Annotated in this window: 51 protein-coding genes, 2 tRNA genes and 2 rRNA genes (2 of these 55 cut by a window edge); 17 read left to right on the plus strand and 38 right to left on the minus strand. The window is 58.4% G+C overall.

The window, feature by feature from the left end:
* The 3 genes from HRR99_RS14765 to HRR99_RS14775 form a co-directional block, all read left to right on the plus strand.
* Positions 1–834 (plus strand): 23S ribosomal RNA (locus HRR99_RS14765) (it extends 1,973 nt beyond the left edge of the window).
* Positions 835–1,153: 319 nt separating this feature from the next.
* Positions 1,154–1,268: ribosomal RNA gene (gene rrf / locus HRR99_RS14770) — 5S ribosomal RNA — on the plus strand.
* Between the two features lie 234 nt (positions 1,269–1,502).
* A tRNA-Met gene (locus tag HRR99_RS14775) sits at positions 1,503–1,579 on the plus strand.
* A gap of 76 nt (positions 1,580–1,655) precedes the next feature.
* Here HRR99_RS14775 and zwf read toward each other — a convergent pair.
* From zwf to HRR99_RS14845, 14 genes are all read right to left on the minus strand, one after another.
* Positions 1,656–3,173, minus strand: a complete 1,518-nt coding sequence (gene zwf / locus HRR99_RS14780) for a glucose-6-phosphate dehydrogenase (RefSeq protein ID WP_233122260.1) — start codon at positions 3,171–3,173, stop codon at positions 1,656–1,658.
* A gap of 58 nt (positions 3,174–3,231) precedes the next feature.
* The gene (locus HRR99_RS14785; RefSeq protein WP_233122261.1) at positions 3,232–3,813 is read right to left on the minus strand and encodes a histidine phosphatase family protein; all 582 of its coding nucleotides are present in this window, start codon (positions 3,811–3,813) and stop codon (positions 3,232–3,234) included.
* 64 nt (positions 3,814–3,877) lie between these two features.
* Positions 3,878–4,237, minus strand: a complete 360-nt coding sequence (locus tag HRR99_RS14790) for an MmcQ/YjbR family DNA-binding protein (RefSeq protein WP_233122262.1) — start codon at positions 4,235–4,237, stop codon at positions 3,878–3,880.
* On the minus strand, positions 4,234–5,439 hold the full coding sequence (gene coaBC, locus HRR99_RS14795) for a bifunctional phosphopantothenoylcysteine decarboxylase/phosphopantothenate--cysteine ligase CoaBC (RefSeq protein WP_233122263.1): 1,206 nt from the start codon (positions 5,437–5,439) through the stop codon (positions 4,234–4,236). The genes HRR99_RS14790 and coaBC overlap by 4 nt, the downstream gene beginning before the upstream one ends.
* 708 nt (positions 5,440–6,147) lie before the next feature.
* Complete coding sequence (gene deoA / locus HRR99_RS14800) at positions 6,148–7,461, minus strand: thymidine phosphorylase (RefSeq protein ID WP_233122264.1); 1,314 nt, start codon at positions 7,459–7,461, stop codon at positions 6,148–6,150.
* A gap of 6 nt (positions 7,462–7,467) precedes the next feature.
* On the minus strand, positions 7,468–8,241 hold the full coding sequence (gene deoC / locus HRR99_RS14805; RefSeq protein ID WP_233122265.1) for a deoxyribose-phosphate aldolase: 774 nt from the start codon (positions 8,239–8,241) through the stop codon (positions 7,468–7,470).
* A gap of 2 nt (positions 8,242–8,243) precedes the next feature.
* Complete coding sequence (locus HRR99_RS14810; protein ID WP_233122266.1) at positions 8,244–9,044, minus strand: purine-nucleoside phosphorylase; 801 nt, start codon at positions 9,042–9,044, stop codon at positions 8,244–8,246.
* Positions 9,044–9,433, minus strand: a complete 390-nt coding sequence (locus tag HRR99_RS14815) for a cytidine deaminase (RefSeq protein ID WP_233122267.1) — start codon at positions 9,431–9,433, stop codon at positions 9,044–9,046. Before HRR99_RS14815 ends, HRR99_RS14810 begins: the two co-directional genes overlap by 1 nt.
* 3 nt (positions 9,434–9,436) lie before the next feature.
* Positions 9,437–10,408 carry an ABC transporter permease gene (locus tag HRR99_RS14820; RefSeq protein ID WP_065700043.1) on the minus strand — a complete coding sequence of 324 codons (972 nt, stop codon included), beginning with the start codon at positions 10,406–10,408 and terminating at the stop codon, positions 9,437–9,439.
* 5 nt (positions 10,409–10,413) lie between these two features.
* On the minus strand, positions 10,414–11,517 hold the full coding sequence (locus HRR99_RS14825; protein ID WP_233122268.1) for an ABC transporter permease: 1,104 nt from the start codon (positions 11,515–11,517) through the stop codon (positions 10,414–10,416).
* A 19-nt stretch (positions 11,518–11,536) separates the two neighbouring features.
* On the minus strand, positions 11,537–13,042 hold the full coding sequence (locus HRR99_RS14830; protein WP_233122269.1) for an ABC transporter ATP-binding protein: 1,506 nt from the start codon (positions 13,040–13,042) through the stop codon (positions 11,537–11,539).
* An 82-nt stretch (positions 13,043–13,124) separates the two neighbouring features.
* Positions 13,125–14,117: a BMP family lipoprotein gene (locus HRR99_RS14835; RefSeq protein WP_233122270.1), complete on the minus strand. Its 993-nt coding sequence runs from the start codon at positions 14,115–14,117 to the stop codon at positions 13,125–13,127.
* 296 nt (positions 14,118–14,413) lie between these two features.
* Entirely contained in the window at positions 14,414–15,061 is a 648-nt protein-coding gene (gene msrA / locus HRR99_RS14840; protein WP_233122271.1) for a peptide-methionine (S)-S-oxide reductase MsrA, read from the minus strand.
* Positions 15,062–15,128: 67 nt separating this feature from the next.
* On the minus strand, positions 15,129–15,446 hold the full coding sequence (locus HRR99_RS14845) for a hypothetical protein (RefSeq protein WP_233122272.1): 318 nt from the start codon (positions 15,444–15,446) through the stop codon (positions 15,129–15,131).
* A gap of 236 nt (positions 15,447–15,682) precedes the next feature.
* On the opposite strand from HRR99_RS14845, the gene HRR99_RS14850 reads away from it, so the two are divergent.
* A tRNA-Ser gene (locus HRR99_RS14850) sits at positions 15,683–15,772 on the plus strand.
* Between the two features lie 87 nt (positions 15,773–15,859).
* Here HRR99_RS14850 and HRR99_RS14855 read toward each other — a convergent pair.
* Complete coding sequence (locus HRR99_RS14855) at positions 15,860–17,125, minus strand: ROK family transcriptional regulator (protein ID WP_111840189.1); 1,266 nt, start codon at positions 17,123–17,125, stop codon at positions 15,860–15,862.
* A 267-nt stretch (positions 17,126–17,392) separates the two neighbouring features.
* Here HRR99_RS14855 and HRR99_RS14860 point away from each other — a divergent pair, with 267 nt between their 5' ends.
* From HRR99_RS14860 to HRR99_RS14890, 7 genes are all read left to right on the plus strand, one after another.
* Positions 17,393–18,415: a sugar ABC transporter substrate-binding protein gene (locus tag HRR99_RS14860; RefSeq protein WP_111840188.1), complete on the plus strand. Its 1,023-nt coding sequence runs from the start codon at positions 17,393–17,395 to the stop codon at positions 18,413–18,415.
* 136 nt (positions 18,416–18,551) lie between these two features.
* Positions 18,552–19,616, plus strand: a complete 1,065-nt coding sequence (locus HRR99_RS14865; protein WP_111840187.1) for an ABC transporter permease — start codon at positions 18,552–18,554, stop codon at positions 19,614–19,616.
* The gene (locus HRR99_RS14870) at positions 19,616–20,410 is read left to right on the plus strand and encodes an ATP-binding cassette domain-containing protein (protein WP_233122273.1); all 795 of its coding nucleotides are present in this window, start codon (positions 19,616–19,618) and stop codon (positions 20,408–20,410) included. The genes HRR99_RS14865 and HRR99_RS14870 overlap by 1 nt, the downstream gene beginning before the upstream one ends.
* On the plus strand, positions 20,407–21,036 hold the full coding sequence (locus HRR99_RS14875) for a nucleoside triphosphate hydrolase (RefSeq protein ID WP_233122274.1): 630 nt from the start codon (positions 20,407–20,409) through the stop codon (positions 21,034–21,036). Before HRR99_RS14870 ends, HRR99_RS14875 begins: the two co-directional genes overlap by 4 nt.
* A 192-nt stretch (positions 21,037–21,228) precedes the next feature.
* Positions 21,229–22,353 (plus strand): DNA replication/repair protein RecF, encoded by a 1,125-nt coding sequence (gene recF / locus HRR99_RS14880; protein ID WP_233122275.1) that lies wholly within the window; start codon positions 21,229–21,231, stop codon positions 22,351–22,353.
* A gap of 40 nt (positions 22,354–22,393) precedes the next feature.
* A complete protein-coding gene (locus tag HRR99_RS14885; protein ID WP_233123523.1) occupies positions 22,394–23,155 on the plus strand; it encodes a molybdopterin-synthase adenylyltransferase MoeB in 762 nt (253 codons plus the stop codon).
* Positions 23,152–23,625, plus strand: a complete 474-nt coding sequence (locus HRR99_RS14890) for a GNAT family N-acetyltransferase (RefSeq protein ID WP_233122276.1) — start codon at positions 23,152–23,154, stop codon at positions 23,623–23,625. The genes HRR99_RS14885 and HRR99_RS14890 overlap by 4 nt, the downstream gene beginning before the upstream one ends.
* 4 nt (positions 23,626–23,629) lie before the next feature.
* On the opposite strand, the gene HRR99_RS14895 is transcribed toward HRR99_RS14890, so the two are convergent.
* Complete coding sequence (locus HRR99_RS14895) at positions 23,630–24,634, minus strand: 2-hydroxyacid dehydrogenase (protein ID WP_045230179.1); 1,005 nt, start codon at positions 24,632–24,634, stop codon at positions 23,630–23,632.
* A 185-nt stretch (positions 24,635–24,819) separates the two neighbouring features.
* Here HRR99_RS14895 and HRR99_RS14900 point away from each other — a divergent pair, with 185 nt between their 5' ends.
* Entirely contained in the window at positions 24,820–25,356 is a 537-nt protein-coding gene (locus HRR99_RS14900; RefSeq protein ID WP_045230180.1) for an SH3 domain-containing protein, read from the plus strand.
* Positions 25,357–25,365: 9 nt separating this feature from the next.
* Here the strand turns inward: HRR99_RS14900 and HRR99_RS14905 are convergent, their stop codons facing one another.
* Entirely contained in the window at positions 25,366–26,358 is a 993-nt protein-coding gene (locus HRR99_RS14905; RefSeq protein WP_233122277.1) for an adenosine kinase, read from the minus strand.
* A gap of 316 nt (positions 26,359–26,674) precedes the next feature.
* Here HRR99_RS14905 and HRR99_RS14910 point away from each other — a divergent pair, with 316 nt between their 5' ends.
* Positions 26,675–27,619: an AEC family transporter gene (locus HRR99_RS14910; RefSeq protein ID WP_045230182.1), complete on the plus strand. Its 945-nt coding sequence runs from the start codon at positions 26,675–26,677 to the stop codon at positions 27,617–27,619.
* On the opposite strand, the gene HRR99_RS14915 is transcribed toward HRR99_RS14910, so the two are convergent.
* The 9 genes from HRR99_RS14915 to rimP form a co-directional block, all read right to left on the minus strand.
* Positions 27,620–28,639 (minus strand): class I SAM-dependent methyltransferase, encoded by a 1,020-nt coding sequence (locus tag HRR99_RS14915; RefSeq protein ID WP_233122278.1) that lies wholly within the window; start codon positions 28,637–28,639, stop codon positions 27,620–27,622. It lies immediately after the preceding gene.
* A 78-nt stretch (positions 28,640–28,717) separates the two neighbouring features.
* A complete protein-coding gene (gene pnp, locus HRR99_RS14920) occupies positions 28,718–30,859 on the minus strand; it encodes a polyribonucleotide nucleotidyltransferase (RefSeq protein ID WP_045230184.1) in 2,142 nt (713 codons plus the stop codon).
* A gap of 307 nt (positions 30,860–31,166) precedes the next feature.
* Positions 31,167–31,436 (minus strand): 30S ribosomal protein S15, encoded by a 270-nt coding sequence (gene rpsO, locus HRR99_RS14925; protein WP_111840177.1) that lies wholly within the window; start codon positions 31,434–31,436, stop codon positions 31,167–31,169.
* Between the two features lie 193 nt (positions 31,437–31,629).
* Complete coding sequence (gene truB, locus HRR99_RS14930) at positions 31,630–32,577, minus strand: tRNA pseudouridine(55) synthase TruB (protein WP_233122279.1); 948 nt, start codon at positions 32,575–32,577, stop codon at positions 31,630–31,632.
* A 3-nt stretch (positions 32,578–32,580) separates the two neighbouring features.
* Complete coding sequence (rbfA, locus tag HRR99_RS14935; protein ID WP_111840175.1) at positions 32,581–32,997, minus strand: 30S ribosome-binding factor RbfA; 417 nt, start codon at positions 32,995–32,997, stop codon at positions 32,581–32,583.
* Positions 32,998–33,072: 75 nt separating this feature from the next.
* The gene (gene infB, locus HRR99_RS14940) at positions 33,073–35,805 is read right to left on the minus strand and encodes a translation initiation factor IF-2 (protein WP_233122280.1); all 2,733 of its coding nucleotides are present in this window, start codon (positions 35,803–35,805) and stop codon (positions 33,073–33,075) included.
* Positions 35,806–35,907: 102 nt separating this feature from the next.
* Entirely contained in the window at positions 35,908–36,600 is a 693-nt protein-coding gene (locus HRR99_RS14945) for an RNA-binding protein (protein WP_111840173.1), read from the minus strand.
* Entirely contained in the window at positions 36,597–38,207 is a 1,611-nt protein-coding gene (nusA, locus tag HRR99_RS14950) for a transcription termination factor NusA (protein WP_233122281.1), read from the minus strand. Before nusA ends, HRR99_RS14945 begins: the two co-directional genes overlap by 4 nt.
* A 52-nt stretch (positions 38,208–38,259) precedes the next feature.
* Positions 38,260–38,844, minus strand: coding sequence for a ribosome maturation factor RimP (gene rimP, locus HRR99_RS14955; protein ID WP_233122282.1), 585 nt, complete (start codon positions 38,842–38,844; stop codon positions 38,260–38,262).
* 281 nt (positions 38,845–39,125) lie between these two features.
* Between rimP and HRR99_RS14960 the strand changes: the two genes are divergently transcribed.
* Both HRR99_RS14960 and HRR99_RS14965 read left to right on the plus strand, forming a co-directional pair.
* Positions 39,126–40,754: an MFS transporter gene (locus tag HRR99_RS14960; RefSeq protein ID WP_111840170.1), complete on the plus strand. Its 1,629-nt coding sequence runs from the start codon at positions 39,126–39,128 to the stop codon at positions 40,752–40,754.
* 268 nt (positions 40,755–41,022) lie between these two features.
* Positions 41,023–43,038, plus strand: coding sequence for a PAS domain-containing protein (locus tag HRR99_RS14965; protein WP_162698060.1), 2,016 nt, complete (start codon positions 41,023–41,025; stop codon positions 43,036–43,038).
* Between the two features lie 8 nt (positions 43,039–43,046).
* Here the strand turns inward: HRR99_RS14965 and HRR99_RS14970 are convergent, their stop codons facing one another.
* The 4 genes from HRR99_RS14970 to HRR99_RS14985 all read right to left on the minus strand — a co-directional run bounded on the left by HRR99_RS14970 (position 43,047) and on the right by HRR99_RS14985 (position 47,274).
* Positions 43,047–44,282 (minus strand): FtsX-like permease family protein, encoded by a 1,236-nt coding sequence (locus HRR99_RS14970; protein ID WP_233122283.1) that lies wholly within the window; start codon positions 44,280–44,282, stop codon positions 43,047–43,049.
* A gap of 1 nt (position 44,283) precedes the next feature.
* A complete protein-coding gene (locus tag HRR99_RS14975) occupies positions 44,284–44,964 on the minus strand; it encodes an ABC transporter ATP-binding protein (protein ID WP_233122284.1) in 681 nt (226 codons plus the stop codon).
* Between the two features lie 2 nt (positions 44,965–44,966).
* Positions 44,967–45,431 carry a hypothetical protein gene (locus HRR99_RS14980; protein WP_111840167.1) on the minus strand — a complete coding sequence of 155 codons (465 nt, stop codon included), beginning with the start codon at positions 45,429–45,431 and terminating at the stop codon, positions 44,967–44,969.
* A gap of 85 nt (positions 45,432–45,516) precedes the next feature.
* Positions 45,517–47,274, minus strand: coding sequence for an alkaline phosphatase (locus tag HRR99_RS14985; RefSeq protein ID WP_233122285.1), 1,758 nt, complete (start codon positions 47,272–47,274; stop codon positions 45,517–45,519).
* Between the two features lie 354 nt (positions 47,275–47,628).
* Between HRR99_RS14985 and dnaK the strand changes: the two genes are divergently transcribed.
* Both dnaK and dnaJ read left to right on the plus strand, forming a co-directional pair.
* Positions 47,629–49,533: a molecular chaperone DnaK gene (gene dnaK / locus HRR99_RS14990; protein ID WP_112497910.1), complete on the plus strand. Its 1,905-nt coding sequence runs from the start codon at positions 47,629–47,631 to the stop codon at positions 49,531–49,533.
* Between the two features lie 86 nt (positions 49,534–49,619).
* Complete coding sequence (gene dnaJ, locus HRR99_RS14995) at positions 49,620–50,753, plus strand: molecular chaperone DnaJ (protein ID WP_233122286.1); 1,134 nt, start codon at positions 49,620–49,622, stop codon at positions 50,751–50,753.
* Between the two features lie 56 nt (positions 50,754–50,809).
* On the opposite strand, the gene HRR99_RS15000 is transcribed toward dnaJ, so the two are convergent.
* From HRR99_RS15000 to HRR99_RS15035, 8 genes are all read right to left on the minus strand, one after another.
* Positions 50,810–51,394 (minus strand): LysE family translocator, encoded by a 585-nt coding sequence (locus tag HRR99_RS15000; RefSeq protein ID WP_233122287.1) that lies wholly within the window; start codon positions 51,392–51,394, stop codon positions 50,810–50,812.
* Between the two features lie 80 nt (positions 51,395–51,474).
* A complete protein-coding gene (locus HRR99_RS15005) occupies positions 51,475–52,026 on the minus strand; it encodes a DUF924 family protein (protein WP_233122288.1) in 552 nt (183 codons plus the stop codon).
* Positions 52,027–52,036: 10 nt separating this feature from the next.
* The gene (locus HRR99_RS15010; RefSeq protein ID WP_233122289.1) at positions 52,037–52,249 is read right to left on the minus strand and encodes a SlyX family protein; all 213 of its coding nucleotides are present in this window, start codon (positions 52,247–52,249) and stop codon (positions 52,037–52,039) included.
* Between the two features lie 108 nt (positions 52,250–52,357).
* Positions 52,358–53,863, minus strand: a complete 1,506-nt coding sequence (locus HRR99_RS15015; protein WP_045230251.1) for a tripartite tricarboxylate transporter permease — start codon at positions 53,861–53,863, stop codon at positions 52,358–52,360.
* A gap of 8 nt (positions 53,864–53,871) precedes the next feature.
* Positions 53,872–54,333 (minus strand): tripartite tricarboxylate transporter TctB family protein, encoded by a 462-nt coding sequence (locus HRR99_RS15020; RefSeq protein ID WP_045230198.1) that lies wholly within the window; start codon positions 54,331–54,333, stop codon positions 53,872–53,874.
* Between the two features lie 72 nt (positions 54,334–54,405).
* Positions 54,406–55,389, minus strand: coding sequence for a tripartite tricarboxylate transporter substrate-binding protein (locus HRR99_RS15025; RefSeq protein WP_065700065.1), 984 nt, complete (start codon positions 55,387–55,389; stop codon positions 54,406–54,408).
* A gap of 214 nt (positions 55,390–55,603) precedes the next feature.
* Complete coding sequence (locus HRR99_RS15030; protein WP_233122290.1) at positions 55,604–56,968, minus strand: sigma-54-dependent transcriptional regulator; 1,365 nt, start codon at positions 56,966–56,968, stop codon at positions 55,604–55,606.
* Positions 56,965–57,516, minus strand: the 3' end of a protein-coding gene (locus HRR99_RS15035) for a sensor histidine kinase (protein WP_233122291.1). Its footprint extends 1,272 nt past the window's final position; 552 of the gene's 1,824 nt are visible here — the last part of the coding sequence; the start codon falls outside the window, past its right edge; it ends in the stop codon at positions 56,965–56,967. The genes HRR99_RS15030 and HRR99_RS15035 overlap by 4 nt, the downstream gene beginning before the upstream one ends.

The following is a 57,516-nucleotide window of genomic DNA, read 5'->3' on the forward strand; positions in this document are numbered from 1 at the left end:
CGGAAAGACCCCGTGCACCTTTACTATAGCTTTACACTGGCATTCGCCAAGGCATGTGTAGGATAGGTGGTAGGCTTTGAAGCGGGGACGCCAGTTCTCGTGGAGCCATCCTTGAAATACCACCCTTATCTTCGTGGATGTCTAACCGCGGTCCGTTATCCGGATCCGGGACAGTGTATGGTGGGTAGTTTGACTGGGGCGGTCGCCTCCGAAAGAGTAACGGAGGCGCGCGATGGTTAGCTCAGACCGGTCGGAAATCGGTCGTCGAGTGCAATGGCATAAGCTAGCCTGACTGCGAGACTGACAAGTCGAGCAGAGACGAAAGTCGGTCATAGTGATCCGGTGGTCCCGTGTGGAAGGGCCATCGCTCAACGGATAAAAGGTACGCCGGGGATAACAGGCTGATGACCCCCAAGAGTCCATATCGACGGGGTTGTTTGGCACCTCGATGTCGACTCATCGCATCCTGGGGCTGGAGCAGGTCCCAAGGGTATGGCTGTTCGCCATTTAAAGCGGTACGTGAGTTGGGTTCAGAACGTCGTGAGACAGTTCGGTCCCTATCTGCCGTGGGTGTAGGAATATTGACAGGATCTGTCCCTAGTACGAGAGGACCGGGATGGACGTATCTCTGGTGGATCTGTTGTCCTGCCAAGGGCATAGCAGAGTAGCTATATACGGAATGGATAACCGCTGAAGGCATCTAAGCGGGAAACCAACCTGAAAACGAGTGTTCCCTATCAGAGCCGTGGAAGACGACCACGTTGATAGGACGGGTGTGGAAGTGCAGCAATGCATGAAGCTTACCGTTACTAATAGCTCGAGCGACTTCTTCGTTCCCATTGATTATGTTCATCTTCATCGAAGATGAAGATGATACTTCTGTCCTCACGCGCCAAAGGCGCTGCGGACGGACAAGTCACAGAAAGACGTGTAAATTAAATAGAGCCTTCAGCTCTCCAGCTTCTCGAAACAACAGTTTCCATGTGAAATCATGGATCTGTGATTGTTTTGGCCCAACACATCCTCATCTCGAGGGTGCCGTATGGCCAATTGGTGTCCCCTGTGAGCGTCAAGCGAACAGGACAAGGTACACCAATCAACAAGCAATCATATGATCCATGCAAAGCATGGATCATATGTTGCGTTTTGCCGACCTGGTGGTTATTGCGGGGCGGCTGCACCCGTTCCCATTCCGAACACGGCCGTGAAACGCCCCAGCGCCAATGGTACTCCGTCTTAAGACGCGGGAGAGTAGGTCGCTGCCAGGTCTGCAAAACGCAACACAAAACATCTTCTCAACGCAAAAACAAACGGCCAAAAGGCCAGTCAAAGGCCGCTCACTACGCGGCCTTTTGTGTTATAAAACGCAAAGACAATATCGGCGTACCACACTATGGTGCGCCCCTTACAGGAGACAGATCCTAACGGATTTGCTCCGGCAGTATGCATCACAGCCAAGCTGTGACGCAGTCGCGATAAATCCAATAGGGATTTACGCTTGGCGCGGGGTGGAGCAGCCCGGTAGCTCGTCAGGCTCATAACCTGAAGGCCGCAGGTTCAAATCCTGCCCCCGCAACCAAATCATGACAACCTCCAAATCACCCTATCCGCGAAGCTTGACCAAAATTCTGGTTCATCTTGTCACTATCGCATTCTCACGTGGTTGACTTCGCATGGGGTCTCAGCACTCCAAGCCCGCGCCATTCACGCACGTCCTGCTCTATCAAATCTTGAGCCGACTGCGGCCCTAGGCTGCCAGCTTCGTAGTCCTCTGGCGCGCCTCCTTTCGCCCACAGATCCAGGAAGGGTTGGACCGCCGCCCATCCGGCTTCAATGCCATCGGCACGTTGAAACAGGGTTTGATCGCCCATGAACAGCTCGTACAGCAGCGACTCGTACCCCGTCATCTTGCCGATATCGAATTGTTCGGCATAGCGGAAATCTAGCGAGACGGGGACGGTGTCTACTGACTGACCGGGTGATTTGATGGACATTTCCATGCTGATGCCTTCGTCTGGCTGGACCTGAATGACGAGCCTGTTCGGGGGCAGTTTGGGCGTGACTTCCGTTTGGCGAAACTGGGCAAAGGGTACTTTTTTGAAGGTGACGACCACCTCTGTGTCCCGGGCAGCCATGGCTTTCCCAGTTCTGAGATAAAAGGGAACGCCTGCCCAGCGCCACGTGTCCGCGTACAGTTTGAGAGCCACGAATGTTTCCGTGGTGCTGGCGGGGGCGACGTCCATCGTGTCCCTGTAGGCGGGGACTTCAACGCCGTTGAGCGTTCCGGCCGTGTAGACGCCACGTGCAGAATGGCTGGCGGCTTCTTCCGGTGTGTAAATGCGCAGCGCCTGGAGCACCTTGCTCTTTTCGTTGCGGATTGCCTCCGCGTCGAAGCTGTTCGGCGGCTCCATGGCGACCATTGCAAGCAACTGGAAAAGATGGTTCGGGACCATGTCACGCAGGGCACCAGTGGCATCGTAGAATTTGCCCCGTGACCCGACATCCACAACCTCGGCGGCGGTGATCTGGACATGATCGATGTAGTTATTGTTCCAGAGTGACTCGATCATCATGTTGGCGAAACGCGCCGTCATGATGTTTTGGACGGTCTCCTTGCCGAGGAAGTGATCCAGCCGGTAGACCTGGCTCTCGGAGACGATGTTCAGGATTTTTGCATTCAGGGCGCGCGCCGAAGCGAGATCGGTCCCGAATGGCTTTTCAATCGCCAGCCGTCTGAAAGCAGAATCGTTTTCAGTCACGAGACCATGCTGGCCCAGCTTCTCCACGATCGTTCCGAAAAACTGCGGCGGCACTGCGAGGTAAAAGGCAGCGTTTCCTGATGGCGCTTGGGTCAGTCGAAGAGCGACCTCTGTAAAGACTTCGTCCTTTGTGAAGTCGCCGCTCACGTAGGAAATGCGCTGCTTGAGACGCAGCCATGCCGGATCGGCAGACAGCGGTTCTTTTCCGCCCAGCGTTGAGAGAAAGCCATCTAGCCTTTCCACCAGCATCGCATCGTCACCTGGCTCGATACCGACACCAAGTATCTGGAGATCGTCTCCAACCAGTCCGCTGCGCGTGAGATTGACGAGGGACGGAATCAACAGGCGACGGGTGAGATCGCCAGTGGCGCCGAAGATCACGAGTGTTACCGGAGGGGCAGGTGCAGCGTCCAAGGCGAAATCTCCAACATTTTCAATCTGTGCTTTAACCTAGTTCAGCCTTCGGACAGGATTATGTCTGATTCCAGCTTCTGATGACGGGCTCCTCCAGATTGTGTTCGTAACCGAGGACGCTGATACCAGTGGTATCAACAATGAAAAGCGACCCCGCTTCCGCGGTCAGCCCTAACCATCTGGCAGCGAGCACTCTTAGAAAATGGGAGCTGGAGAAAACCAGGATACTGCCATTCGCAGATTTCAGTTTTGCGATGACATCATCTGCTCTTTTCTCGATATCTCTGGTCGATTCCCCGCCGGGGCAACCGTCGCGAAAGACGTTCCATCTCGGTGCTTCGGCTTGGATGTCCTTGGTCGTTATGCCCTCATAACGCCCGTAGTCCCATTCGGCTAAATTGTTGTCTATCGCCGCACGGGAACCGAAGCCTGCGAGGTCACAGGTTTTGCGCGCCCGCTGGGAGGGGCTGGTATAAACGGCAGCGAAATCGAGCGCTGGCAGGCGCGCCGCCAACGTTTTGGCAGCCAACTCGCCGTTTTCCGTCAGTGGTATGTCGCTGCGCCCCGTGTGGCGACCAGAGAGAGACCATTCGGTCTCTCCGTGTCTGACGAGAACGATCTGCGGAAATTTCGTACTCATCGCTCTGCTTTCCTGCACAAATGATTTTCGTCATTGATCTTACGTTGTCCGAAGACCGGGTCGCTCACGTCAACACGATGCCCAGCTCTGCTCGTAACTTCCTCGTCAACCCCGACGCAACCAACGCATAGGATCGTTGGACATAATGCTCTATCTCTTCGGGTTCGAGCGGCGCTTGGTCGGAAATCGAAATCCATTTGCGTTTAGCGAAATAGGGCGCCTGTCCAATCCCGTCCAGCGACGTCAGAATTTCGAAGCTCTCCTCGGAACACTTGATGACAAGGCGCCAATTTTCCCGCTCTCCGAGAACGGCAAAGACCTTGTCTCCCACTTTCGCGACATGGGAATCCCATTGGTCAACGAAGGTGACACCGGGCCATGTTCCCAAAAGTGCATCGAACCCATCTCGGTCAAAAATCGTCATGCCAATCTATCCGCAATCAGTGCGGCGAGGCGCTTTGCCACGTCGGTCTTGTCGAGATCGGGCCATGCCTCGACGCCATCTGCCGAGATGATTTTCACACTGTTGCGATCACCGCCCATTATGCCCGTCGTCGCTGAAACGTCATTGGCGACGATGAGGTCGGCGCCCTTGCGCGTGAGCTTGGCTCGCCCGTTCGTTTCGACATCCTGAGTTTCTGCAGCAAAGCCGATGACTATTTTCGGCCTCTTCGCATGGTGGCCAATGGTTTTGAGAATATCGGGATTTTCGACCATGTGCAGGGCGGGAGGCTGGCCGTCCGGTTGCTTCTTGATCTTCTGATCGACCGCCGTAGCCACCCGCCAGTCAGCGACGGCTGCAACCATCACCGCAATATCAGCGGGCAGATGGGAAAGAACCGCATCAAGCATCTCCTCGGCACGTTCGACGTGAACGGTGTTGACGCCCGCCGGATCGGCAATCGTGACGGGGCCTGAGACGAGCGTTACCTCTGCGCCGAGTTCCGCCAACGCTGCCGCAATGGCATGGCCCTGCTTGCCGGAGGAGCGGTTGGCGATGTAGCGGACGGGGTCGATCGGCTCATGCGTCGGGCCTGACGTGACGATGGCTTTTTTGCCTGCCAGCGGCTTCGGTCTGTCGTCCAGGAGTGTTTCGACGGCATCGACGATCTGCAAGGGTTCGGCCATGCGGCCAAGGCCGGCCTCGCCTTTTTCCGCCATCTCGCCTGCCATGGGGCCGATGAAACGGATGCCATCGGCTTTCAAGGTTTCGATGTTGCGCCGGGTGGCCTTGGCGGTCCACATTTTGGGGTTCATGGCGGGTGCGATGAGCACCTTGCGATCTGTCGCCAGCAGAACGGTGGAGGCCAGATCATCGGCCAGGCCGCTGGCCATCTTCGCCATAAGGTCTGCGGTGGTAGGTGCGACCAGCACCAGATCACAGTCCCGCGCCAGCCTGATATGGCCGACATCCTGTTCGTCCTGGCGCGAAAACAGTTCGGTAAAGACATGGGTGGCCGAGAGGGCGCCGACGGCAAGCGGTGTGACGAATTCCTGCGCGCCACGCGTCATGACGGGCGTTACCTTCGCGCCGCGCTCCTTCAGACGACGGATGAGATCGAGGCTCTTATAGGCTGCGATGCCGCCGGAGATGATGAGAAGAATATGCTTGCCCGAAAGTGCCATGATGCCGACCGAATTCCTGTTTGATGCGAAACCTAAGCCCTTGGCTTTCAAAGTGCAATCGCGTGGGCGCGGTCCACCCTCATGCTGAGGCGCTTTGGCCAAAGACCAAAGCCTCGAAGCATCCGTTCCGCAGCCCTCGTCCTTCAAAGGTCGCTTCGCGCCCACCTCTCCTTCGACAGGGCTCAGGGTGATGGATGAGGACTGCTAACGTTCAAGATACGCTTCGCCGTTCACGCGGTGCGATGCACCCGTGTTCTGTTTCATTTCAACCCGGAGAACACACGCAAATGCGGGAGATGTCTCTGGTATGGTGGTGTCGTTGGCGTCCGCATTTGCGTGGCCTCTGGTCTTTCGTTCTTGCAGCCATGTCTTGCCCAGACCGGACCGTGAATGATCCGGGCTGAGCGTGACAGGCAGTATCCGCCGAACCGTTTCGCCTCGCCCAGTCCGAAAGCCGTGAATGGTCTTTCGCGTCGAGAAAATCAGGTCCACCGGGCTTACCCTGACATGGTATTCCTGATGTCTGGCCGCACGTCTGCGCCCACCCACCAGCCTTCACCACCTCAATGTCTCGCGAAACAGCTCCGCGGCGAAAGTGGGAGGATTGTAGGCATGGGTCAGATGGCCGTGGAGAAAAGTTTTTTGACTTTTTTTGGTTTTCACGGATTTTCTGAGACGGCTGCTATCCGGGGTCTTTCACTTTCACATTCAGCCTATGCGACCCGCGATCATCGGGCTCGAAGATACGGGCTCGTGTGCGGTCGTGTAGATCGTCGATACCGCCGCCACTGCCTTGTCCGCATCGTCCTGCGTTGCCGCATGAACCATCGCAATCGGCTGACCCTTCTCCACCTTTGTTTCCAAGGGCAGAATATGTGACATACCGACACGATGATCGATGACATCGCTGGGATGGCGGCGACCGCCGCCAAGGCCGACCACGACCATGCCGAGATCGCGCGTCGTCTGGCAGGAGGACAGAAAACCGGTTTCTGTTGCCAGAACCGGCGCGATATAGGGGGCCGGTTTGAGATAGTCGCCCGACTTTTCGATGAAATCCGAGGGGCCGCCAAGGGCTCTGATCATCTGGCCGAAACGCTCCATGGCCGCACCGGAGGCAAGCGCCTTGCGCGCCAAAGCTTCGCCTTCGATGAGGCTGGTGACGAGGCCAGATTGCATGAGCATTTCAGCGGCGAAGGCGAGAACCAGTGTTTCGATGCGGGTTCCGGCCTTTTTGCCGCTGAGAAAATCCAGGCAATGCACGATTTCCAGCGCGTTGCCTGCGGCATCGGCAAGCGGCTCGTTCATGTCTGTGATGAGAGCGGAGGTTTTGACGCCTGCGCCATTGGCGACTTCTACGAGTGAGCGTGCCAGTTGCTCGGCCTCGTCGGCGCATTGCATGAAGGCGCCATTGCCGAATTTGACGTCCAGCACCAGCGTTTCAAGGCCCGCGGCGAGCTTCTTCGACAGGATGGAGGCGGTGATCAGGGGAACGGAATCCACCGTCGCGGTTACGTCTCTGATGGCATAGAGCCGCTTGTCGGCGGGGGCGAGATCGCCCGTCTGGCCGATGATGGCGCAGCCTACGTCTTTGACCGTGCGGCGAAACAGGGCCTCTTCAGGCATGATATCATAGCCTGGTATGGATTCGAGCTTGTCCAGCGTGCCGCCGGTGTGGCCAAGGCCACGGCCTGAAATCATCGGCACGGCCAGACCGCAGGCGGCAACGATGGGGGCGAGCATGAGCGAGACATTGTCGCCCACGCCGCCGGTGGAGTGCTTGTCGGCAATGGGCTTGCCGATATCGGCCCATGAGAGAACATCGCCGCTGTCACGCATGGCCAGCGTCAATGCAACGATTTCATCGCGGCGCATGCCGCGAAAGAACACGGCCATGGCGAAGGCTGCGGCCTGCCCTTCGGAAATCGAACCTTTGGACAGACCGGAGATGAAGGCGGAAATCTCATCCGCCGTCAGCACCTGCCCATCGCGTTTGCGGCGGATGATTTCCTGCGGGATCATGCGAGATCAATATCCGCTGGCGTACTTGGCCGGTTCGCCGCCGCCCAGCACGTTCAAGATATCGTCCAGAATGCCGGATGCGCCGAAGCGGAAGGTAGAGGGCATGGCCCAGTTGGGCTGCATGATGGTTTCCGCCAGACGCAGATAGAGCGTTGCATCTTCCACCGTGCCGATGCCGCCGGCGGGCTTGAAGCCCACCTTCTTCTTGCTGTCGCGGATAGACTGCAACATGATGTCGGCGGCTTCCAGCGTTGCGTTGACCGTGACCTTGCCGGTGGAGGTCTTGATGAAATCGGCACCCTCGGCAATGGCGATTTCAGAGGCGCGGCGGATGAGTGCCTTGTCCTTCAACTCGCCGGTCTCGAGAATGACCTTCAGCAAGACAGGCGCGACACAGGCCTTACGGACGGCAGCGACCATCTCCGAAACCGCATTTTCATCGCCTGCTATGAATTTCCTGTAGGGAATAACCAGATCGATTTCATCGGCGCCATCGGCAATGGCGCGTTCGGTCTCGCCGACCACGGTTGCGACATCAAGATCGCCGGATGGGAAATTGACGACGGTTGCGATGCGGATCGAGTGATCCTTGCCGAAGGCGGCACGAGCCTGCGCCACGAAGCGCGGCCAGATGCAGATGGCAGCTGTCGTGCCGTATTGCGTGTGGGCTTTCTGGCACAGGGCGGCGATCTGCTCCGGCGTGCAGTCTTCCTTGAGATTGGTGAGGTCCAGCAAGGACAAGGCGAGAGCGGCGGCTTCGCGCGGGCGCTGAAGTTCCATGCTCAATTTCCTCCTGAAATCATTTCCGTTAAGATCGCGGCCAGTCTCTTGCCGCCTATGGGCGCCATGTCTTTGGTTTCTTCATGGCTCAGTTCGGCCCCGGTCATTCCGGCACCGTAATTGGTAATAACGGAAGCGGCGGCAACGCGCATCCCGAAAAAGCGGGCAAGGATGACTTCCGGCACGGTGGACATGCCGACGGCATCCGCACCCAGCGTGCGCGCCATGCGGATTTCTGCCGGGGTTTCGAAGCTTGGACCGGAGAACCACATATAGACGCCCGAAAACAGCGGCACGGTGGCGCGGATGGCAGCGTTGCGCATGGCAATCGACAGATCCGCATCATAAGCGCTGGTCATGCCGACGAAGCGGCTGTCGCTCTCCTCGCCAATCAGCGGGTTCATGCCGGAATAATTGATGTGATCGGTGATCTGCATGACCGATCCGGGTGGCATGTCCTGGCGAACAGAGCCCGCGGAATTCGTGAGAATCAGCGATTGGACACCGATGCCCGAGAGAGCCTCGATGGCCGGGCGCATGGCGCTGGCATTGCCCTGTTCGTAATAATGGACGCGACCGGCCAGCATGAGGATGGGCTGCCCACCGAGATATCCCGCCACCATTTCACCCGCATGGCCGGAAACGGCGCTTTCGGGAAAACCGGGAATATCGGCATAGGGAATGCGGATGGGGTCGGTCACCTCGTCCACCAGAGAACCCAGACCGGAGCCGAGAACCACGGCGGTGCGCGGCATCAGCCCGTTCAGCCTGTCCACGAGGACGTCGATGATCGCGTGATCCATCAATCCAACTCTGTCTTGAAGCTGAAGGGCAGGAGCTCGTCCATGGTCATGACCTTTTGTACGCCCGCTTCGTCACAGAGATAAATCTTCGTATCGGCAGAGGCGAATTCCGCAATCTTCTGGCGGCAACCGCCGCAGGGCGGGCAGAGCGCCAGCTTTTCGGCAATGACGGCGATTTCCGTGATCTTCTTTGCCCCGCCCATGATCATGGCACTGATGGCAGACGGCTCCGCGCACCAGCCTTGAGGAAAGGACAGGTTCTCGATATTGGCGCCCTTGTAAATCTGGCCGTCTTCGGCACGGATGGCGGCACCGACGGGGAATTTCGAATAGGGTGCGTGGGCAAAGGCCATGGCCTCGCGGGCGGCTTCAAAAAGCTCATGGGACATGGTTTAACGCTCCTTCGAGTAAGCAACGCCACCGGCCTTTGGTGGCTTGGCAACGCCGATGAAACCGGCCAGCAAAATGCAGGTGAGGATATAGGGCAGCGCCTGGAAGATTTGCACCGGCACTTCACCGATGCCGGGAATGGCCTTGCCCTGCATGAAGTTTGCGACCGCATCCAGAAAACCGAAAAGCAGGCAGGCGAACATGACCGGCACGGGCTTCCATTTGGCGAAGATCAGGGCAGCCAGCGCGATATAGCCTTTGCCCGCAGACATGTTGGCGATGAAGGCAGCGGATTGTGCGACGGCGAGATACGTGCCTGCAAAGCCGCAGAGGAAACCGGCGACGATGACGGCGCGGAAGCGCATCCATGTGACGGAAATGCCAGCCGTATCGACAGCGCCCGGATTTTCACCCACGGCGCGCAGGCGCAGACCAAAGCGGGTGCGGTACAGCACCCACCACGAAATCGGCACGGCGATGAAGGCAAGATAGGTGAGGATATTGTTGCCGGAGATGACATTGGCATAGAGCGGGCCGATGAACGGTATTTCGCGCATGGCATCTACGCCCGGCAGAATGATGGGCGTGAAACGGCCTTCGCCAGTGATCTGCGGCGTGCGACCGCCCTGCCCGAACCATGCCTGACCGAGAACGACGGTGAGACCGGCTGCAACGAAATTCAACGCCACGCCAGAGACGATCTGGTTGCCGCGGTTGGTGATGACGGCAAAACCGTGCACCAGCGAAAAGAAGATCGACACGCCGATACCGGCGGCCAGACCCGCCCAGGGGTCGGACGTGATGTAGGCCACACAGGCGGATGCGAAGGCGGCGGCCAGCATCTTGCCTTCAAGGCCGATGTCGAACACGCCGGCGCGCTCCGAAAACAGGCCCGCAAGGGCCGTAAACAACAGCGGAATGGTCAGGCGGACGGTCGAACCGAGAATGCTGACCAGCATATCGAAGGTTTCCATGGGCCTTACCTCTTCACGAATTGTTGGTAGATGCGCACCAGCGCGGGGCGGTACATATATTCAAGCGCGCCTGCAAACAGGATGACGAGACCCTGAATGACGACGATCATCTCGCGGGTGATGTTGGGCATTTCAAAGGAGAGATCGGCGCCGCCCTGATAGAGAATGCCGAAGAGAAGGGCTGCAAAGACGATGCCGAGGGGATGGCTGCGTCCCATCAACGACACGGCAATACCGACGAAGCCTGCCCCCCCGACGAACTCCACCTGCAAGCGCGCAGACGCGCCCATGACCGGGTTGAGCGCCATCATGCCCGCCAGACCGCCGGAGATCAGCATGGCGATGATGACGGTGCGCGAATAGGGAATGCCAGCGTATACGGCTGCAGACGGGCTGATGCCGAGCGTGCGCATTTCATAACCCAGCTTGGTGCGCCAGATGAGCACCCAGACCAGAAACGCCGCAACCAGCGCGATGATGAAGGACACGTTGAAGGGCGCGGGGCCGAGTTTCAGGCCGAACATCGCCATCAACCAATCCAGCTTCGGCAATTGGCCGCCGGGCAGAAAGGTGCGGGTTTCCGGCGCCATCTTGCCGGGCACGATAAAGACGTTGACCAGCAGATAGACCATCAAAGCGGCTGCGATGAAGTTGAACATGATGGTGGTGATGACGACGTGGCTGCCGCGCTTCGCCTGAAGCCAGCCGGGAATGAAGGCCCAAGCCGCACCAAACACGGCGGCACCCATAACGGCGAAAGGCATGGTGACATACCAGGGCACGTAACGATCCAGCGCCAGTGCGACCATGGCAGCACCCAGACCGCCGATATAGGCCTGACCTTCCGAGCCGATGTTGAAGAGGCCCGCATGGAAGGCGACGGCCACCGAAAGGCCGGTGAAGATAAAGCTGGTGGTGTAAAACAGGGTGAAGCCGATGGCATCACCACGGCCCAGCGCACCTTCGATCAGCAGACGCAGGGCGGCAAACGGGTCTTCGCCAATGCCCCAGACCACGAGGCCGGAGATGAAAAAGGCGGTGACGAGGTTGAGAAACGGCAGAAGGCCGTAGGACATCCAGTTGGGAAGGGGGACGGAAGCTGTACTCATGAGCTTTAAAGCCTTTGCCTTATGCGGCGATGCCGGCCATCATCAGGCCCAGCGTTTGTTCTTCGGCTTCCGCCGTTTTTTCTCCGACGATCCGGCCCGCGAACATGACCAGAATGCGGTCCGACAAAGAGCGGATTTCATCCAGCTCTACCGACACAAGCAGAATGGCCTTGCCCGCATCGCGCATCTCGATGATGCGGCGGTGAATGAATTCGATGGCCCCGATATCCACACCACGCGTCGGCTGGCCGATGATCAGCATCTTCGGATCGCGTTCGATTTCGCGTGCAACGACGATCTTCTGCTGATTGCCGCCGGAGAAATTGGCGGTCTTCAGCCGGGCATTCGGCGGGCGGATGTCATATTTCTCGATCTTTTCGACCGCATCCTTGCGAATGGCTTCCGGGTTGAGGAACATGCCTTTGCCGTAGCGGTCATCGCGGTGATAGCCGAGTATGGAGTTCTCATATTCCTCGAACTTCAGAACCAGACCCATATGGTGACGGTCTTCGGGAATATGCGCCAGACCCAGCTTGCGCAAAACGGCAGGATCGACCTTGTCGACGGTCTTGCCACCCATCAGGATTTCGCCGGAATGCGGCTTGCGGATGCCCGCAATGGCTTCCAGCAATTCCGATTGGCCGTTGCCAGCCACACCGGCAATGCCGACGATTTCGCCTGCGCGCACATCAAACGACACATCGTCCACCATGGTCACGCCACGGCTGTCCTTGACGGTGAGGTTGCGGACGGAGAACAACACGTCGCCGGGATTGGCTTCGCCTTTTTCAACGCGCAGCAGCACGCGGCGACCGACCATGAGTTCGGCCAGTTCCTCGACCGTCGTTTCAGACGTCTTGCGTGTTGCCACCATCTCGCCGCGGCGCATGACCGAGACCTCGTCGGTGATCGCCATGATTTCGCGCAGCTTGTGGGTGATGAGGATGACCGTCTTGCCCTGGTCACGCAGGACGCCCAGGATTTTGAAGAGGTGGTCGGCTTCGGCCGGTGTTAGCACGCCGGTCGGCTCATCGAGAATGAGGATTTCGGCACCGCGATACATGGCCTTCAATATTTCGACGCGCTGTTGCAGGCCCACAGGCAAATCCTCGATGATCGCATCGGGATTGACCTCGAGGCCGTATTCGTCTTCCAGCCGCTTCAATTCCTTGCGGGTTGCCGCCGTGCCCTTGGCGAGCAGCATGCCGCCTTCGGCACCCAGCATGATGTTTTCCAACACCGAGAAATTCTCGACCAGCATGAAGTGCTGATGCACCATGCCGATGCCAGCATCGATGGCGGCCTGGCTGTCCTTGATGTTGACAGGCTTGCCGTCGATGCGGATTTCACCTGCGTCGGCGGAATAGAAGCCGTAAAGGATCGACATCAGCGTCGATTTCCCCGCCCCGTTTTCCCCGATAATGCCGTGGATGGTACCCTTGGCAACGGTGAGATTGATATTCTTGTTGGCGTGTACGGTGCCGAATTTTTTATCGATACCGACAAGCTCGATTGCAGGTTCCATCGTCAACCCAAACGTCTCCGGAGGCTGGATATGAAAAGGGCGCAACGCGGATACCGCGATGCGCCCTGATCCTAAAATCACATCACTTTGGGCAAGAATTGTCCGACATATAGTCGTGAACCTTGACGGTGCCAGCAATGATATCGGCCTTCGCCTTATCGACGGCTGCCGTCATTTCCGGCGTGATCAGCGCCTTGTTGTTGTCATCGACAGCGTAAGCAACGCCGTCTTCCTTGACGCCCAGAGACTGAACGCCACCGGTGAACTTGTCGTCCTTGGTGTCCTTGAACGCATTGTAGACGGCCAGATCGACGCGCTTGACCATGGAAGTAAGAACGGAGCCGGGGTGCAGGTGGTTCTGGTTACTATCCACACCGATGGAGTATTTCTTGTTGTCGGCTGCGGTCTGGAGAACGCCGAGACCCGTGGCACCGGCTGCCGCGTAGATCACGTCTGCGCCCTGATCGAGCTGGTTCTTCGTCAGCTCACCACCGCGAACCGGGTCGTTCCAGGCGGCACCGGTCGTGCCGGTCATGTTCTGGAAGACTTCGATCTTGTCATTGGCAGCCTTGGCACCCTGGGCGTAACCGCAGGCGAACTTGCGGATCAACGGAATGTCCATACCGCCGATGAAGCCGACCTTACCGGTCTTAGATGCCATGCCAGCCAGAAGACCGACGAGGTAGGAACCCTCTTCTTCCTTGTAGACGACGGAGCGCACATTCGGCAGCTCGACGACGGAATCGACAATTACGAACTTGGTGTTGGGAAACTCGGCTGCAACCTTTTCCATGGCCGATGTCCATGCGAACGACACCGCAACAACGGGATTGAATCCACGGCTGGCGAAGTTGCGGATGGCCTGTTCACCCTGCGTGTCGCTGGTCGGCTCGAAATCGCGGTACTCAGTACCGGTTTCAGCCTTGAACTTTTCAGCGCCTGCAGCAGCGGCTTCGTTGAACGACTTGTCGAATTTGCCGCCCGTGCCATAGACCAGCGCAGGCTTGATGTCCGCAGCCAAAGCGGAAGCCGACATCGCGGCCAGCGCGAAAAGCGTCAGAAGGGATTTTTTCATTGTGCAGCCCTGTTGTTACAGTTTGGTTTTTTAAAGGGTCCTCCCGCAAACCCGCTGATACGGGCATGTCTGCGGAACTGCCAGCCTGTTTTCGACTGTGCGTAAGGATTATCCTTGCACGGCTGCAAGAAAAATTCATCCGCTTTTTTTGACCCGGTGGAAAAACCGTTAACTGCTACTTCTTCAGGCATTCAGCACAAAAAATCAGCCCGGCTGTGCGCGATGATCGAGCGTGGCCGAGCCGATAGGGGTGTTTGGAGGTCCGAAAGCAGGTCGAACCACCAAAAGATTCGAAACTAACCGATGTTGCAGCTCACGCCCGTACCGCGCAAACCACAGTAACCGCCGGGATTTTTCGCCAGGTACTGCTGATGGTAGTCTTCCGCATAATAGAAGATATCCAGCGGTTCGATCTCAGTCGTGATCGCCGGATGCCCGGCAGACTTCAGCGCCTGCTGGAACGTGTCGCGTGCGGCTTTGGCCTGGCTTAACTGCTCATCACCGGTCGTATAGATGACGGAGCGATAGGTGGTGCCCACATCGTTCCCCTGCCGCATGCCCTGTGTCGGATCATGTTCCTCGAAAAATATTTTGAGCAGAGCGGCGAGCGACACCTGAGCAGGATCATAGACAACCTTGACCACTTCGGCATGGCCGGTGAGGCCGGTCGTCGTTTCCTGATAGCTGGGATTGCGGGTAATGCCGCCGGAATATCCGACAGCCGTCACCCAGACGCCGGGCGTTTTCCAGAACAGCCGTTCTGCACCCCAGAAACAGCCCATGCCGAGATAGATCGTTTCCAAACCATCGGGGTAGGGGCCTTTGAGAGGATTGCCGTTCACGAAGTGATGCTCCGGCACAATCACTGCCTCGTCGCGACCGGGATATGCCGTTTCCGGCGTCGGCATGGTGGTTTTCTTGGACATGGTATCAAATCCGAACATTGCATTCTCCTTGCGCCCTCAAGGGGCCGCTACATGGTTCGCGCATATGTACGTGGCAATCTCTGCATCAGGCGGAGAAGCGGCCCATCACCCTCGGTTTTCTGTATCCCGCCATCCAGAACAGTAGCGACAACGCCAGAAGAATTGCAAAGGCAGGAACCGCAGACAGGCCGTTTCCAACCCAACGCCACGCTTCCGGGTGAATATAGTGCGCCACAGTGCCTTCTGCCATGGTCAGCGATGCAGGAAAGAATTTCGACCAGATATCCTGTGCACTCATCATATCCACTGATGATGTCGCAACCGAGCGTACCGAGTCGAGCGCACCCACACCCACCGCTGCCGCCAGAAACAAAAAGCTGATAAGCCGCAAAATCGCTTTCATTAAACCTCTCCCGACACCGCTACAGGAAAGCAGTGCTTCGGCCTTTTCGGCGCACGACGCGCTCGTCTGTCTACCTCGGGATAAAGCTGCGGAACATGCATTGCAATCGCGCTGACGACAACGAATTGATGCGCAAATAAAAAAACTGTCAAATTTGGGTTGATCCCTGCGAATTCATCGGTATATATCGCGCCGTTCCAGTGATTTGCAGTTTCACAAAATGCAGATGTTTAGACGGACAGGTGGCCGAGTGGTTTAAGGCGCACGCCTGGAACGCGTGTGTGCGTGAAAGCGTACCGTGGGTTCGAATCCCACCCTGTCCGCCATCCCCAAGCTAAAAACTAACAAAATTACGACGCGGTAAGATCGCTCCTGAACGCGAGCAACCTCGATGTTGGCTGGCAAATGCCCCCTTATTGAACTGCACGCATTCCATTCTGCTGCTCGCCCAGCCCCGTTGTTTCCTTGAACAGCACGTTCTGATCCAGCAGATAGCGTGAGAAAAGCGGAAGGCTTGCGCCGCCGATGGCGCGGGCCTGGCTTCCAACAGCACCCTCCAGAATTTCCGGCACGACGACGCCCTGGAGGTCATGCAGATCCAGCGCCTTGCGCGTCGCTGCGGTTATTCTTGCGCGCACCCAGCTTGGAAAGCCGCCATCGATGATGACGGACGCGAAGTCGATGATCGAGGAGGCGGCGACCACAGCTTGGGCGAGGGCTGCAGCCGTGTTCTCGATCCATCGTTCGAGCGGTTCGCCGAAATCGACCCATTCGTCCGGGGAAAACCACAGCGGTTTCGGGTCGATATTTTTCTCACGCAACATATCCTCAAGCACGAAGATCGAGGCGATCTTCAGCAATTGCACGACGGAACCATCCCGGCCTTGCACTGGCAGAGGACCGATTGCGCCAGCCGCACCGGTGCGCCCGGAAAACAGGGCGGAATTCAAAACGACGCCGCCACCGATGAAAGACCCGATGAAGACGTAGAGGAAGTCGGGGTAGTTCTGGCCGACGCCGAACACGAGCTCTGCACCGCAGGCGCTGGTGGCGTCGTTTTGCAGAAATACGGGGTAGCTGACCTGCCGGGCAATCTCGGCCCTGAGATCCACGCCACGCCAGCGGTCCATTTCCTTTTGCGGGGCGCCCACTTCCTGTGCCCAGCTCCAGAGCTCGAAGGGTGCTGCGATGCCAATACCAGCAATCCGTTGTTGCTCAGCGGGGGTCAGGCGTGCCTCCAACTCGGCAATGCCATCGATCACGAAGGGCAATATCCATTCCGGCATGGGATAGGGGTAGGTGTTGCGGAGTTTCAGCCGGATGCGACCGACGAAATCCATCAAAACGAGATCGACACTGCGCCTGCCGATCTTGACGCCGAAGGAGAAAACGGCATCCGGGTTCAGTCTCATCGGTGTCGAGGGTTGGCCAACCTTGCCCCGGAGCGGCTCGCCGCGAATAAGAAGCCCGTCGCTTTCAAGTGACCGCATGATGACGGAAACAGTTTGTGCAGAAAGACCGCTTCTGCGGGCGATCTCGGCCTTTGAGAGACCATTGTGGCGTCTGACGAGCGACAGCACGAGGCGTTCATTATAGGCGCGGACACGGACCTGATTTGCCCCGCCGCTGTCCATCGCATTGGCCGATACCTGTATCGTCGGTTCCGCTGATCGTCTCATGTGCATGTCCCTCCCGGCCTACGACGGTCTGTAGCCAGCATCAAGAAATTCGCAAGGATCGTGTTTCGAAGAACAGTGTCCTCCCACCGTTCTTTCCGTCGTCGCGAAACGATAAGATGGCACATCGAATTAATAATTCAATTGGATTTATTTATTGACAGTTTTTTAATTTGGTGGTTCCATCTGCCGCAGTGGTACCCGCTCTAGGAGGAGAGGGGCCGCACAGGTCGCTTCGACAAGAAGCACTTCGCTCACTGGGAGGACTACATGAAAAGCACCGTTTCCGCCTTTCTCGGCGCGCTTGCGCTTGGCGTTTCTTTTGCATCCGTGGCATCTGCCGCCGATACGTCGGTTTGCCTCATCACCAAGACTGATACCAATCCCTTCTTCGTCAAGATGAAGGAAGGCGCGACTGCCAAGGCCAAGGAAGTCGGCGTGACGCTGAAGTCCTATGCCGGTAAGATCGACGGCGATTCCGAAAGCCAGGTTGCTGCTATCGAATCCTGCATCGCCGATGGCGCCAAGGGTATCCTCATCACCGCATCCGACACCAAGGGCATCGTTTCTTCTGTCAAGAAGGCACGTGACGCAGGCGTTCTCGTGATCGCTCTCGACACCCCGCTCGATCCGGTCGATTCTGCCGATGCGACCTTTGCCACAGACAACCTGCTGGCCGGCAAGCTGATCGGCGAATGGGCCAAGGGCACGATGGGCGACAAGTCCAAGGATGCCAAGGTCGGCTTCCTCGACCTGACACCTGACCAGCCAAGCGTCGACGTTCTGCGCGACCAGGGCTTCATGATCGGCTTCGGCATCGACCCCAAGGATCCATCCAAGATCGGCGATGAAGTCGATCCGCGCATCGTTGGCCATGACGTGACCAACGGCAATGAAGAAGGTGGCCGCAAGGCCATGGAAAACCTTCTCCAGAAGGACCCAGGCATCAACGTCATCCACACGATCAACGAACCTGCTGCCGTCGGTGCCTATCAGGCGCTGAAGGCTGTCGGCATGGAAAAGAACGTGCTGATCGTTTCCGTCGATGGCGGTTGCCCCGGCGTGAAGTCGGTTGAAGAAGGCGTTATCGGCGCGACATCGCAGCAGTACCCGCTGATGATGGCCGCACTCGGCGTGGAAGCGATCAAGAAGTTCGCTGACACCGGCGAAAAGCCAAAGCCAACCGAAGGCAAGTCCTTCTTCGACACGGGCGTTTCGCTCGTCACGGACAAGCCGGTTTCCGGCGTGCCGTCGATCAGCGTCAAGGAAGGCCTGGCCAAGTGCTGGGGCTAATCCCCACCCTTCGATAAACCCATACCGGTCGGAACATTGTTCCGGCCGGTTTCGCCCAGAAGATTTCGCTGTCAGATTATCCGGCTAAAGATCGAGCGCCTTGGATGGCTTAGGCTGGCGAGCGGGAGGAGAAACCATGAGCGGAATACAGGAATTCGAGCAAGTGCTCGATGGCAGCGACAAGAATGTCGCGTCGTTCGAACACCAGAAAATTTCACCCCTGAAACGCGCGCAGCATTTCCTGCACTCGACCCCGGCAGCGGTGCCGCTGATCGTGTTGATCCTGTCGGTCGCCATTTTCGGACTGAGCATTGGCGGGCGTTTCTTTTCATCCTATACGCTAACGCTGATTCTACAGCAGATCGCCGTCGTCGGTATTCTCGGCTCGGCGCAGACGCTGATTATCCTGACCGCCGGTATCGATCTTTCGATCGGCGTCGTCATGGTGATTTCGTCCGTGGTGATGGGCAATGTGGCCGTGACCTACGGGCTGCCGAGCGGCGTTGCCGTTCTGGCAGGCTTCGTGGTTGGCGGGCTCTGTGGTCTGTTCAACGGCTTCCTGGTTGCGGTTGTCAAATTGCCGCCCTTCATCGTCACGCTCGGATCGTGGAACATCGTCATGGCGACGAATTTCATCTATTCGGCAAACCAGACGATCCGCGATGCTGACGTGTCGCAAAACGCACCGCTTCTCCAGATTTTCGCCACCAACTTCCGCATCGGCACGGCCACCTTCACGCTGGGCGTTATCGCCATGGTGCTGCTGGTCGCCCTGCTCTGGTACATTCTCAACCACACCGCCTGGGGTCGCCACGTCTATGCCGTGGGTGACGATCCGGAAGCGGCAAAGCTTTCCGGCATCCAGACCCGCAAGGTTCTGTTGAGCGTCTATACCGTTGCAGGTGTGATCGCAGCCTTTGCAGCCTGGGTTGCCATCGGTCGTAACGGCTCGATTTCGCCGTCCGCTGCCGTGACCGACTATAACCTTCAAGCCATTACGGCGACGGTGATCGGCGGCATCTCGCTGTTTGGCGGACGCGGCTCCATTCTCGGCACGCTGTTTGGCGCGATGCTGGTGGGTGTCGTCTCCATGGGTCTCAACATGCTCGGTGCTGACCCGCAATGGAAAGTCATGTTGACGGGCTGGCTGATCATCGCCGCCGTTGCAATCGACCAATGGATCCGAAAGGCAGGCGTGTGATGACCATAGACACCACAAAGCAACCCGTTCTCTCCGCCCATGGTCTCGTCAAGCGTTATGGCCGCGTAACCGCCCTCGACAATGCAGATTTCGATCTCTACCCCGGCGAAATCCTGGCCGTTATCGGCGATAATGGTGCGGGCAAATCCTCTCTGATCAAGGCTTTGTCCGGGGCCGTCCGTCCCGATGAAGGCGAGATCAGGCTGGATGGCAAGCCGGTGCAGTTCAAGACACCGCTTGAAGCCCGCGATGCTGGCATCGAGACCGTCTACCAAAACCTGGCGCTCTCACCTGCCCTGTCGATCACCGACAACATGTTCCTTGGTCGTGAGCTAAGAAAACCAGGTTTCCTGGGCACGGTCCTGCGCAAGCTCGACCACGCCGCCATGGACAAGTTTGCACGTAACAAGCTGTCCGAACTCGGCCTCATGACCATTCAAAACATCAACCAGTCGGTGGAAACCCTCTCGGGTGGCCAGCGTCAGGGCGTGGCCGTTGCACGCGCTGCGGCCTTCGGCTCCAAGGTCGTCATTCTGGATGAACCGACCGCAGCCTTGGGCGTGAAGGAAAGCCGACGCGTGCTGGAGCTCATCCTCGATGTGCGCTCGCGCGGCATGCCGATCGTGCTGATTTCACACAACATGCCGCATGTGTTCGAGGTCGCAGACCGCATTCACATTCACCGTCTGGGCAAGCGCCTTTGCGTCATCAACCCGAAGGAATACACCATGTCTGACGCGGTGGCCTTCATGACGGGCGCCAAGGAACCACCGAAAGAGACGCTCGCGGCATGACCATGACACTGGATGCGATCGCTGACGACATCGTCAAGCGCGCGTCAGACAATCCCCGCTTCATCGTTGCGATTGCCGGCCCCCCTGGGGCCGGCAAGTCCACCCTGGCAGACGCCCTTCACGGCGAACTGACCCGACGCGGTGAAAAAGCCGAAGTCCTGCCCATGGACGGCTTTCATATGGACAACGGCATTTTGCAAAATCGCGGTTTGCTGGCACACAAAGGTGCGCCAGAGACTTTTGATGTGCGCGGTTTCTCCGACATTGTCGCCGCCGTTCGCAAGGCGGATCAGGAAGTGCTGGTGCCGGTGTTCGACCGTTCCAGGGAGATTGCGATTGCCTCGGCACGAGCGATTGCGCCGGATACGCGATTCATTCTGGCAGAAGGCAATTATCTCCTGCTCAATGAAGAACCATGGGTGCGGCTGAAAAGCAGTTTCGACTTTTCAATCTTCGTCGGCCCATCGGTTGAGGTTCTGGAGCAACGGCTGCGGGATCGCTGGGTTGGATATGGGCTTGATGAAGCGGGCATCCATGCCAAGCTTTACGAAAACGATCTGCCGAATGGCAAGCGTGTGGTCGAGAACTCTGCGGGTGCGGATATCAGCATCGACATCTGGGAATAGTTCTTTTCACGGTATCCAGCTGGTTCAACACCTTGGGCTGAAAGACTCTCTCGCCGCGCAGACGCGCGGCGACTGGATTCCTGTGACAAGCACAGGAATGAGGGAGATGGAGTATGCGCTTTGTCTGAAAATCCATTCCGATTTTCGAGCGCATGTTGTAGGTCATGATCCCATGACGATTCTGGATGCGGCATGACTGCCAAGGTTTTCCTCTCCCGGCTGAAACTGAACGAGTTTCGCAATTATGCGGAGGTATCGCTGCGCCTTGATGCACGTCACGTGGTGCTGACGGGCGACAACGGATCGGGCAAGACCAATCTGCTGGAAGCCATCTCGTTTCTGTCGCCGGGCCGCGGATTGCGACGCGCCACGCTCTCCGATGTGACGCGCGTTGGTGCAGAGAGTGTGGGCTTTTCCATCTTTGCCGAGGTTGATGGTATGGATGGCGAGGTTGCCATCGGCACCGGCGTGGAGGGCGAAGGCGAGGCCTTGTCGCGCCGTCTGCGGCTGAATGGCACCTCGGTCAAATCCGTCGATGAGTTGACCGACCACCTCCGCGTCTTATGGCTGACACCGGCCATGGATGGCCTGTTCACCGGGTCCTCGTCCGACCGCCGCCGTTTTCTCGACCGGCTGGTCCTGTCGCTCGACCCCAGCCATGGACGCCGGGCCAGCGACTTCGAAAAAGCCATGCGCGGCCGCAATCGCCTGTTGTCGGACGGTCGCTTCGATCCCGTCTGGCTGGAGGGCATCGAAAAGCAGATGGCAGAGCTTGGAATTTCCATGGCGGTTGCACGCCACGAAATGCTGGGCCTCCTGAGAGCGCTGATCGACAGCCGCAGCAATGATGCCAATTTTCCGACGGCATCGCTGACGCTCTCCGGTTTCATGGATGGCGAATTTCATCGCCCGGCGGTCGATCTGGAAGACGAGTATCTCGCGACACTGAAGGACAATCGCTACCGCGATGCTGCCGCCGGGCGCACGCTGGAGGGTCCGCACCGCGCCGATCTTTTCGTGCGCCATGCGGAAAAGGACATGGATGCGGGGCGCTGCTCGACGGGGGAACAGAAGGCGCTGCTCGTCGGGCTGGTTCTGGCGCATGCGCAGCTCACGGCCAACATGACCGGCCATGCGCCGGTGCTGCTGCTGGACGAGATTGCCGCGCATCTGGACGAGGGGCGGCGTGCGGCCCTGTTCGATCTCATCCACGCGTTGGGCGGCCAGAGTTTTATGACCGGGACGGATGCGTCGATGTTTGCGGGCCTTGGAGAGCGGGCGCAGTTTTTCGATGTTTCCCATGGCAGCATCGGGTGATAGTTCTTAAATCCTGTAGCTATTGCCAGGAGACATGACTTTGGACCCCCTGACGCCAGAGGAAATCGAACGTTACAAGCGCCATATACTGCTGCCGGAAATTGGTGGAGCGGGTCAGCAGCGTCTGAAGGCTGCCAAGGTGCTGGTGATCGGCGCGGGCGGGCTGGGTGCACCGGTGCTGTATTATCTCGCAGCGGCGGGCGTCGGCACGCTTGGCATCATCGACGATGATGTGGTTTCGCTGTCCAACCTTCAGCGACAGGTCATTCACGACACCGGCACCATCGGCGAGCAGAAGACGGAGAGCGCACGTCGCTCCATTGCGCGGCTGAACCCGCATGTGCGGACGCTGCATTTCGAAGAACGCTTCTCCATCGTCTGGGCGCATGACAACCTCAGGGGTTTCGATCTTGTTATCGATGGCTCCGACAATTTCGACACGCGCTATGCCGCAGCCGATGCGGCTGAGACAGCGAAGGTGCCGCTGGTGACCGGGGCTGTGGGCCGGTTTGATGGTTCGGTGACCGTGCTGAAGCCCTATGAGGCTGGGCCGGACGGCAATTTGCTGCCGGGATATCGCGATCTGTTTCCCGCACCACCGCCAGAGGGCGTCGTGCCGTCTTGTGCCGAAACCGGCATTATCGGTGCGTTGACGGGCGTGATCGGCACGATTATGGCGATGGAGGCGATCAAGCTGATTACCCAGACAGGTGAACCATTGATCGGGCGTCTGCTGTTATACGATGCGCTGGCGGCGCGGTTCGATACCGTTCGCTACAAGCGGCGTGCGCAGACATCATGATCGAGATCGTGAAGATCGATGGCGAATTCAAGCGATTTGCCGAGTTGTTGGCGCTTATCAGGTCGTCCTTTGCCTATATGGACGGGATCATCGATCCACCGTCTTCCGCGCACCGGCTGACATTGGACACGCTGGCGCAGAAAACCGAAGACGAAATCGCCTTTGTTGCGCTGGATGGCGAGCTGTTGTTGGGCTGTATTTTCTGCAAGCCGGAAGTGACAAGCCTATATGTTGGCAAACTGGCCGTTTCCCCGTTGGCGCAGGGTAAAGGCGTGGGCTCCGCATTGTTGCGGAGAGCGGAAGAGGTGGCCAGTGATCTGGGGCTTTCCGCACTGCGACTGGAAACGCGCATCGAGCTTACCGGCAACCATCGTCGCTTCGCAGCATGGGGTTTTGTGAGGACGGCAGAAAACTCCCATCCCGGCTATACGCGTGTCACGTCCATCGAAATGACGAAGCGGCTTAGCTGATCGTCTAGCTGCGGCCCGGCAGCACGCGGTTGGGTGGGCGGTGGCCGTCGTAGAAGGCGCGGATGTTGATGATGACCTTGTCACCCATATCGATGCGGCCTTCGATGGTGGCCGAGCTCATATGCGGCAACAGAACGACCTTGCCCTCTTTGGCCAGCTTGATGAGCTTGGGGTTCACGACCGGTTCGTTTTCGAAAACATCCAGACCCGCACCGGCAATCTTGCCGTCCATCAGGCAGCGGATCAGCGCCGCCTCATCGATGATATCGCCGCGCGCCGTGTTGACGATGTAGCTCGTCGGCTGCATCAGCGCCAAATGGCGAGCGGAAATCAGGTGGTAGGTCGCTGGCGTGGACGGGCAATTGACGGACACGATATCGACGCGGGCCAGCATCTGGTCGAGGCTGTCCCAATAGGTCGCCTCAAGCTCTGCTTCTGTTGCCGGGTTGACGCGCTTGCGGTTGTGGTAGTGGATCGACAGCCCAAACGCCTTGGCGCGGCGGGCGACGGCGGTGCCGATGCGTCCCATGCCGACGATGCCGATGCGCTTGCCCGACAGGCGACGGCCCAACATCCATGTGGGCGACCAGCCCAGCCATTCATCCGAGCCATTGGCAAGCACGCGGGTTCCCTCCACCAAGCGGCGCGGGACGGCCAGCACGAGAGCCATGGTCATATCCGCGCTGTCTTCGGTGAGAACATTGGGCGTGTTGGTAACGGTGATGCCTTTGCGGGCGGCGGCATCCACATCGATATGGTCGATGCCGTTGGAAAAACCCGCGATCAGCTTCAGTTGCGGGCCTGCCTGCTCGATCATATCGGCGGTGATGCGGTCCGTGACCGTGGGTACCAGCACGTCCACGGTTTGCATGGCCGCGATGAGTTCGGCCTTGGTGCGCGGGGTGTCCTCGATGTTCAGTTCCGCGTCGAACAGCTCTCGCATGCGGGTTTCGACCAGATCCGGCAATTTGCGTGTCAAATAGACGGTCGGTCTCTTCTTATTCGTCATTGTCCGAGGGCACCTTGTTCAGAGGTCGTTAACCAAAAAGAGCGATAATTTCTTTCACCACGGGCGTTTCTACCAGACCCATCGGCGAAGACAAACAAATCTCGCATGTTGCCGTCGTTGACTTTCAAAAATGGTGGTTTCGTTCGTCACCCAAGATTACCAACCGCAAGGAAACGGAAACCGGCATGCGTAGCATTGTCTTTATTGTCTGCATTGCATTGTCGCTGGGTTTTCTCGACGCTGCAAGCGCACCTGTGATGGCACAAGGTGCCGCCAAGGGCGCAAGCGGCCTGCCGTTGCCACGCTTCGTCAGCCTGAAATCACGGCGCGTCAACATGCGCATCGGGCCAAGCACCGATTACGCGGTTTCATGGATGTATATGAAGTCCGGCATGCCGGTGGAAATCATTCAGGAATATGAAAACTGGCGGCGCATTCGCGATGCCGATGGCACCGAAGGCTGGGTCAACCAGGCACTTCTCTCGGGGGAGCGCACCGCCGTCGCGGCCCCATGGATGCGCGGCAAGGGCAAGGATGTCTACGTCAACATGCGCCGCGAAGCGCAATCCGGTGCATCCGTCGTGGCCAAGCTGGAGCCCGGCGTACAGATCAGGATCGGCGAATGCAATGGCGATTGGTGCAAGGCCCAGGCCGATCAGGTGACCGGCTGGGTATCTCAGGGCGAGATCTGGGGTGCTTACCCCGGAGAGGCCTTTAAATAAGCCAAGCCTTTAGACAAGACCATGCTTTTCGGCCAGCGCCTTCAGCGATGACATGGGGCGCGGGCCGACTTGCTGGATGACGGCGGCGGCGGCCAGGCAGCCAAGCTTGCCACTGTCTTCCAGCGAACGGCCCTGCGTGTAGCCATAGAGGAAGCCGGAGGCGAACAGATCGCCAGCACCCGTCGTGTCCACCACGTCGAAGACCGGGTAGGCCTCGACCTTCACGCGCTCTGTGCCGCGCACAATGGTGGCACCCTCTTCGCTCATGGTGACGGCTGCAATCTTGCAATCGGCAGAGATCTTCGTCAGCGCCAGATCGAAATCATCGGTCTCATAGAGCGAAAGCGCTTCCTGCTTGTTGGCGAAAACGATATCGACAGTGCCGGAGCGCATCAGTTCCAGAAACTCATCCCGGTAACGACCGACGCAGAAGCTGTCTGACAGTGTCATCGAGACTTCGCGACCGTTTTCGTGGGCAATGCGGGCGCAATCGCGGATCGCATCCTTGGCGCGTGGCGGGTCCCAGAGATAACCTTCGAAATAGATGACCTTGGATTCTGCAACGACTGCCGGTTCGACATCCTCAGGGCCAAAATCCACGCAGGCACCGAGATAGGTGTTCATCGAACGCTCGCCGTCTTCGGTGACGAAAATCATCGAGCGCGCGGTTGGCGGGAATGTGCCCTGTGGCTTGGTTTCGAAATGAACGCCCTGGGCGCGGATATCGTGCTGGAAAATCTCGCCCAGCTGATCTTCCGCCACCTTGCCGAAATAGGCCGCGCTTCCGCCGAAATTGGCAATGCCCGCTGCCGTGTTGCCAGCACTACCGCCAGAGGCTTCGAGAGCCGGGCCCATCAACGAATAGAGCAATTCGGCACGCTCGGCATCGATGAGGTTCATTGCGCCCTTGGTGATCTTGGTCTCTTCTAGAAACTGATCGTTGCAGCGGGAGATGATATCCACAATGGCATTGCCAACCGTCAGTACGTCGAATTTTGTCATGGGCCTCTTGTCCGGGATGCATTGGTGGATGCGTTATATACCATCCGGTCTTAAAGAATTCTGGCGACAAGAAAAGCCAAAACCGCGCGGCGGTTGTAACAGAACAGCCCTGCTACAAAAAAACAACGCGTCATGTGTCTGTCATGCAGCGTTGGTATAGAATGCGCATTGCGTCATCACGGATGTACTGGTGGGGCAAGCGGATGAAAGCGGGGGCGACCTCGCTTTTTTCTTTTGTGGAGGCGGTTGGCGTTGTTCGGTCCCGATAGATGCGTTAGACCGAAAGCTTCTGCAGGCCCGCGAAAGTCCCTCCGCAATGTATGCTGTCGCCATCAATGTCGCGCCGATCTTTCTTCTCATTCTCATTGGCTGGGCAACCGTCAAGGTTAAGCTGTTCAAGGCGGAAGCCAGCGATGTGCTCAGCGACTTCGTCTTCAAGATCGCCGTTCCCACGCTGATTTTTCGCACGCTGGCCTCTGCCGATTTCCATGGTGCTTCGCCCTTCAAGCTCTGGGTGACCTATTTCGTCGGTGTCGCGATTACCTGGGCAGCAGGGCAACTGGTGACGCGGCACGTCTTCAAGCAGGATTTGCGGGTCAGCGTCATCGCTGGGATATCGTCGGCTTTTGCCAACAACATCTTCATCGGCCTGCCACTCGTCGGTCGCTCCATCGGCAGCGATGGCATCGTGGCGATTTCCATCCTTCTGGTGGTGCATCTGCCGATCATGATGATTGCGGGAACAATCCTGATGGAAAATGCAACGCACAAGGTTCTGGGCGGAGAAAAGCGCAGTGCGTTTGCCGTGCTGAAACAGGTGGGGCGCAATCTTGCGCAAAATCCGCTGGTGATCGCACTCGTGCTGGGGCTGTGCTTCAACATGACCGGCTTTGCCATGCCGGAGGTGATGACGACGGTGATCGATCAAATCGCCAGCATGGCAGGTCCAGCGGCGCTGATTTCGCTCGGCATGGCGCTCACCAAATATCCTATTCGCGGCAATCTGCGCATTGCGGTGACGATGACGGCGTTCAAGCTGATCCTGATGCCAGCCTGCGTTTGGCTGATGGCGCATGCCCTGGGCTTGAGCCCCGCCTGGACGGCAGCGCTTGTTCTGACATCCTGTGTGCCCACAGGCATCAATTCCTGGCTGCTGGCCAACCGTTTCGGCATCGGCCACAGCATAGCGGCCTCCACGATCAGCATTTCCACCCTATTCGGTGTGCTGACCGTGTCGTTCTGGGCGTGGCTGCTCAGCTGATTACTTCTGCGCGCCCAAAACCTTGAAGCGCGAGTTGCGGCAGACTTCCTGGCTGGAGCGAAATTCGGTCGATAGGATCGTCTCATAGGGCATGCCGCGGTTGGCAACCATCAGCAGCTTTCCACCGCTGCGCAGTGCCATTGCTGACGTCTTGATCATGGCCTGGCCGAGGGCCGGTTCCGACGCCTGACCATTGGCATGGAACGGTGGGTTCATGATGATGAGGTCGTATTTTTCCTTCGGCGGCTCTGCCACCAGATCCTGCCAGAAGAAACGTGCCGTCAGACGCGGGCAATTTTCCAGCATATTGGTCTTGGCAAATTCCAGCGCGTTCCAGTCTGCCTCGAACAGATCGATTCGGGCCGTGCGCGAAGACTTCTCAGCCAGCATGACGGAGAGATAACCCCAGCCAGCGCCGAAATCGGCAGCGTTGCCATCGAAATCCGTCGGCAGGCGCGAAGCCAAAAGCTCGGAACCGCCATCGACGCGATCGTGCGAAAACATGCCCGGCATGGCCGTAAAGCGACCATCGATGGTCACAGTGCCCTGCTGGAGTTTGGAAACGGCTGCTGAGACATCGTCAGGACGTGTGAACCAGATGGCGACGCCGTGATACTTCGGTGTCGATTCCGCTTCGATGCCGAGCTTCGACAAGGTCTTGCGCAGCGTGACGATGCCGTCTTCCTTGGAACCGGCAGCGACAATCAGACCGCCAGCCTTGACGCGGGTCAGCGCCTCGGCAAGACGGTTTTCGTTTTCGCCACGGTGCTTGCCGCCGATGAGAAGTGCGACGTCATAATCTTCACCTGATATCTCCGGCGCGACCTCTGCGCCCTGCGCTTGCAGTGCACGGTAGAGCGGGCGCAGGTTCTGAACGGCTGTGATGGCAGCCTCGAACCCTTCCAGACGTGGCGCGCCTGCTTCAGCGCCCAAAAACAGAACGCGTTCGCCCGCTTTGGGGCTCGCCAGCATGTCTGCGGCAAAGGGATGAAACAGGGTTTTGACAGCGTCACGGCTCATGGGGTCGTTCCTAAGTTCAAATAGAAAAAAGGCGCGGGGAGAAATCCCGCGCCTCGATATCTGTTAGCGCCAGCTACCTTATTCGGCAGCTTCGCCTTCGCTCTTCTTTTCAGCAACGGCTTCCTTGCCGGTTGCCTGATCGACAACCTTCATGGAAAGGCGAACCTTGCCACGCTCATCGAAGCCCATCAGCTTGACCCAAACCTTGTCGCCTTCCTTGACGACGTCGGAGGTCTTGGCAACGCGATCGGATGCCAGCTGCGAGATGTGAACGAGGCCGTCGCGTGCGCCGAAGAAGTTGACGAATGCACCGAAGTCAGCGGTCTTGACGACCGTGCCTTCGTAGATCATGCCGACTTCAGGCTCTGCAACGATGGAGTGGATCCACTTGCGGGCCGCTTCGATTTCCTTGCCGGAAGAAGACGCGATCTTGACGGTACCATCGTCTTCGATGTTGATCTTCGCGCCAGTCTTTTCGACGATTTCGCGGATGACCTTGCCGCCGGAGCCGATGACTTCACGGATCTTGTCGACCGGAATGTTCATGACTTCGATGCGTGGAGCAAATTCGCCGAGCTGCGAACGTCCCTCGGTGATGGCGTTGGCCATTTCGCCGAGAATGTGCGTACGACCGCCCTTTGCCTGCTCCAGTGCGACCTTCATGATCTCTTCGGTGATACCGGCGATCTTGATGTCCATCTGCAGCGAGGTGATGCCGTCTGCCGTACCGGCAACCTTGAAGTCCATATCGCCGAGGTGATCTTCGTCACCCAGGATATCGGAGAGAACAGCGAAGCGTTCGCCTTCAAGGATGAGGCCCATGGCAATACCGGCCACTGGCTTTGCAAGCGGAACGCCTGCATCCATCAGAGCGAGCGATGTGCCGCAAACGGTCGCCATCGAGGACGAGCCGTTGGACTCGGTGATCTCGGAAACGACGCGCAGCGTGTAAGGGAACTGTTCGACCGATGGCAGCATCGGGCGGATTGCGCGCCATGCCAGCTTGCCGTGACCGATTTCGCGGCGGCCCGGGGAGCCCATACGGCCTGTTTCACCAACCGAGTAGGGAGGGAAGTTGTAATGCAGAAGGAAGCGTTCCTTGTACATGCCTGTTAGGCTGTCCACGTACTGCTCGTCTTCGCCGGTGCCGAGTGTGGCAACAACGATGGCCTGAGTTTCGCCGCGTGTGAACAGCGCCGAACCGTGGGTGCGTGGCAGCATGCCGACTTCAGACACGATCGGACGAACGGTGGACAGATCGCGACCGTCGATGCGGCTCTTGGTGTCCAGAATGTTCCAGCGAACGATTTTTGCCTGAATGTGCTTGAAGACAGCGCCGATCACTTCATTGGTGTACTTCGGCTCTGCACCTTCTGGGAAGAAGTGTGCCTTGACCTTGGCCTTGACGGCGTCAACCGCGTTGTAACGGGCAGCCTTTTCGGTGATCTTGTAGGCGTCGCGCAGTTCAGCTTCGGCAAGGCCGAGCATTTCCGTTTCGAGAGCGGAGAAATCTTCCGGCTCGAATTCGCGTGGTTCCTTGGCAGCAACTTCAGCCAGCTTGATGATGGCGTCGATGACCGGCTGGAAACCGCGATGACCGAACATCACAGCGCCGAGCATGATCTCTTCGTTGAGTTCCTTGGCTTCCGACTCGACCATCAGGACGGCGTCCTGCGTACCGGCAACGACCAGATCCAGAACCGACTCGTCCATCTCGTCGAGATGCGGGTTCAGAACATATTCGCCGTTGATGTAGCCGACGCGTGCGCCGCCGACGGGGCCCATGAATGGAACGCCCGACAGCGTCAGGGCAGCAGAGGCTGCAACCATCGACAAGACGTCAGGATCGTTTTCGAGGTCGTGCTGAATGACGGTAACGACAACCTGGGTGTCGTTCTTGTAGCCTTCAGGAAACAGCGGGCGGATCGGGCGGTCGATCAGGCGGGAAACCAGGGTTTCCTTTTCGGAAGGACGACCTTCGCGCTTGAAATAGCCACCGGGGATCTTGCCGGCTGCGTATGTCTTTTCCTGGTAGTTGACGGTCAGCGGGAAGAAGTCCTGACCGGGCTTTGGCGACTTTGCGGAAACGACGGTCGCGAGAACCATTGTTTCGCCGTAGGTTGCGATAACCGCACCATCGGCCTGACGGGCGACTTTGCCTGTCTCAAGTCTTAGAGGGCGGCCTGCCCACTCGATTTCGACGGAGTGTTGATTGAACATATCTTGTCCTCAAATGTAGCCACGGTCCTCTCAAAAAGCGGAGAACACGCGGGCTGCAACGTATCACGGGCAAGACAGCAGGGCGCTTTGGTCCATATTTCGTGTGAAACATGGCAACGCGTCGAAGCGTTGCAAAAGCATCCGGCAATCCTGCCCCATGACAGGTCATCGGTTATATCAGACGGCACCGGCCCATCCGGCCCATCTTCTGTTGGCGTCCTGAGGGACTGCCATTATCAGCATGCCAGCACAGGGCTGGAATAAAAACCGGCGGGAATTTCGTGATCGAAACCCGCCGGAAAAGTTTTTAGCGGCGAATGCCGAGTGCGCTGATCAGCTTGGTGTAACGGCTTTCGTCCTTCTTCTTGACGTAGTCGAGAAGCGAACGGCGGCTGGAAACCATGGTCAGAAGGCCACGACGGGAGTGGTTGTCCTTCTTGTGATCCTTGAAGTGGCCTGTCAGGTTGTTGATCCGTTCGGTCAAAATTGCGACCTGAACTTCCGGCGAACCGGTATCACCTTCCTTGATGGCGTATTCCTTGATGAGTTCGGCTTTGCGCTCTGCAGTAATCGACATCGGACGATCCTTTCTATTTAAGGAAAAACGGGACGCCAAGCACCGGGATGTCGTCCAGCACTGGCCATGTAGTAGCGCGGGCCAAGCCCAAGCTGCGCTGCCTATAAACCAAACGGCCCATAAAGGAAAGAGGCGATTGGTTTCGCCTCTTTGGGTCGCTCAGCCATCAACGTGGGTGTGTATGCTGTCGTTATCAGCCGAAAACGCGCTTCGGGCGGAACTCGCCTTCGGCAATTTCGCCGATGGCAATAAGCTTGCCGCGAGCGGTCGCATAGGCTTCCATCTCCTGTGTCGGCGCATCGCGCCCGCGCAGAAGAATGGGATTACCCATTTTGAGCCGATGGGCCTGGTCATCATTGATGATGAGATGCGGCAGCGACGAAAGCGCTTCCGACGTGTCGATCAAATAGGCGTCCAGCGCCGCCAACCGCTCGTCACGGTCTTCGATGGCTTCGAACTCGACAAGCTTTGCAAGCGGCACCATCGCGTCTTCGGCAAAGGGTGCGACCATGGAGCGGCGCAGCTCAGAGATAAAGCCATAGCAACCCAGATCGCGGCCCATGTCACGGGCAAGTGCACGCACATAGGTTCCCTTGCCGCACTCCACTTCGAAATGGGCGGTATCGGCATCGGGGCAGGCCAGCAGGGTGATCCGGTGTATCTCGACCTCACGGGCCGGAATTTCGACTTCCTCGCCACTGCGCGCCAGATCGTAGGCCCGCTCTCCGGCAATCTTGATCGCGGAAAACTGCGGCGGTATCTGGAGGATCGTGCCGGTATAGTTGGGCAGCAGATCGCGGATCGCCTGCTCATTCGGACGGTCGGCTGATGTGTTGAGCACATCACCTTCCATGTCGTCGGTGGTCCGCTCTTCGCCCCAGGTTACGGTGAACTCGTATATCTTACGGCCATCCATCACATAAGGCACGGTCTTCGTGGCATCTCCCAGCGCAATCGGCAACATACCGGAGGCCAAGGGATCAAGCGTGCCAGCATGACCGGCCTTCTGTGCGTTGAAGAGCCATTTGATTTTCGAAACGGCCTCGGTAGAGCCGAAATCGAACGGCTTGTCGAGGATAAGCCAGCCGGAAATCGGTCGGCCCTTGGGCTTACGGTGTTGTTGTTTGCGTGGTTTGGACATGCTTCAGTTCTGTTCGTCGTCTTTTTCGTTTGAAGGTCCCAGATCGCGCTGCACCTCCGGCGAACGCAGGAGCGCGTCGATCTTCTTGTAATTGTCGAAGCTGGTATCGTCGCGGAACCGGAGCTCCGGCACATATTTCAGCTGCCGCAAATGCGGGCCCAAGCGGCCACGCAGAAATTTGGCGTGGCGGTTCAGTGCCGTGATCGTATCGGTGTGGTCGTCAACGCCAATCGGCGTCACGTAAGCGGTCGCGATCTTGAGATCGGTCGACATGCGCACTTCCGAAATGGAAATCACCGTCTTTTCGATCAGATCGTCGCGAACTTCGCCGCGTTGCAGAATTTGGGTCACCGCAGCGCGAACCTGTTCGGCAACGCGCAGCATGCGTTGCGAGGGCGCGGATGATGATGCTTTTGCCATTTTATCTTAGCCTTAAACAAAGCGAGCGCCGGTTAAGCCGGCGCCCGACAGTGTATTCTCGTTGTGGCGAAACGCTTAGAGCGTTCTGGTGATGTGCTCTACGCGGAAGCACTCGATGGTGTCGCCTGCACGGATGTCCTCGTAGTTTTCGAACGCCATACCGCACTCCTGACCAACCGGCACTTCGCCGACTTCGTCCTTGAAGCGCTTGAGCGTCTTGAGCTTGCCTTCGTGGATGACGACATTGTCGCGCACCAGACGAACGCCTGCACCACGTTCCACCTTGCCTTCGACGACACGGCAACCGGCAACCTTGCCGACCTTCGTGATGTTGAAGACTTCCAGGATTTCGGCGTTGCCGAGGAAGGTTTCGCGGCGTTCCGGAGACAGAAGACCCGACATCGCTGCTTTCACGTCATCCACCAGATCGTAGATGATGTTGTAGTAGCGAATTTCGATACCGGCGCGTTCGGATGCGGTCCGTGCCTGAGCGTTGGCGCGTACGTTGAAGCCGATGATCGCAGCGTTGGAGGCCTCGGCAAGCGAGATATCCGACTCCGTGATCGCACCTGCACCAGAGTGGATGATGCGTGCGCGAACTTCGTCTGTTCCAAGCTTTTCAAGCGATGCGATGATCGCTTCGACAGAACCCTGCACGTCACCCTTGATGAGCAACGGGAAGTCCTTGCGGCCACTGGCCTGCAACTGCGTCATCATCTGTTCCAGCGAACCGCGCTGGCCAGTCTGACGGGCAACAGCCTTGTCACGTGTCAGGCGCTGACGGTACTCGGAAATTTCACGCGCACGGCTTTCGTTTTCGACGACCGCGAAGCGGTCACCGGCAGATGGTGTACCCGAAAGGCCGAGAACCTCGACTGGTGTAGCCGGACCGGCTTCCTTGACGTGTTCGCCCTTGTCGTTGACGAGTGCGCGCACACGGCCCCACTGGTCGCCGGCAACGATGATCTGGCCCGGACGCAACACGCCCTTCTGAACCAGAATAGTCGCCACGGAACCACGACCGCGATCGAGCTGAGCTTCGATAACCGTACCTTCCGCGGTGCGGTTGAGGTTTGCCTTCAGATCGAGAATTTCGGCCTGGAGCAGAACGGCTTCGAGAAGCTTGTCGAGGTTGAGCTTGTTCTTTGCGGACACTTCCACATCGAGAACTTCACCTCCCATGGATTCGACGAAGACTTCGTGCTGCAACAGCTGCTGGCGAACCTTTTCAGGGTTTGCCTCGTGCTTGTCGATCTTGTTGATTGCCACGATGATCGGCACACCAGCGGCTTTTGCGTGGTTGATCGATTCAATCGTCTGCGGCATCACGCTGTCATCGGCTGCGACCACCAGAATGGCGATGTCGGTTGCCTGCGCACCCCGAGCACGCATGGCCGTAAAGGCGGCATGGCCGGGGGTGTCGATGAAGGTGATCTTGTGACCGTTCTTCTCGACCTGATAGGCGCCGATATGCTGAGTGATACCGCCGGCTTCACCCGAAACAACGCTCGTCTGACGGATGGCGTCGAGCAGCGATGTCTTGCCGTGGTCGACGTGACCCATGATGGTAACGACCGGAGGACGCGAAACCAGTTCGCCGCCATCGTCGTCGGATACGTTGAAGATGCCTTCTTCGATGTCGGATTCGGATACGCGCTTGACGGTATGGCCGAATTCGCCAGCGATGATTTCGGCCAGATCGGCGTCGATGACGTCGCCCGGCTTCATCATCTGACCTTCCTTCATCAGGTACTTGATCACATCGACGGCCCGTTCGGACATACGCTGCGACAGTTCCTGAATGGTGATGGTCTCAGGCAGAATGACTTCACGCATGACCTTTTCGCGGGTTTCCTGCATCTGGCCACGACGGAATTTTTCCTGACGGCGGCGCATGGCGGAAAGCGAGCGACCGCGCGGGCTGCCGTCTTCTTCCAGATTGGACGTTACCGTCAACTTGCCACGACGACGCTCTTCTTCGGTCTTCAGGCGGGCCGCAGGCTTGGTCGGGGCAGGGGCCGCGACCTTGCCGCGAACCGGTACGCCACTGCGACGTGCACCACGATCGTCTTCTTCCTCGCCACCGGGGCGACGGCCACGGGGACCGGCATTGTCGATCGGTGTCGGAACGGCAGCCGGAACGGTGCGCAGCTGCGGACGTGAGTCCGGGCGGCCCGTGCTGGCAGGTGTTCTGGTCGCAACAGGCGCAGGTGCGGCTTCGGCAGGCGCTGCAACAGGAGCCGGTGCCGTCTTGGCAGCGAGGGCTTCTTCGGCTGCGCGGCGCGCAGCCTCTTCCTTCTCGGCCACTGCACGGGCTTCTTCTTCGATTTTTCGGCGTGCTTCGTCTTCGGCGCGCTGCTTGGCTTCTACGATGTCGCGAGCCTGAGCTTCTGCGAGAGCCCGACGGCGCGCATCCATTTCGCCAGCCGAAAGGTCATGCAGGACGGCGCCACGCGGGCGGTCCGGCTGACGCGCAGGCTGCGAAGATGGCGCAGAGCGGTTCTGATTGTTGTTATTGTTCTGGTTGCCAGACTGATAGGGCCGCTGCGCCTGAGGCTGCTGCGGGCGCTGAGCTGCGGCAGGCGCTGTAGGCCGTGCTGGCTGTGGTGCTGCTGTCACTGTCGGCGTGATGGGCTTTTCGTCTTCGGGACGCAATGGGCGGCGTTTGCGTGTCTCCACGACAACCGCGTTGGTGCGACCACGACCCATATCCTGACGCACAGTTCCCGTAGACGCTCCACTCGGCTTCAGAGTAAGGGTCTTCTTGGGTTGTGCGTTGAGTGTCTTGTCGTCGTTGTTATCGGTCATTCCGTTCCCGTTCCTTCGGACGAGAGCCGGATGACATTCATCAGGCCCTGTCTTTAACTAGCTGCATCCGAACGCGGTGGCGGATAAAGTCCGATGACCGCGTCATTGTATTGTCCGGGCAGCGTCTAAATCCGCCTGAGGTTTATCGCCATTGCGATATCGCTCGAGCATCTTTGCGCGCTTCACTACACCCTCACCCGCCTGCCCTGCAAGCGCGCAGGCATGGATAAAAGCATTCTGGCCCATCAGTTCGTCCATTTCCTGCTCGCTGAAGAGCCGAAAGGACGGTATTTCTGTCTCGGCGCCTGAGCCGAGGGTCCAGGCCTTGCGGGCCTGGTTGATCTTTCTCACGCCATCCGGCGCGGCATCCGTTGCGTGGAACACCGCAAGGGCATGTCCCGAACGCACGGACGCATCCACTTTCGTGGCGCCGCTGATGAACTGACCCGCCTTGCGCGCCATGTTCATCATTCCGGTCAGCTGCTGCGCCATCAGCCGGTCCATCATCTCAAGGAGTTCAGGTCCGGTTTTGACATCCGTCTTCAAGGCGCGCGCGAAAAGCTTCTTCGCAATGGCCTTCTCGATCAGGGCGCGCTCGGGAGTGACCCAGCATCCGCGCCCTGGCAATTGGCGTTTCAGGTCCGGAACAACGCTTTTGTCCGGGCCTGCGACAAAACGGACCAACTCATCGGGTGTTCCACTCTGCCGCGTTACAATGCACATCCGCTCGCTGCCTGTACCTTCGACCAGCTCGTCATCGAGCAGGTCGTCAGGCTCATGCGCTTGCGAAATCATTCCTGATCGGCGGTATCCGCCTCCTCGGTAGCAACCTCTTCCTGCTTAGCAGCAAGATCTTCAGCGGTGATCCAGCCAGCCAGAAGACGGGCCTGAACGATCATGTTCTCGGCTTCGACGCGCGACACGTCGAGCTTGGAGAAGGTACCTTCGAACTTCTTGGTCTCGCCGTCCTTGCGTTCGCTCCAACCGACCAGATCGTCAGCGGCGCAGCCTGCGAAGTCTTCGATGTTCTTCACACCTTCTTCGCCCAGTGCCACCAGCATCTGCGATGTCAGGCCGTCTATCTGGCGCAGTTCGTCGGACACGCCGAGCTCCTTGCGCTTGGCATCCATTTCCGTCTCGATACGCTCGATATATTCTTTCGCGCGTGTCTGGATTTCGACAGCCGTATCTTCATCGAAACCGTCGATGGACGAGATTTCGCTCAGGTCCACGTAAGCCAGTTCCTCGACCTGTGCGAAGCCTTCGGATGCCAGAACCTGGCCGACCATTTCGTCCACATCCAGCGCTTCCATGAAGATGCCGGTGCGTTCGTTGAATTCCTTCTGACGGCGCTCGGACTCTTCGGCTTCCGTCATGATGTCGATGTCCCAGCCGGTCAGCTGCGATGCCAGGCGCACGTTCTGGCCGCGACGACCGATGGCCAGCGACAGCTGCTCATCCGGCACGACGACTTCAATGCGCTCTGCCTCTTCGTCGAGAACGACCTTGGAAACTTCAGCGGGCTGAAGGGCGTTGACGATGAAGGATGCCGGGTCCTGAGACCATGGAATGATGTCGATCTTTTCGCCCTGAAGCTCACCAACAACGGCCTGAACGCGCGAACCGCGCATACCCACGCAAGCGCCGACCGGATCGATCGAGCTATCGTTGGAGATGACGGCGATCTTGGCACGCGAACCGGGGTCACGGGCAACCGACTTGATCTGGATGATGCCGTCGTAGATTTCAGGCACTTCCATGGTGAAGAGCTTGACCATGAACTGCGGATGCGTGCGCGACAGGAAAATCTGCGGGCCGCGCTGTTCGCGGCGCACGTCGTAGACGAAGGCACGAACGCGGTCGCCGTAACGCAGGTTTTCGCGAGGAATCATCTCGTCACGACGGATAATGCCTTCGCCACGACCGAGATCGACGATGACGTTGCCATACTCGACGCGCTTGACGGTACCGTTGATGATTTCGCCGATACGATCCTTGAACTCGTCATACTGGCGATCACGCTCGGCTTCACGAACCTTCTGGACGATGACCTGCTTGGCGGACTGGGCAGCGATACGGCCGAAATCCATCGGCGGCAGCGGATCGGCAATGTAGTCGCCGATCTTGGCATCGACGTTACGGTCGCGTGCCAGTTCCAACGGAATCTGCGTGCCGTAGTCTTCGGCCTTTTCGACCACTTCGAGCAGACGCTGCAAGCGGATTTCGCCGGTCTTGGAGTTGATGTCGGCGCGAATGTTGGTCTCGGAACCGTAACGCGAGCGGGCAGCCTTCTGGATAGCATCAGCCATTGCGGCCAGCACGATTTCGCGGTCGATGACCTTTTCGCGCGCCACAGCATCGGCGATCTGCAGAAGCTCAAGCCTATTAGCACTGACTGCCATTTTTATGTCTCCGTAAGTCGTTTTGCCCGCGTTGTCAGGGCTTACTTTGGAATTAGTCTTCGTCTGCTTCTTCGTTCTGATTGGCAGCCGCGGCCTTGGCCTGCTTGTCCGCCTTCAGTGCGTCGCGAATAAGATCGTCCGTCAGGACCAACTTCGCGTCGGAAAGTGTGTTGAACGGGATCATCACCACGGGCTCTTCGCCATAGGCAATCTGGTCGCGCTCCAGTCTGAAACCGTCCGCTTCGACGCTGGCGATCTTGCCGCGAAAGCGCTTGCGGTTGTCGACCAGGATCGATGTTTCGACCTTGACGATATGGCCCTGCCAGCGAACGAAGTCGGTCTTGCGCACCATCGGCCGGTCGATGCCGGGCGACGACACTTCGAGATGATACGCCTTTTCGACGGGGTCTTCCACATCAAGAACCGGTGAAATCGCCATGGAAACGGCTTCACAGTCCTGCACGGTCATGGTTCCGTCTTCGCGCTCGGCCATGATCTGCAGGGTCGAGCCGTTCTGGCTGGAAAGCCGGACGCGCACCAGAAGAAAGCCCATGCCTGTCAGCACCGGCTCGATGATTTCGGCGATGCGCTGGTCGATGCCTGTTTCGGTTATCAGTCTTGGTTCGGCGTCTGCCATTCTGGCCTTCCGGTCTTTCTCTGCGCCGGAGGCTAGCTCCGGTTTTTAGGGCGCCTAACGAAAAAGAGCGGAGCCTTGCGGCCCCACTCTTCATCAGACGATCAAGAATTTGAAGGTCCGTATAAACCCAAATCGTCGATATTGCAAGGATGAGGCGCAAAAGCAGCGAAATTGGCTTTCGTCACAATTTTACCTTGGCACGCGCCGAAACAGTGGCATCCTCTCAAACGGCGTCTATAGTGTGACCCGGATGACCAGCAATTGCATCAATTGGACTGCCCGTGCCCGATAGAAAATCTCCCCTTACGCCACTCAAGCATCAAACCTACCGCACAATCTGGTTTGCGAGCATTGCCTCGAACTTCGGTGGGCTTATTCAGGCGGTGGGCGCTGCCTGGATGATGACGGCGCTGTCCTCGTCGGAAAACATGATCGCGCTGGTGCAGGCATCGACCTCGCTGCCCATCATGCTGTTTTCGCTGGTATCAGGTGCATTGGCCGACAGTTTCGACCGCCGCCGCATCATGATTTCGGCGCAGCTTCTGATGCTTGCCGCCTCTATCATGCTGACGGTGTTCGCCTGGTTTGGATGGCTGTCACCGTGGCTGCTCCTGTTCTTCACATTCATGATCGGCTGCGGTACGGCGCTTAACAATCCCTCATGGCAGGCGTCCGTTGGCGAGATGGTGCCGCGCGAAGATCTTCCGGCAGCGGTGACGCTCAACAGTGTCGGCTTCAACATCACCCGCAGCGTCGGCCCGGCCATCGGTGGTGTGGTGGTGGCGATTGCAGGTGCGGCAGCGGCGTTTCTCGTCAACACCTTCAGCTATTTTGCGCTGATCTATGCTTTGGTGAAATGGCAACCGCCCAAAAGCACCTCCACGCTGCCACGCGAGCATCTCTTCGCCGCCATCTCCGCTGGCATGCGCTATGTCGCCATGTCGCCGAATATCGGCAAGGTTCTGGTGCGCGGTTTCCTGTTCGGCCTTTCCGCCAGCGCTATTCTGGCGCTGATGCCGCTGGTCGCGCGCGATCTGGTGCAGGGCGGGCCTCTGACCTACGGTATCATGCTGGGCGCCTTTGGTGTCGGCGCAATCGGCGGTGCTCTGGTCAGCGCACGCCTGCGCGAAATGGTCAGCAGCGAATGGATCGTGCGCGTCGCCTTTCTCGGCTTTGCCCTGAGCTCCGCCGTTACCGCCGTCAGCACGAGTGCCATCCTGACTGCGCTGGTTCTGACGATTTCCGGCGCAAGCTGGGTTCTCGCACTGTCGCTATTCAACACCATCGTGCAATTGTCCACGCCGCGCTGGGTCGTGGGCCGCGCGCTCTCGCTCTACCAGACGCTGACCTTCGGCGGTATTGCCGTGGGCAGTTGGCTGTGGGGTTCGCTTGCCGAAAATTACGGCCTGACCTATTCACTGCTCTGTTCGTGCCTGCTGATGCTGCTGGGTGTTCTGGTCGGCTTCAAGCTGGCAATGCCAGCCTTCGCGTCGCTCAATCTCGATCCGCTCAACCGTTTCGTCGAACCGAACCTGCGCCTTGACGTCAAACCGCGAAGCGGGCCGATTGCCATTCTCGTCGATTACGAGATCGATGATGCCGACCTGCCGGAATTCATGTCGATCATGGCAGAGAGACGACGCATCCGTCTGCGCGACGGCGCCCAGAACTGGACGTTGATGCGCGATCTGGAGAACCCGGATATCTGGACGGAAATCTACCATGTGCCGACATGGGTGGAATATGTGCGCCACAACCACCGACGGACGCAGGCCGATGCCGAGAGTTGGGACAGTATTCTGGCGCTCCACCGCGGCAGTACACGTCCCCGCGTGCATCGTATGATCGAACGTCAGGCCATACCGCCGCAGGATGATATCTTCCACAAAGCCCACATCGACCCGCACTGAAGGCAGCATGACCGGGACACGTGGACGATCGGTCTTCGCTAAAATATCCGACCCTCGGGAACTTTTTTGACCGTGGCAGCTTCATGCGTCTCATATGGTCAGGGGAAAGTCATGAGAGCCTTCGAAAGTCCGCGCCTGAGAGGCAACCCTGCGCTATGGCTTGCTTCCCGTTGCGCCAAGGCTTCCACCAGATATCGCCTGTGAAACCAGCGCTTTTTTTAGAACGACAACATTTATCAAAGACTTTTAGGCATGACGGGGCAGACAATTGTATAAGGAAACAAGCGGCATAGGCCCAATTCTGGATAAGCTATTCGAGCAGGCGCCGACGTTCATCGCCCTTCTTCACGGCCCGGATCACCGCTTCGAGCTTGCCAATCGCAGCTATATGACATTGGTGGGTCGGGACGATCTCGTGGGCCGGACCGTTGCGGAAGCCTTGCCGGATGCCGTCTCGCAGGGTTTCCTGAACATTCTCGACGACGTCTATCGAACGGGCTCAACTTATTCTGCTCCCGGCGCACTCTACGCGGTTCAGCCGGAAATCGATGGCCCCGTCACAGAGCGCTACCTCGACTTCATCTACCAGCCCATATTGGGAACGGATGGAAAGGTGGAGGCGATCTTCGTCGAGGGGTCCGATGTCACCGAGCGGACGTTGGCTGAGCGGAAACGTCGCGAGAGCGAAGAACTCTACAAAGGTTTGTTCGACGCGATAGACGAGGGCTTTTGCGTCATCGAGTTCTTCGATGGGCCACACGGTCCAAACAGCGACTACATCCACATACAAGCCAATGACGCCTACGCCCGACACGCTGGTATTCCCAACGTCGTTGGGCAAAAATTGCGTGAGATGGTTGGGGATGAGGCGGATGCCTGGGTCGCCCGTTACGGCGAAGTTCTACGGACCGGCAAGCCGATCAGGTTTCAACAGGAACTGGTTGCGACAGGCCGCTATCTGGAGCTAGCGGCTGTGCGCATCGAGCCGGAAAGCAAGCGGCAGGTCGCGGTCATGTTTCAGGACATCACCGCCAGACGCCGAGCCGAAATTGCTTTGGCAAAACTCAATGCCACGCTGGAACAACAGGTTGAGGAGCGCACAGCCGAACTGATGGTCGTGGAAGAGGCTCTGCGCCACAGCCAGAAAATGGAGGCCGTGGGGCAACTGACCGGTGGCCTTGCACATGACTTCAACAACATCCTTGCTGGTATCAGCGGCAGTCTGGAGATGATGAGCACGCGCCTGGCGCAAGGCCGTGTCGGTGATATCGAGCGCTATATCAACGGTGCGGTGGGCGCAACCAAGCGTGCTGCGGCCCTAACGCAACGGCTTCTCGCCTTCTCACGGCGACAGACGCTCGATCCCAAGCCGCTCAACGTCAACACCCTCGTGGACGGTATGCTCGATCTCATCACCCGAAGCGTCGGCCCCGCCATAAAGGTGGAAACGGTGGGTGCGGCGGGACTGTGGGCAACCAGTGTGGATGCCGGTCAGCTCGAAAATGCTCTTTTGAACCTCTGCATCAATGCGCGGGATGCCATGCCCGGCGGCGGTAACTTGACGATTGAGACCGGCAATCGCTGGATCGATGACAGGGCGGCGCGGATGCGCGGGCTCGAGCCGGGGCAATATGTTTCGCTCTGTGTATCCGATACGGGAACCGGCATGAGCCAGGAAATCATCGACCGGGCATTCGATCCTTTCTACACGACCAAACCGATCGGGCAGGGCACCGGCCTTGGTCTCTCCATGGTGTATGGATTTGCAGGCCAGTCGGGTGGTGCGGCGCGGATTTATTCCGAAGTCGGGAAAGGCACGATGATATGCCTTTATTTGCCCAGACACGCCGGTGACATCGAAACCACTGAGGCCGAGCCGCTTGGCGTGACGGATGCGCTGCGTGCCGATGGCGGAGAAACCATCCTCGTCGTCGATGACGAGCCATTGGTGCGCATGCTCGCCGTCGAGGAGCTTCAGGATTTGGGTTATTCGGTCATCGAGGCCGAAGATGGCGCGTCGGCCTTGCGCATATTGAACTCGGCGCGCGACATCAGCCTTCTCATTACCGATGTCGGGTTACCCGGCGGAATGAACGGGCGACAGCTGGCCGACGCAGCCCGCGTCAACCGACCCGGGCTGGAGGTGCTGTTCATCACCGGCTACGCCGAAAACGCAGTCCTCAATCACGGGCATCTCGATCATGGCATGCATGTCATGACCAAGCCGTTTCAGCTTGATGTGTTCGCGCAACGGGTCAAAGCCCTCGCTGGCCCCCGGCAATAAACCTGCGCTTAGCTGCGCAGAGCCTCTACGGTGGACTGACGATAGGCAAGCCATGCAGGCAATATTGCCAGAACCGCTGCGACGCCAAGCAGCAGCCCTGCCTGAGTGAGGTCGGCGCGAGCAAATTCGACCGGCATCGCCACGCCGCTCTGGGCAACAAGCATGCCTGTAATCGTTTTGGCGGCGGCAAAGCCGATGCCGAAGCCTAGGATAATGCCGGTCGCGAACAGCGTGAACAGTTCCGTCCATACGATCAGCGATATGGAGGAGCGTGGCGCTCCAAACGCGCGCAGAGCCCCGATCTGCTTTCGCCTCTGCACGATATGCGTCAGGGTGACGAGAATGAGCGATGCCGCGACCAGCAATTGCGCGCCGATTGCCACGATCGATAGCACCTGACGCGCATCCCCCAACGTCGCGTAGAGTTTCGTCAGCACTTCGCCGGGGAAAACGGCAAGTGTGTTGCCCTGACGGTACTGCTGTCTGAGCTTGTAGGCATCTGCAATGGATTTGGGCTTCACCAGAATGGCAGGAACACCGGGCGTATCGGCATCGAAAACCTCGTTCAGCGCATCGTGGTCGTGCCCTTCGTGACCCTCTTCGTGGGCCTCGGCACCATGCTCGTGTGCATGATCATGATCGCCCATGCCATGGATGTGCCATACGGAACTGATGGGGACGAGGATCGCCCTGTCCCACGGCGTGCCCGTGGGTTTCAGTTTGCCCTGAACATGGTAGACGATTTCAGTATGCGTATGGCCACCTTCTTGCGCACTGCCATGCATAGGCTTGATTTCAGCACCCAGTGGCAAATCCACCGCAGAGCCGATGACGGCATCTTCGCCATCTGCAAAACTCTGGCCTTCCACAAAGCCGCCGGAGGTGTTTTTGATCAAGGCGGTCGTGGTTCCCACAATAGGATAGCCGGCAAAGGAATCGCCAAAGCCGACCGGCCCGGCCCACGCGACGCGGGGATCTGCCGACAGCGCGGCCAGCGTTTGACCGCTGACGAGTGGCAGTGGCGCAGCCTGAAGGAAAACGGACGACAGAACGAGCTGGGTTTCGCTACCTGCCGCACCGATGACGAGATCGAACTTATCGGCAGCGCGCGCCGAGCCCAGCCGCAGCGCCCGTTCCTGTAAGGTGACGGTCGCGCCCAGTCCAGTTGCCATCGCAACCAGAATGACGACGATGAGTGATCCTGCCCATAGACGCTTGAGGTCTGAAACTATAAAACGCAACATATCAGGGTTTCCCGGCGGTGTCGGTGACAACACGCCCATTGGCGAGCTCCAGACGACGGTCCAGCCGTTCCGCTAGACGCCGGTCGTGGGTGATGACGATCAGGGTCGAGCCCTCTGCCTGGGCAAGATCGACCAGCAATCCACCGATGGCCTCGCCATTCTCAGGGTCCAGGCTTGCGGTCGGTTCGTCGGCAACGATGACACCCGGCTTTCGCAGCAGCGCACGGGAAATGGCCACGCGCTGCATTTCACCGCGCGACATGGTGTCGATCTTCTGGTCGGAGCGCGACAATCCGGTCTTTTCGAGCAGCGCTGCTGCGCGTTCACCTAGTTCTTTCGACATGCTGCGGGCCAGACGCACAGGCAAAAGCACGTTCTCTAACGCGGACAGGCCAGACAGAAGGTGGAAGTCCTGCATCACGAGCCCGACGTTTTCGCCACGCCAGCGGTCTCGTCTGGTCTCGGTCAGGTCGCCGATGCTTTGCTCGCCCCATGTGACGCTGCCCTGACGTACCCGTTCCAACCCCGTGATGACGTTGACGAACGTGCTTTTGCCCGAGCCGGACGCACCTGTGATCGACAGTTTTTCGCCCGCCGAAACCACGAGATTTTCAATGGACAGAACGGGTGCTGCGAGCCCCGGATAGGATACGGACAAGCCGGATATTGTTAGTGGCAGCATGATCACGAAACCCTGTACTGAGCGTCGCGGATACGCACGAGACTGACGAAGCCCGTTTCTGGGTCCGTCCATGATCCGCGCTCCAGCATGCCCGTCACTTCGATCGTGGTGCTGGGCTGCACGAAGGTCTGTTTCTCGGAGAGGTAGACGACGACGATGTTATCGGGCCAGTCGGAATCCGATGAGCAGAATGGGCACAGCGCCATGGGAATTTCGGTCAAAACAAAAAAGGCCGCTTCGGCCTTCAACGGCGGCGCCATGAAACCCTTCATGCGGATTTCCTTGCCGGTCAAGGCCTTGAGCTTTTCGGAAAACTCAAGTCCCAGCACGCCGATCTTGCCGTACATTTCATCGAAGGTGAGGGGAGATGGCGCAGCAGCGGCCTGCTTCGTGCCGAGTGCAAAGGCTGCCAAACCGGCGAGTTGAAACGACTGCCTGCGTGTGAAAATGGCTTTGTAAGGCGCCATGGCGGTCTCCGATGAATAGGTCTGTAACAGGGCGACCCGGCCTGTATGATGCAGACCGGGTCGCTTTATCTGGCTAAGCCGTTTTTTACTGCGTCTGCTTTGTGCCAAGCGCGAAGGTATCGGCCAACACGCGGTAAACATCGCTCTGTTCCATGTAGCCTTTGAACTCTTCCGAGCCGGGGCCGGTGGACTGAAGCACGATGTCGTCGACTGCGTGAACGCCGCTGTCGCCGTCCTTGGGAATGTTACCCTGTACGAAGACGGCGCCGGGAACGTTCTTGTAGGCTTCGTTGGCGATATATTCCTTCTTCTCGTTCTGGATTGCCGGAACGAAAGGACCATCCATCTTCGGACGGAATGTTTCGTAATGGTCAGGGCCATTATTGGCGTTCAGGAACAGGCGGCGGGTCACATCGATCCGGTCTGGGTAACCGTCACCGTCCTTGTCTTCGTAGTTCGGGAAGCCTGCTTCGGCATAGGTGCCGACCTTGGCGCGCATTTCATCGCCCGGCTTTTCGTCATCGACGGTGCCGATGATGGAAACGCCATGCGTATGGTCACCGGTAACGACGATCAGCGTATCAGGGTTCTTGGCAGCGAATTCGCGGGCGACGCCAACGGCCTTGTCGAATTCGATGGTTTCGACAACGGCGCGATCCCAATCCAGCGGGTGGGACATCTTGTCGATGTTGGCAGCTTCAACCATCAGGAAGAAGCCGTCTTGATTTTTCGAAAGCTCACCCAGAGCGGCCTTGGTCATATCGACCAGACCTGGCTGGTTCGGAAACTTGTCGACGGTGCCCTTCTTGAGGAAGTTGCGGTCGAGAAGCGTGTCCATGTTGCCGGTGTGGAAGAGGCCGAGAAGCTTGCCGGTGTTGGAACCCTCTGCCTTTTCAAGCTCGCTCTTGTCGGTGGCAAGCGTGTAGCCTGCGTCCTTGAAGAGCTTGATGTAATCCTTGTCGTCCTTGCGCTTGGAGCCGGGGATGTCCTTGCTGAGGAAATAGGCCGAGCCGCCGCCCAGGACGACATCTGGCTTTACGTCGAACATCATGCCGGTGATTTCGGCCTTGTCGGCACGCTTGCGGGTATGGGAGACGATGGCCGCAGGCGTTGCATCCTGCAATTCGGATGTCGTCACGATACCGATGGACTTCTTGGTCTGGCGGCGCAGCGCCTCACCCATTGTCTCGACCTTTGGATCGTCAAGGCTTGCAGGCGTGCGGTCGCCATAAACGCCAAGCGCGTTTACAGGCGCCTTGTGGCCGGTCATGTAGGCCGACATGGTGTTGGCGCTATCGGTTGCGACAGCTTCTGTCGACGATGTGCCGATGAAGGCCATGCGGTCCATGTCGTCCATGTTGAGGCGACCGTTCGCCTTGCCTTCGGTCATGCCCTTGGACATGATGCGGGCGGCGGTGCGGTGCGCAACCGACAGGCCATCGCCCAGCAGGAAGATGATGTTTTTGGCCTTTGGCGTTTCAGGGGTGCCATAAACCGTCCAAGTGACGTTTTTGGTTTCGGAACCTGCAGAAACCTCGATCTTGTAGTCACCCGCCTTGGCGATCTTGAGACCGCGCAAGCTGACGGCGGAGCCAAGAACCTTGTCTTCCTTGCCTTTTTCTTCAGCTGTGAAGGTCACGTCCGAGCCGAAGACGGTCTTGTAGTCCTGGCCGTTGACGGTGATCTTGACGTCTTCAGCCTTTACAACGTTCTTGAATTCGACTTTGAAGTCGAAGGGAGAACCGACCAGAATCGTTGCACGATCAAGCGGATAGACGGTTGCTGCCTGTGCAGCGCCGGCAAGCACGGTGGTCGCGACGAATGCAGCGATAATTTTGCGCATGATAACCTCGAAGGAGTTATGTTTTATGAAAAAGCTCCCCGCCTATAGGCACCGCGCATGACACTGAAATGACGATCGGCGCGAATCCAACGGGTGCTTCGCAACCCCGCGTTTTTTCATTCCTGCCGCGTTGAAAGGCGCTCAGGGTGCGTCATCTGTTTTATGCAAGCTTTATTTCTTCATTTTTTGGTGCAATCGACGCGTCTATCCGCCTTGCAGCGGGAAAAATCGCTCCTTATATACCCCCCAGACAGCAGCAAGTTTGCTGCACAAACCGGAAGACCATCCAAGTCAAGGAGTTGTCAGTGGAATGCCTCCCGGGGTTCCGACAACTCGCTTCAAGGAGAGAAGAACATGGCAAAAGTAATCGGTATCGACCTTGGCACGACCAATTCCTGCGTTGCAGTGATGGACGGCAAGGACACCAAAGTTATTGAAAACGCGGAAGGTGCACGCACGACCCCTTCCATGGTTGCATTCAGCGACGATGGCGAGCGTCTGGTCGGCCAGCCTGCAAAGCGTCAGGCCGTCACCAATCCGACCAACACATTGTTTGCCGTCAAGCGCCTGATCGGTCGCCGTTACGAAGACCCGACTGTCGAAAAGGACAAGGGCCTCGTTCCGTTCGAGATCGTCAAGGGCGACAATGGCGACGCATGGGTTCAGGCACAGGGCAAGGGATATTCCCCTTCGCAGATTTCCGCGATGATCCTTCAGAAGATGAAGGAAACCGCTGAATCCTACCTCGGTGAAAAGGTCGAAAAGGCCGTCATCACCGTTCCAGCCTACTTCAACGACGCACAGCGCCAGGCAACCAAGGATGCAGGCCGCATCGCTGGTCTCGAAGTTCTGCGCATCATCAACGAGCCGACGGCTGCGGCCTTGGCTTACGGCCTCGACAAGAAGGAAGGCAAGACGATTGCCGTGTACGACTTGGGTGGCGGTACCTTCGATATTTCCGTTCTGGAAATCGGCGATGGCGTTTTCGAAGTAAAATCCACCAACGGCGATACCTTCCTCGGTGGTGAAGACTTCGACATGCGTCTGGTCGAATATCTGGCCGGTGAGTTCAAGAAGGACCAGGGCATCGACCTCAAGGGCGACAAGCTTGCGCTTCAGCGCCTGAAGGAAGCTGCCGAAAAGGCAAAGATCGAACTGTCGTCTTCGCAGCAGACCGAAATCAACCTGCCCTTCATCACGGCAGATGCGACCGGTCCGAAGCACCTGACGCTGAAGCTGACCCGCGCCAAGTTCGAAAGCCTGGTGGACGATCTGGTTCAGCGCACCGTTGCACCGTGCAAGGCCGCGCTCAAGGATGCTGGCCTGACGGCAGCCGAAATCGAAGAAGTCGTTCTCGTTGGCGGCATGAGCCGCATGCCGAAAGTACAGGAAATCGTCAAGCAGCTGTTTGGCAAGGAGCCACATAAGGGTGTGAACCCGGACGAAGTGGTTGCCATGGGCGCCGCCATTCAGGCCGGCGTTCTGCAGGGTGACGTCAAGGACGTGCTGCTTCTCGACGTGACGCCTCTGTCGCTCGGTATCGAAACTCTGGGTGGTGTCTTCACACGTCTGATCGACCGTAACACGACGATCCCGACCAAGAAGAGCCAGACCTTCTCGACCGCCGAAGACAGCCAGTCTGCCGTGACGATCCGCGTCAGCCAGGGTGAGCGCGAAATGGCTGCCGACAACAAGTCGCTCGGTCAGTTCGACCTCGTTGGCCTGCCGCCAGCACCACGCGGCGTTCCGCAGATCGAAGTGACCTTCGATATCGACGCCAACGGCATCGTGCAGGTTTCGGCCAAGGACAAGGGTACCGGCAAGGAGCAGCAGATCCGCATCCAGGCCTCTGGTGGTCTGTCCGATGCGGACATCGAAAAGATGGTGAAGGACGCCGAAGCCAACGCTGAAACCGACAAGAAGCGTCGTGCGGGTGTGGAAGCCAAGAACCAGGCCGAAAGCCTCATCCACTCCACCGAGAAGTCGGTGGCGGAGTATGGCGACAAGGTTTCCGAGACGGACCGCAAGGCCATCGAAGACGCCATCGCTGCGCTGAAGACCTCGGTTGAAGCATCCGAGCCGGATGCCGATGACATCCAGGCGAAGACCCAGACGCTCATGGAAGTGTCCATGAAGCTGGGTCAGGCTATCTACGAAGCACAGCAGGCTGAAGGCGGCGAAGGTGCTGCCGAAGGTCACAAGGACGACGTGGTCGATGCGGACTACGAGGAAATCAAGGACGACAAGAAGTCCGCATAAACGTGGCTTTTGAACTCCAATTGATGCTTGACTGAAATCCGGCTGCCTCGTGCAGCCGGAAATCCATTTCCGGGGCTTGTTAATTAATGGCGAAAGCAGACTTTTACGAAACACTTGGCGTTGGCAAAGCTGCCGACGAAAAAGAGCTGAAAAGCGCCTTCCGCAAACTCGCGATGAAGTACCATCCGGACAAGAATCCGGGTGATGCCGAATCCGAGAAGAAGTTCAAGGAAATCAACGAAGCCTATGAAACGTTGAAGGACCCGCAGAAGCGGGCAGCCTACGACCGCTTCGGCCATGCGGCTTTCGAACAAGGCGGCATGGGCAATGCAGGCGGCGGCTTCGGCGGCGGTGCGAGCGGTGGCTTTTCCGACATCTTCGAAGACATCTTCGGCGAGATGATGGGTGGCGGACGTGCGCGTCGCTCCAGCGGCGGACGCGAACGCGGTGCCGATCTGCGCTACAACATGGAGATATCGCTGGAAGAGGCCTTTGCAGGCAAGACCGCGCAAATTCGCGTTCCGACCTCGATTACCTGCGATGTCTGTACCGGTTCCGGCGCAAAGCCCGGCACACAGCCCAAGACCTGCGGAACCTGCCAGGGCTCCGGTCGCGTGCGCGCAGCACAAGGGTTCTTCTCGGTGGAACGCACCTGCCCAACCTGTCACGGTCGCGGCCAGACGATCACCGATCCTTGCGTGAAGTGCCATGGTCAGGGCCGTGTGACGGAAGAGCGGTCGCTGTCGGTCAATATTCCAGCCGGTATCGAAGACGGTACGCGCATTCGTCTGCAAGGCGAAGGCGAGGCAGGCATGCGCGGTGGCCCCTCGGGCGATCTCTACATCTTCCTGTCGGTACGACCTCACGAGTTCTTCCAGCGTGACGGTGCCGATCTCTATTGCGCTGTACCTATCTCGATGACGACGGCTGCACTTGGCGGCACCTTCGATGTGACAACGCTGGATGGCACGAAGTCGCGCGTGACGGTGCCTGAGGGCACGCAGGCGGGCAAGCAGTTCCGTCTGAAGGGTAAGGGGATGCCGGTTCTGCGCTCTGCGCAGCAGGGTGATCTCTATATCCAGATACAGATCGAAACACCGCAAAAGCTGACCAAGCGTCAGCGGGAACTGTTGCAGGAATTCCACGAACTGTCGTCCAAGGACAACAACCCTGAATCCACTGGCTTCTTTGCCCGGATGAAGGAATTCTTCGACGGCTGATGCTATCGCTTGATATCCACGTCAAAGCCGCGCTTCGAAAAGAATGCGCGGCTTTTCTATGCCATAGCCCGCAACGTGCTGGTAGCAAGAATGGCAGCAAAGACGAAGAGGCAGGTTGCCGCGATGCGCTGGATGGCCTCTGGCTTCAGCGCAACCGTCTTGCTTCTCGATACTTGGTGACCGATGGCGATCCAGCCGGATGCGGCAAAGACAACCAATCCCGTGAACAGGGCAAGCCATGGAATCAGCTGAGTGATAGCACCATGCGGCATGATGACGATGGCAATGATCAGGGCTTTGGGGTTGAGCATGGTGGTGACCAGAATATCCGTCGCGGTAACCTCTTTAACCCCTACCTCGACCGAGGTCTTGAACCACAGCCGGTAGCTCAAAAATAGCACCCAGAGGCAGGCGCAGATTTTGGCTGCAAGCAGCAATTGCGGCTGTTGTGCAAGAAACGGTGCGGCCAGAACAGCAACGGGAATGATGACGAGGAGATATCCGACGATCTCGCTGAGGATCAGCGGCAGAGCGCGAAGGACGCCGCGGGAATATCCCGCCAGCGCCATCAGCGTGTTGGTCGGCCCAGGCGTCAGCAAAAGAAGCAGAATGGCACCGGTGAATTCCAGAAATGTCGACATGCGCAGGCTCCATCATAGAGCTGGACCATAGCTGATCTCACCGCAAGTGGTTTGATTTCGGTCAATTTCGCCAGGCCAGATCAGCCCGCAAACCCGCCTTCTTCCAGAAAGCGTTTTTCATCCGCCGTGCTTTCGCGCAGAAGAATGTCGTTGCGATGCGGGAAGCGACCGAAGCGTTCAATGATGTCGCGATGCTCGATGGCAAAAGGCAGATAACGCTCGCCCAGGGGTTCGCACAGCTTGCAGCATAAATTCTGGTCTTCGAGGTCTTCCGAGTGCATCAAAGGAAGATAGAGGAAGATAGGAAGCTCTGGATCGATTGTCTTGTCGCGGCCGCGCCGCAGGGCCTCCTGGGTGTAGTGACGGGCGAGCGGGTCTGTCGCGTACATATGGGCCGTGCCGCGAAAGCAGTTGCGGGGAAACTGATCCAGCAGCAACAGCAGCGCAAGACTGCTTTCCGCGTCCTCGAGCCATGTCTCCAACTCGCGCCGTGCGGCTGCGAAATGTAAATCCCGGAAACGATCATGGAACGTCGCGTCGAACTGGGCGTCTTTGTCGAACCACTTTTCAGGTCCGGCATCTTTCCAAAACGCGATAACGTCAGAAGCGGACGTAGCGGTGCCCTTGCTCATGGCCTTCTCCTCAATAATGCGGTGGCTTGGTTATGGCGGGGGCTTCGAGTGATTGCTCCTCGAGGTTCAGGAACCGGTCGGTCAGCCGATCCAGCTTGGCGCGGGTCTGCTCGACGACTTTCCATTGCTCTGTCAGCTGATCGGACAGTTCTTCGATGGTCTTTGCATGATGCGCCACGGTTTCTTCGAGCGCAATGATACGGTTTTCGCTGTCGTCAGCCATGGGCACCTCCTGATTTATGCCCTGCTTTGCCAGCTTTACGTCTCATGAACAAGACAAAGGCCGGACATGATGCCCGGCCTTTGATGGTTTTCGTGGTGTGGTGGCGGATCAGTCTTCTTCCTGGAAGACCTCTTCGCGCTTCTTCTTCACACTTGGCAGGAAGACGACAACCAGAACCGCCAGTGCGATCAACAGCAAGGTTGCGCTGATGGGGCGTGTAACGAAGGTCGTCGCGTCGCCGCGCGACAGGATCATCGCACGCCGCAGGTTTTCTTCCAGCAGTGGCCCCAGAACGAAGCCCAGCAGAAGCGGTGCCGGTTCGCAGCGCAGTTTGACGAGCGCATAGCCGATAAGCCCGAAGAAGGCGACGGCATAGAGGTCGTAGACGTTGGAGTTGACGCTGTAGACCCCGATGGCACAGAAGGCCATGATGATGGGGAAGAGCACGTAGTAGGGGATGGTCAGCAGCTTCACCCACAGCCCGATCAGCGGCAGGTTGAGAACCACAAGCATCAGGTTACCGATCCACATGGACGCGATGATGCCCCAGAACAGAGCAGGCTGTTCGGTTGCGACATTGGGTCCGGGGACGATGCCCTGAATGATCATGGCACCGATCATCAGCGCCATGACGGGGTTAGCGGGAATGCCGAGCGTCAGAAGCGGAATGAACGAGGTCTGCGCACCGGCATTGTTGGCCGATTCGGGGCCAGCGACACCGGCGATAGCGCCGTGGCCGAACTCTTCAGGATGTTTCGAGACGCGCTTTTCGACCGTGTAGGACGCGAACGCCGCAAGAATCGCACCGCCACCTGGTAGGATGCCGAGTGCCGAACCGATGGCCGTACCACGCAGGACCGGGCCGATCATCTGCTTGAAGTCTTCCTTGCTGGGCAGGAGGCCGCTGACCTTTGCCATCAAGACAGACCGAGTCTTTTCGTTTTCGAGGTTTCGCAGGATTTCGGCAATACCGAAGACACCGACGGCAACGGCGACGAAGTTCAGACCATCGGCATATTCACGGATGCCAAGCGTGAAGCGTGGCGTACCGCTATAGATATCCGTGCCGACAAGACCCAAGAGCAAGCCCAGCACCACCATGGCCAGCGCCTTGATGATGGAGCCATGGGCCAGCGCGATGGACGAGACCAGACCGACGACCATCAGCGAGAAATATTCGGCAGCGCCGAATTCCAGTGCGATGGCCGTCAGCGGTGGTGCAAAGACGGCGACGAGGAATGTCGAGACCGTACCGGCAAAGAACGAGCCGAGTGCTGCGACCGAAAGTGCCACGCCCGCCTTGCCCTTGCGCGCCATCTGGTAGCCATCGATGGCGGTGACCGCGGACGAGGATTCGCCCGGCATATTGATGAGGATCGCCGTGGTCGAGCCGCCATACTGCGCGCCGTAATAGATACCGGCCAGCATGATGAGCGAGGAGACCGGCTCCAACTGGAAGGTGATCGGCAACAACATCGCGATGGTTGCCGTGGCACCGATGCCGGGCAACACGCCGATCAAAGTGCCCAGCAGCACGCCGATGAGGCAGAAGAACAGATTGTCGATAGAGGTTGCGGTGGAAAAACCCAGCGCGAGATTATTGAACAGTTCCATCATGCACCTCAGAAATTGAGCCAGGGGCCGAAGCGCTGGAAGGGCAGGCCAAGACCGTAGTCGAAGACTGCGACGGAAAAGATGGTGATACCGATGGACAGGATGACGGCCATCAGCGGTTTCATCTTATGCGATGCAAAGGATGCGATCAGTGCGCTGATAAAGAGTGCCGTGACGAAACCCAGGCCGCGCACCGTCATGCCGAAGAAGATCGGTGCCGGCAGAATGAGGAAGATGCCGCGCCATGCGATGGGGCCGAGCGGTTCGCCCTGAACCTTGCCAGCCCGCACGAGGATGAGTGTGCCGAGCCCGACGAGAATGAGCGACAGCACCAGCGGGAAATAGCCGGGGCCCATGCGAAACGCCGTTCCCAGCTCCAGCCCATAGGATTGCCAGGCAAAGAAAATGCCGAGCAGAATGAAAAAGGCGCCACAAATCGCCTCTGTTGCGTCGAAAGAAAGTGATTTCATGTGTGTGTCCCCCGCTGGCGAGTGAAAACCGGTGGCATGGAAACACCACCGGTCGATTGCGTGCGCGCAGACTTAGTCGGCGTATTGCCCAGCGGCTTCGATCACCGTCTTCCAGCGTGGTATCTCGCTTTCGAGCTTGGCTTTGAGGGCCGCAGGCGTGCCATCTGCTTCAGGCGATGGCGTGGTGCCCAGTTCTGCAAAGCGGGCCGCGACATTGGGGTCCTTCAGCGCGATCTGAAGCGACTTGGACAGGCGCTCGTTGATCTCGGCAGGCGTGCCCTTCGGCGTATAGATGCCGTGCCAGACGCCGACTTCGAAGTCCGGCAGACCGGCTTCAGCCGAGGTCGGTACATTCGGCAGCACATCCAGACGCTTCGGTGTTGTCACCGCATAGGCCTTCACGGTGCCGCCCTGGATCTGCTTGGTGGTGTTGGTAGTCTGGTCGCACATGATATCGACTTGACCGCCGAGAAGATCGGTCATGGCCGGACCCGTGCCCTTGTAAGGAACGGTGACGAGCGGAGTCTGGATCGCGCTCATGAACAGCATGCCGCACAGATGCGAGGCCGCACCGATACCCGCATTGGCCACGGTGACCGTGTCCTTGTTAGCCTTGGCATATTCGATCAGGCCCTTGAGGTCGGTCGTCTCGAGTGTCTTACGCGACAGAATGGTCATCGGCACTTCGGTGACGAGGCCGACATAATCAAAGGCTTCGAGCGTGTTGTAGGCCAGCTTGCGGTAGAGCGTGGCGCTGGTGGCCATGCCGATGTGGTGGAGAAGAACGGTGTAGCCATCCGCATCGGCCGATGCGACACGGCCCGCACCCAGCGTGCCACCGGCACCGCCGACATTTTCCACGATGATCTGCTGGCCCAAATCCTTCGACATGGATTCGGCAACGAGACGGGCAACCGTATCGGTCGGGCCACCGGCGGCGAAGGGAACGACCATGGTGATGTTGCGCTGCGGGTAGGTTTGCGCGGCGGCGGACAGAGCAAACAGCGATACGGCAGCAGCAGCCACGGCACCTGTGACGGTATTGAGAATTTTCATCTTTTCCTCCCGATGAAATATGGCCTCATCGACCGTCGCACTCCTATTGCGCCGGTCGGGGTGAGGTTATTTGCAATCGGTGTCGGCGTCGGCGCAATGCCGGGCAGAGCAACGGAGAAGAAAAGCCCTCGCTGCCTGGGCATAATGGGTGGAAAGCGAAACATTCGATATCATCGATGGGTGGAAATCCACCCATCGCAATAGAGGCAAAGATTCAGGGCAGGTTTTTCAGGTCTTCATCAACCAGGCCATGTTTCGTCAGCGCGTGCTTTTGCATTTTTTCATAAAGCGTCTTGCGCGATATTCCGAGCGTCTCGTAGACAGCTTTGAGATTGCCTTTGTGGAGCGCAATCGCTCGTGCCAGAACGGATTTTTCGAACTCCGCGACTTTGTCCGAGAGACTTGCAGCATTTTCGGATGCCGTTTGCGCCCCATCGGCGGCACTGCCATCCAGCCCCAGAACCAGCCTGTCTGCGGCATTTCGCAGTTCCCGCACATTGCCGGGCCATTCCTGCATGGCAAGCGTGGAGACGATGTCTGAGGGTACGTCGAGATCATCCCGGCCATAGCGCGCCGCCGCCTCGCGCACCAATTGGAGGAAAAGAAGCGGGATATCGGAGCGACGCTGCGCAAGCGATGGCACATGCACCGTTGCGACATTCAGCCGGTAAAGCAAATCCTGCCGAAAGCGGCCCGCCAGCGCCTCTTGCGCCAGATCAGCCTTGCTGGTCGCGATAAAGCGCACATCGAGCTCCACGGTCTCGTTTGAGCCAAGGCGGGTGATCGTACGCTCTTGTAGCACCCGCAACAGCTTGCCTTGCATATCAAAGGGCATCGAGCCGATTTCATCCAGTAGCACCGTGCCACCGCGGGCGTGTTCGAATTTGCCGTAACGCGGGCGCAGCGCACCGGGAAAAGCGCCCGCCTCGTGGCCGAACAATTCGCTTTCGATGAGATGCTGCGGCAGAGCCGCACAATTGATGGCGACGAAGGGCTTGTCGGCCCGGGCGCTGACATCGTGAAGCGCACGCGCGACCACTTCCTTTCCGGCACCGGTGTCGCCGATGATCAGCGTATCGGCATCTGCCGCACCAATCGCGCGGATGCGATAGCGCAGATCGACCATGACCTGCGTGCGGCCCGGCAGGCGTGTTTCCAGATCGTCACGCTTACCCGCCACAGCACGCAGGCGGCGGTTTTCCAGCACCAGCGAGCGCCGGTCTATGGCGCGCTTGATGATGCCTGCGAGATACTGAACGCTGAACGGCTTTTCGATGAAGTCATAGGCGCCGTTTCGCATGGCGCTGACGGCAAGCTGGACATCGCCATGGCCGGTGACCAGAATGACAGGGATTTCCGCATCCAGCTCGCGCACCTTTTGCAAAAGCGTCATGCCGTCCATGCCGGGCATTCTGATGTCGCTGACGATGACACCATCGAAGCTGTAGCCGATCAGTTCGAAGACATGATCGGCATTGTCGACGGTGACGACGTCAAGACCGGCCAGCTCCAGCGCCTGCGCGGTGGAAAGTCGAAGGTCTTCTTCATCGTCGATCAGCAGCACACGGGAAGAGGTCATTCAGCCGCAATCTCCATCGGCGCTTCCGCATCCAGTTCGATATCGAACCGGGCTCCGCCCTCCGGCAGGTTGGTCACACTCAAGCGCCCGCCGAAATCCTTGACGATGTTGTAGGAGATGGACAGCCCAAGGCCCAACCCCTTGCCGACGCCCTTGGTGGAAAAGAACGGATCGAAGATCCGCTCCATGATGGCGGGTGGCACGCCGGGGCCGCGGTCACGGATGGAGAGGATGACTTTGTCACCCTCGTGCCGAGCCGTCAGGTGGATGCGGCGGTCGCTCAGGCCTTCCACGGCGTCGGCTGCATTGGAAATGATGTTGACCAGAACCTGCTGAAGCCTAATAGGCCCGGCCTTCACCAGAAGAGGTGAGGGCCCGAAATTGACATCCAACACGGCGTCTGCCGCCTTCAGCCGCGCATTGACGATCTCCAGCGTATCATTGACCACTGCGTCCAGCGGCACCGGGCCGAGCTTCTCGTTGGGCTTTCGTGCAAAATTGCGAAGATGCTTGCCGATCGCCGCCATCCGATCAATCAGGACCGAGAT

The sequence above is a fragment of the Agrobacterium vaccinii genome, assembly GCF_021310995.1.
Taxonomy (GTDB): Bacteria; Pseudomonadota; Alphaproteobacteria; order Rhizobiales; family Rhizobiaceae; genus Agrobacterium; species Agrobacterium vaccinii.

What these genes read in the sequence shown, in the direction of transcription:
- HRR99_RS14785 (WP_233122261.1), bottom strand. Translation starts at nt 3,813, where the DNA reads ATGAGTACGAAATTTCCGCAGATCGTTCTCGTCAGACACGGAGAGACC.
- HRR99_RS14790 (WP_233122262.1), bottom strand. Translation starts at nt 4,237, where the DNA reads ATGACGATTTTTGACCGAGATGGGTTCGATGCACTTTTGGGAACATGG.
- coaBC (WP_233122263.1), bottom strand. Translation starts at nt 5,439, where the DNA reads ATGGCACTTTCGGGCAAGCATATTCTTCTCATCATCTCCGGCGGCATC.
- deoA (WP_233122264.1), bottom strand. Translation starts at nt 7,461, where the DNA reads ATGATCCCGCAGGAAATCATCCGCCGCAAACGCGATGGGCAGGTGCTG.
- deoC (WP_233122265.1), bottom strand. Translation starts at nt 8,241, where the DNA reads ATGGAACTTCAGCGCCCGCGCGAAGCCGCCGCTCTCGCCTTGTCCTTG.
- HRR99_RS14810 (WP_233122266.1), bottom strand. Translation starts at nt 9,044, where the DNA reads ATGGATCACGCGATCATCGACGTCCTCGTGGACAGGCTGAACGGGCTG.
- HRR99_RS14815 (WP_233122267.1), bottom strand. Translation starts at nt 9,433, where the DNA reads ATGTCCCATGAGCTTTTTGAAGCCGCCCGCGAGGCCATGGCCTTTGCC.
- HRR99_RS14820 (WP_065700043.1), bottom strand. Translation starts at nt 10,408, where the DNA reads ATGGAAACCTTCGATATGCTGGTCAGCATTCTCGGTTCGACCGTCCGC.
- HRR99_RS14825 (WP_233122268.1), bottom strand. Translation starts at nt 11,517, where the DNA reads ATGAGTACAGCTTCCGTCCCCCTTCCCAACTGGATGTCCTACGGCCTT.
- HRR99_RS14830 (WP_233122269.1), bottom strand. Translation starts at nt 13,042, where the DNA reads ATGGAACCTGCAATCGAGCTTGTCGGTATCGATAAAAAATTCGGCACC.
- HRR99_RS14835 (WP_233122270.1), bottom strand. Translation starts at nt 14,117, where the DNA reads ATGAAAAAATCCCTTCTGACGCTTTTCGCGCTGGCCGCGATGTCGGCT.
- msrA (WP_233122271.1), bottom strand. Translation starts at nt 15,061, where the DNA reads ATGTTCGGATTTGATACCATGTCCAAGAAAACCACCATGCCGACGCCG.
- HRR99_RS14845 (WP_233122272.1), bottom strand. Translation starts at nt 15,446, where the DNA reads ATGAAAGCGATTTTGCGGCTTATCAGCTTTTTGTTTCTGGCGGCAGCG.
- HRR99_RS14855 (WP_111840189.1), bottom strand. Translation starts at nt 17,125, where the DNA reads ATGAGACGATCAGCGGAACCGACGATACAGGTATCGGCCAATGCGATG.
- HRR99_RS14860 (WP_111840188.1), top strand. Translation starts at nt 17,393, where the DNA reads ATGAAAAGCACCGTTTCCGCCTTTCTCGGCGCGCTTGCGCTTGGCGTT.
- HRR99_RS14865 (WP_111840187.1), top strand. Translation starts at nt 18,552, where the DNA reads ATGAGCGGAATACAGGAATTCGAGCAAGTGCTCGATGGCAGCGACAAG.
- HRR99_RS14870 (WP_233122273.1), top strand. Translation starts at nt 19,616, where the DNA reads ATGACCATAGACACCACAAAGCAACCCGTTCTCTCCGCCCATGGTCTC.
- HRR99_RS14875 (WP_233122274.1), top strand. Translation starts at nt 20,407, where the DNA reads ATGACCATGACACTGGATGCGATCGCTGACGACATCGTCAAGCGCGCG.
- recF (WP_233122275.1), top strand. Translation starts at nt 21,229, where the DNA reads ATGACTGCCAAGGTTTTCCTCTCCCGGCTGAAACTGAACGAGTTTCGC.
- HRR99_RS14890 (WP_233122276.1), top strand. Translation starts at nt 23,152, where the DNA reads ATGATCGAGATCGTGAAGATCGATGGCGAATTCAAGCGATTTGCCGAG.
- HRR99_RS14895 (WP_045230179.1), bottom strand. Translation starts at nt 24,634, where the DNA reads ATGACGAATAAGAAGAGACCGACCGTCTATTTGACACGCAAATTGCCG.
- HRR99_RS14900 (WP_045230180.1), top strand. Translation starts at nt 24,820, where the DNA reads ATGCGTAGCATTGTCTTTATTGTCTGCATTGCATTGTCGCTGGGTTTT.
- HRR99_RS14905 (WP_233122277.1), bottom strand. Translation starts at nt 26,358, where the DNA reads ATGACAAAATTCGACGTACTGACGGTTGGCAATGCCATTGTGGATATC.
- HRR99_RS14910 (WP_045230182.1), top strand. Translation starts at nt 26,675, where the DNA reads ATGTATGCTGTCGCCATCAATGTCGCGCCGATCTTTCTTCTCATTCTC.
- HRR99_RS14915 (WP_233122278.1), bottom strand. Translation starts at nt 28,639, where the DNA reads ATGAGCCGTGACGCTGTCAAAACCCTGTTTCATCCCTTTGCCGCAGAC.
- pnp (WP_045230184.1), bottom strand. Translation starts at nt 30,859, where the DNA reads ATGTTCAATCAACACTCCGTCGAAATCGAGTGGGCAGGCCGCCCTCTA.
- rpsO (WP_111840177.1), bottom strand. Translation starts at nt 31,436, where the DNA reads ATGTCGATTACTGCAGAGCGCAAAGCCGAACTCATCAAGGAATACGCC.
- truB (WP_233122279.1), bottom strand. Translation starts at nt 32,577, where the DNA reads ATGTCCAAACCACGCAAACAACAACACCGTAAGCCCAAGGGCCGACCG.
- rbfA (WP_111840175.1), bottom strand. Translation starts at nt 32,997, where the DNA reads ATGGCAAAAGCATCATCATCCGCGCCCTCGCAACGCATGCTGCGCGTT.
- infB (WP_233122280.1), bottom strand. Translation starts at nt 35,805, where the DNA reads ATGACCGATAACAACGACGACAAGACACTCAACGCACAACCCAAGAAG.
- HRR99_RS14945 (WP_111840173.1), bottom strand. Translation starts at nt 36,600, where the DNA reads ATGATTTCGCAAGCGCATGAGCCTGACGACCTGCTCGATGACGAGCTG.
- nusA (WP_233122281.1), bottom strand. Translation starts at nt 38,207, where the DNA reads ATGGCAGTCAGTGCTAATAGGCTTGAGCTTCTGCAGATCGCCGATGCT.
- rimP (WP_233122282.1), bottom strand. Translation starts at nt 38,844, where the DNA reads ATGGCAGACGCCGAACCAAGACTGATAACCGAAACAGGCATCGACCAG.
- HRR99_RS14970 (WP_233122283.1), bottom strand. Translation starts at nt 44,282, where the DNA reads ATGTTGCGTTTTATAGTTTCAGACCTCAAGCGTCTATGGGCAGGATCA.
- HRR99_RS14975 (WP_233122284.1), bottom strand. Translation starts at nt 44,964, where the DNA reads ATGCTGCCACTAACAATATCCGGCTTGTCCGTATCCTATCCGGGGCTC.
- HRR99_RS14980 (WP_111840167.1), bottom strand. Translation starts at nt 45,431, where the DNA reads ATGGCGCCTTACAAAGCCATTTTCACACGCAGGCAGTCGTTTCAACTC.
- HRR99_RS14985 (WP_233122285.1), bottom strand. Translation starts at nt 47,274, where the DNA reads ATGCGCAAAATTATCGCTGCATTCGTCGCGACCACCGTGCTTGCCGGC.
- dnaK (WP_112497910.1), top strand. Translation starts at nt 47,629, where the DNA reads ATGGCAAAAGTAATCGGTATCGACCTTGGCACGACCAATTCCTGCGTT.
- dnaJ (WP_233122286.1), top strand. Translation starts at nt 49,620, where the DNA reads ATGGCGAAAGCAGACTTTTACGAAACACTTGGCGTTGGCAAAGCTGCC.
- HRR99_RS15000 (WP_233122287.1), bottom strand. Translation starts at nt 51,394, where the DNA reads ATGTCGACATTTCTGGAATTCACCGGTGCCATTCTGCTTCTTTTGCTG.
- HRR99_RS15005 (WP_233122288.1), bottom strand. Translation starts at nt 52,026, where the DNA reads ATGAGCAAGGGCACCGCTACGTCCGCTTCTGACGTTATCGCGTTTTGG.
- HRR99_RS15010 (WP_233122289.1), bottom strand. Translation starts at nt 52,249, where the DNA reads ATGGCTGACGACAGCGAAAACCGTATCATTGCGCTCGAAGAAACCGTG.
- HRR99_RS15015 (WP_045230251.1), bottom strand. Translation starts at nt 53,863, where the DNA reads ATGGAACTGTTCAATAATCTCGCGCTGGGTTTTTCCACCGCAACCTCT.
- HRR99_RS15020 (WP_045230198.1), bottom strand. Translation starts at nt 54,333, where the DNA reads ATGAAATCACTTTCTTTCGACGCAACAGAGGCGATTTGTGGCGCCTTT.
- HRR99_RS15025 (WP_065700065.1), bottom strand. Translation starts at nt 55,389, where the DNA reads ATGAAAATTCTCAATACCGTCACAGGTGCCGTGGCTGCTGCTGCCGTA.
- HRR99_RS15030 (WP_233122290.1), bottom strand. Translation starts at nt 56,968, where the DNA reads ATGACCTCTTCCCGTGTGCTGCTGATCGACGATGAAGAAGACCTTCGA.